General features: G+C 39.8%; 48 protein-coding genes (1 of these 48 cut by a window edge). 27 read left to right on the top strand and 21 right to left on the bottom strand.

All coding sequences use genetic code 11. The features are described from left to right. Positions 1–181: 181 nt before the first annotated feature. The gene (locus tag JWG40_RS09840) at positions 182–769 is read right to left on the bottom strand and encodes a hypothetical protein (protein WP_205285622.1); all 588 of its coding nucleotides are present in this window, start codon (positions 767–769) and stop codon (positions 182–184) included. Positions 770–983: 214 nt separating this feature from the next. Between JWG40_RS09840 and JWG40_RS09835 the strand changes: the two genes are divergently transcribed. Then, positions 984–1,367, top strand: a complete 384-nt coding sequence (locus JWG40_RS09835; protein WP_205285620.1) for a DoxX family membrane protein — start codon at positions 984–986, stop codon at positions 1,365–1,367. A gap of 152 nt (positions 1,368–1,519) precedes the next feature. Here the strand turns inward: JWG40_RS09835 and JWG40_RS09830 are convergent, their stop codons facing one another. Together JWG40_RS09830 and JWG40_RS09825 are read right to left on the bottom strand one after the other, a co-directional pair. Then, entirely contained in the window at positions 1,520–3,688 is a 2,169-nt protein-coding gene (locus JWG40_RS09830; RefSeq protein ID WP_205285619.1) for a SulP family inorganic anion transporter, read from the bottom strand. Positions 3,689–3,803: 115 nt separating this feature from the next. After that, a complete protein-coding gene (locus tag JWG40_RS09825) occupies positions 3,804–4,250 on the bottom strand; it encodes a hypothetical protein (RefSeq protein WP_205285642.1) in 447 nt (148 codons plus the stop codon). A 262-nt stretch (positions 4,251–4,512) separates the two neighbouring features. Here JWG40_RS09825 and JWG40_RS09820 point away from each other — a divergent pair, with 262 nt between their 5' ends. From JWG40_RS09820 to JWG40_RS09810, 3 genes are read left to right on the top strand one after another with little or no spacing between them, the layout of a single operon-like run. Then, entirely contained in the window at positions 4,513–5,202 is a 690-nt protein-coding gene (locus JWG40_RS09820) for a succinate dehydrogenase cytochrome b subunit (RefSeq protein WP_205285617.1), read from the top strand. Positions 5,203–5,220: 18 nt separating this feature from the next. Next, positions 5,221–7,146 carry a fumarate reductase/succinate dehydrogenase flavoprotein subunit gene (locus JWG40_RS09815; protein WP_205285615.1) on the top strand — a complete coding sequence of 642 codons (1,926 nt, stop codon included), beginning with the start codon at positions 5,221–5,223 and terminating at the stop codon, positions 7,144–7,146. An 8-nt stretch (positions 7,147–7,154) separates the two neighbouring features. Further along, entirely contained in the window at positions 7,155–7,886 is a 732-nt protein-coding gene (locus JWG40_RS09810; protein WP_205285613.1) for a succinate dehydrogenase/fumarate reductase iron-sulfur subunit, read from the top strand. Between the two features lie 114 nt (positions 7,887–8,000). Here JWG40_RS09810 and JWG40_RS09805 read toward each other — a convergent pair whose 3' ends face one another. From JWG40_RS09805 to lepA, 3 genes are all read right to left on the bottom strand, one after another. Further along, complete coding sequence (locus JWG40_RS09805; RefSeq protein WP_205285611.1) at positions 8,001–8,945, bottom strand: glycosyltransferase family 2 protein; 945 nt, start codon at positions 8,943–8,945, stop codon at positions 8,001–8,003. Between the two features lie 2 nt (positions 8,946–8,947). Continuing rightward, a complete protein-coding gene (locus JWG40_RS09800) occupies positions 8,948–10,393 on the bottom strand; it encodes a hypothetical protein (protein ID WP_232369281.1) in 1,446 nt (481 codons plus the stop codon). 142 nt (positions 10,394–10,535) lie between these two features. After that, positions 10,536–12,341: a translation elongation factor 4 gene (gene lepA, locus JWG40_RS09795; RefSeq protein WP_205285607.1), complete on the bottom strand. Its 1,806-nt coding sequence runs from the start codon at positions 12,339–12,341 to the stop codon at positions 10,536–10,538. Between the two features lie 122 nt (positions 12,342–12,463). Between lepA and eno the strand changes: the two genes are divergently transcribed. Genes eno through JWG40_RS09755 form a run of 8 tightly spaced genes read left to right on the top strand, consistent with a single transcriptional unit; the run spans position 12,464 to position 19,739 of the window. Then, positions 12,464–13,765: a phosphopyruvate hydratase gene (gene eno / locus JWG40_RS09790; RefSeq protein WP_205285605.1), complete on the top strand. Its 1,302-nt coding sequence runs from the start codon at positions 12,464–12,466 to the stop codon at positions 13,763–13,765. Between the two features lies 1 nt (position 13,766). Next, complete coding sequence (locus tag JWG40_RS09785; RefSeq protein ID WP_205285603.1) at positions 13,767–14,231, top strand: FtsB family cell division protein; 465 nt, start codon at positions 13,767–13,769, stop codon at positions 14,229–14,231. A gap of 1 nt (position 14,232) precedes the next feature. Further along, positions 14,233–14,841, top strand: coding sequence for a ClpP family protease (locus tag JWG40_RS09780; protein ID WP_002974223.1), 609 nt, complete (start codon positions 14,233–14,235; stop codon positions 14,839–14,841). Next, positions 14,828–15,838: a YheT family hydrolase gene (locus JWG40_RS09775; RefSeq protein WP_205285601.1), complete on the top strand. Its 1,011-nt coding sequence runs from the start codon at positions 14,828–14,830 to the stop codon at positions 15,836–15,838. Before JWG40_RS09780 ends, JWG40_RS09775 begins: the two co-directional genes overlap by 14 nt. Before the next feature lie 33 nt (positions 15,839–15,871). Then, entirely contained in the window at positions 15,872–17,257 is a 1,386-nt protein-coding gene (locus JWG40_RS09770) for a TldD/PmbA family protein (protein WP_205285599.1), read from the top strand. After that, on the top strand, positions 17,257–18,636 hold the full coding sequence (locus tag JWG40_RS09765) for a TldD/PmbA family protein (protein ID WP_205285598.1): 1,380 nt from the start codon (positions 17,257–17,259) through the stop codon (positions 18,634–18,636). The genes JWG40_RS09770 and JWG40_RS09765 overlap by 1 nt, the downstream gene beginning before the upstream one ends. A gap of 4 nt (positions 18,637–18,640) precedes the next feature. Then, the gene (locus tag JWG40_RS09760; protein ID WP_205285597.1) at positions 18,641–19,174 is read left to right on the top strand and encodes a DUF4416 family protein; all 534 of its coding nucleotides are present in this window, start codon (positions 18,641–18,643) and stop codon (positions 19,172–19,174) included. After that, a complete protein-coding gene (locus tag JWG40_RS09755) occupies positions 19,149–19,739 on the top strand; it encodes a hypothetical protein (RefSeq protein WP_205285596.1) in 591 nt (196 codons plus the stop codon). The genes JWG40_RS09760 and JWG40_RS09755 overlap by 26 nt, the downstream gene beginning before the upstream one ends. Positions 19,740–19,821: 82 nt before the next feature. Here JWG40_RS09755 and JWG40_RS09750 read toward each other — a convergent pair whose 3' ends face one another. Together JWG40_RS09750 and JWG40_RS09745 are read right to left on the bottom strand one after the other, a co-directional pair. Then, positions 19,822–20,571 carry a diacylglycerol/polyprenol kinase family protein gene (locus JWG40_RS09750; RefSeq protein WP_205285595.1) on the bottom strand — a complete coding sequence of 250 codons (750 nt, stop codon included), beginning with the start codon at positions 20,569–20,571 and terminating at the stop codon, positions 19,822–19,824. 3 nt (positions 20,572–20,574) lie between these two features. Further along, positions 20,575–20,931, bottom strand: coding sequence for an STAS domain-containing protein (locus JWG40_RS09745; protein WP_205285594.1), 357 nt, complete (start codon positions 20,929–20,931; stop codon positions 20,575–20,577). A 73-nt stretch (positions 20,932–21,004) separates the two neighbouring features. On the opposite strand from JWG40_RS09745, the gene JWG40_RS09740 reads away from it, so the two are divergent. The 6 genes from JWG40_RS09740 (at position 21,005) to JWG40_RS09715 (ending at position 27,997) form a co-directional block, all read left to right on the top strand. Next, a complete protein-coding gene (locus JWG40_RS09740; protein ID WP_205285593.1) occupies positions 21,005–21,295 on the top strand; it encodes a hypothetical protein in 291 nt (96 codons plus the stop codon). Positions 21,296–21,327: 32 nt separating this feature from the next. Beyond that, positions 21,328–22,845 carry an LIC12015 family putative lipoprotein gene (locus JWG40_RS09735; RefSeq protein ID WP_205285592.1) on the top strand — a complete coding sequence of 506 codons (1,518 nt, stop codon included), beginning with the start codon at positions 21,328–21,330 and terminating at the stop codon, positions 22,843–22,845. A gap of 105 nt (positions 22,846–22,950) precedes the next feature. Beyond that, a complete protein-coding gene (locus tag JWG40_RS09730) occupies positions 22,951–23,346 on the top strand; it encodes a helix-turn-helix domain-containing protein (protein ID WP_015678327.1) in 396 nt (131 codons plus the stop codon). A gap of 99 nt (positions 23,347–23,445) precedes the next feature. After that, positions 23,446–25,032, top strand: a complete 1,587-nt coding sequence (locus tag JWG40_RS09725) for a sodium:neurotransmitter symporter family protein (protein ID WP_205285591.1) — start codon at positions 23,446–23,448, stop codon at positions 25,030–25,032. Positions 25,033–25,148: 116 nt separating this feature from the next. Further along, entirely contained in the window at positions 25,149–27,137 is a 1,989-nt protein-coding gene (locus tag JWG40_RS09720) for an ATP-dependent DNA helicase (RefSeq protein ID WP_205285590.1), read from the top strand. A gap of 2 nt (positions 27,138–27,139) precedes the next feature. Beyond that, positions 27,140–27,997: a hypothetical protein gene (locus JWG40_RS09715; protein ID WP_205285589.1), complete on the top strand. Its 858-nt coding sequence runs from the start codon at positions 27,140–27,142 to the stop codon at positions 27,995–27,997. Here JWG40_RS09715 and JWG40_RS09710 read toward each other — a convergent pair. Both JWG40_RS09710 and asnS read right to left on the bottom strand, forming a co-directional pair. Continuing rightward, on the bottom strand, positions 27,960–28,763 hold the full coding sequence (locus JWG40_RS09710; RefSeq protein WP_205285588.1) for a hypothetical protein: 804 nt from the start codon (positions 28,761–28,763) through the stop codon (positions 27,960–27,962). The two genes, JWG40_RS09715 and JWG40_RS09710, sit on opposite strands and share 38 nt — an antisense overlap. A gap of 58 nt (positions 28,764–28,821) precedes the next feature. Continuing rightward, positions 28,822–30,126, bottom strand: coding sequence for an asparagine--tRNA ligase (gene asnS / locus JWG40_RS09705; RefSeq protein WP_205285587.1), 1,305 nt, complete (start codon positions 30,124–30,126; stop codon positions 28,822–28,824). 55 nt (positions 30,127–30,181) lie between these two features. On the opposite strand from asnS, the gene folD reads away from it, so the two are divergent. From folD to JWG40_RS09680, 5 genes are read left to right on the top strand one after another with little or no spacing between them, the layout of a single operon-like run. After that, positions 30,182–31,057, top strand: coding sequence for a bifunctional methylenetetrahydrofolate dehydrogenase/methenyltetrahydrofolate cyclohydrolase FolD (folD, locus tag JWG40_RS09700; RefSeq protein ID WP_205285586.1), 876 nt, complete (start codon positions 30,182–30,184; stop codon positions 31,055–31,057). After that, positions 31,041–32,009, top strand: coding sequence for an acetylxylan esterase (locus tag JWG40_RS09695; protein ID WP_205285585.1), 969 nt, complete (start codon positions 31,041–31,043; stop codon positions 32,007–32,009). Before folD ends, JWG40_RS09695 begins: the two co-directional genes overlap by 17 nt. Then, positions 32,006–33,463 carry a cysteine--tRNA ligase gene (cysS, locus tag JWG40_RS09690; RefSeq protein ID WP_205285584.1) on the top strand — a complete coding sequence of 486 codons (1,458 nt, stop codon included), beginning with the start codon at positions 32,006–32,008 and terminating at the stop codon, positions 33,461–33,463. The genes JWG40_RS09695 and cysS overlap by 4 nt, the downstream gene beginning before the upstream one ends. Then, positions 33,445–34,218 (top strand): 23S rRNA (guanosine(2251)-2'-O)-methyltransferase RlmB, encoded by a 774-nt coding sequence (gene rlmB / locus JWG40_RS09685; protein ID WP_205285583.1) that lies wholly within the window; start codon positions 33,445–33,447, stop codon positions 34,216–34,218. Before cysS ends, rlmB begins: the two co-directional genes overlap by 19 nt. Beyond that, positions 34,205–35,308: a PGAP1-like alpha/beta domain-containing protein gene (locus JWG40_RS09680; RefSeq protein ID WP_205285582.1), complete on the top strand. Its 1,104-nt coding sequence runs from the start codon at positions 34,205–34,207 to the stop codon at positions 35,306–35,308. The genes rlmB and JWG40_RS09680 overlap by 14 nt, the downstream gene beginning before the upstream one ends. A gap of 11 nt (positions 35,309–35,319) precedes the next feature. Here the strand turns inward: JWG40_RS09680 and JWG40_RS09675 are convergent, their stop codons facing one another. From JWG40_RS09675 to JWG40_RS09650, 6 genes are read right to left on the bottom strand one after another with little or no spacing between them, the layout of a single operon-like run. After that, positions 35,320–37,056 carry a sodium:solute symporter family protein gene (locus tag JWG40_RS09675; protein WP_205285581.1) on the bottom strand — a complete coding sequence of 579 codons (1,737 nt, stop codon included), beginning with the start codon at positions 37,054–37,056 and terminating at the stop codon, positions 35,320–35,322. Then, positions 37,053–37,820, bottom strand: a complete 768-nt coding sequence (hisF, locus tag JWG40_RS09670) for an imidazole glycerol phosphate synthase subunit HisF (RefSeq protein WP_205285580.1) — start codon at positions 37,818–37,820, stop codon at positions 37,053–37,055. Before hisF ends, JWG40_RS09675 begins: the two co-directional genes overlap by 4 nt. 1 nt (position 37,821) lies before the next feature. Next, positions 37,822–39,288 carry an Asp-tRNA(Asn)/Glu-tRNA(Gln) amidotransferase subunit GatA gene (gatA, locus tag JWG40_RS09665; protein WP_205285579.1) on the bottom strand — a complete coding sequence of 489 codons (1,467 nt, stop codon included), beginning with the start codon at positions 39,286–39,288 and terminating at the stop codon, positions 37,822–37,824. Further along, positions 39,285–39,569: an Asp-tRNA(Asn)/Glu-tRNA(Gln) amidotransferase subunit GatC gene (gene gatC, locus JWG40_RS09660; RefSeq protein WP_205285578.1), complete on the bottom strand. Its 285-nt coding sequence runs from the start codon at positions 39,567–39,569 to the stop codon at positions 39,285–39,287. Before gatC ends, gatA begins: the two co-directional genes overlap by 4 nt. 9 nt (positions 39,570–39,578) lie before the next feature. Continuing rightward, positions 39,579–40,979 (bottom strand): undecaprenyl-phosphate glucose phosphotransferase, encoded by a 1,401-nt coding sequence (locus JWG40_RS09655; protein WP_205285577.1) that lies wholly within the window; start codon positions 40,977–40,979, stop codon positions 39,579–39,581. Between the two features lie 12 nt (positions 40,980–40,991). After that, positions 40,992–43,898 (bottom strand): LPS-assembly protein LptD, encoded by a 2,907-nt coding sequence (locus JWG40_RS09650; RefSeq protein ID WP_205285641.1) that lies wholly within the window; start codon positions 43,896–43,898, stop codon positions 40,992–40,994. 224 nt (positions 43,899–44,122) lie between these two features. On the opposite strand from JWG40_RS09650, the gene JWG40_RS09645 reads away from it, so the two are divergent. Further along, positions 44,123–44,473 (top strand): hypothetical protein, encoded by a 351-nt coding sequence (locus tag JWG40_RS09645; RefSeq protein ID WP_205285576.1) that lies wholly within the window; start codon positions 44,123–44,125, stop codon positions 44,471–44,473. Positions 44,474–44,481: 8 nt separating this feature from the next. On the opposite strand, the gene JWG40_RS09640 is transcribed toward JWG40_RS09645, so the two are convergent. Next, complete coding sequence (locus JWG40_RS09640) at positions 44,482–45,573, bottom strand: response regulator (RefSeq protein WP_205285640.1); 1,092 nt, start codon at positions 45,571–45,573, stop codon at positions 44,482–44,484. 79 nt (positions 45,574–45,652) lie between these two features. Here JWG40_RS09640 and JWG40_RS20080 point away from each other — a divergent pair, with 79 nt between their 5' ends. Beyond that, entirely contained in the window at positions 45,653–47,644 is a 1,992-nt protein-coding gene (locus JWG40_RS20080; protein ID WP_205285575.1) for an ATP-dependent helicase, read from the top strand. 46 nt (positions 47,645–47,690) lie between these two features. Then, on the top strand, positions 47,691–48,236 hold the full coding sequence (locus tag JWG40_RS09630; protein ID WP_205285574.1) for an MORN repeat-containing protein: 546 nt from the start codon (positions 47,691–47,693) through the stop codon (positions 48,234–48,236). Positions 48,237–48,244: 8 nt separating this feature from the next. On the opposite strand, the gene JWG40_RS09625 is transcribed toward JWG40_RS09630, so the two are convergent. After that, positions 48,245–49,021 (bottom strand): M48 family metallopeptidase, encoded by a 777-nt coding sequence (locus JWG40_RS09625; RefSeq protein WP_205285573.1) that lies wholly within the window; start codon positions 49,019–49,021, stop codon positions 48,245–48,247. After that, positions 49,018–51,129, bottom strand: a complete 2,112-nt coding sequence (locus JWG40_RS09620) for an EAL domain-containing protein (RefSeq protein WP_205285572.1) — start codon at positions 51,127–51,129, stop codon at positions 49,018–49,020. Before JWG40_RS09620 ends, JWG40_RS09625 begins: the two co-directional genes overlap by 4 nt. Positions 51,130–51,526: 397 nt before the next feature. Between JWG40_RS09620 and JWG40_RS09610 the strand changes: the two genes are divergently transcribed. Further along, complete coding sequence (locus JWG40_RS09610) at positions 51,527–51,850, top strand: STAS domain-containing protein (RefSeq protein WP_002974097.1); 324 nt, start codon at positions 51,527–51,529, stop codon at positions 51,848–51,850. 24 nt (positions 51,851–51,874) lie between these two features. On the opposite strand, the gene JWG40_RS09605 is transcribed toward JWG40_RS09610, so the two are convergent. Together JWG40_RS09605 and JWG40_RS09600 are read right to left on the bottom strand one after the other, a co-directional pair. Then, positions 51,875–53,428 carry a tetratricopeptide repeat protein gene (locus tag JWG40_RS09605; protein ID WP_205285571.1) on the bottom strand — a complete coding sequence of 518 codons (1,554 nt, stop codon included), beginning with the start codon at positions 53,426–53,428 and terminating at the stop codon, positions 51,875–51,877. Beyond that, on the bottom strand, positions 53,425–54,154 hold the 3' portion of the coding sequence (locus tag JWG40_RS09600) for a SpoIIE family protein phosphatase (RefSeq protein WP_205285570.1). Its footprint extends 788 nt past the window's final position; 730 of the gene's 1,518 nt are visible here — the last part of the coding sequence; its start codon lies off the right edge, out of view — the gene reads right to left on this strand; the stop codon is at positions 53,425–53,427. Before JWG40_RS09600 ends, JWG40_RS09605 begins: the two co-directional genes overlap by 4 nt.

Here is a 54,154-nt window from a genome sequence, read left to right as displayed (position 1 = left end):
CCTTATCTAATTTGGAGTAGATTTTTAGATGATGCAACGGCTAGGGTTTCGAGTAGATTCTTACGTGATGCAGTGAGGCACTTCCCATAATTAGTATTATGTCGCATAAGCTTTCGTACCGATTTGAGTGTATGGAAAGGCACATCGGTAACACTGCATCAGGTGGCAGGGAAAACCGATTTTACCTCTGAAACATATTTTGGCTTTTATAGATAGAGGGAAAATCTTGCAAAGAAACGATCTGCTGTAAACCTTCCTCCACTGCGGATTGAATGCTATTCGCAATTTTATCTTTCGAATCAGTATCGTCAGCACTGAAAGGAATGATCCTAGAGGTAATTTGTTCTGAATGGCCCAAAATACGTTTTGATTCTCCTGAAGGACTCACCACCAAAAACTCAACAATGGATGCAAAGGTGGCATGGTGGAATTTTGTCGTTCCTTCCTCAAATTCGAAAGACCTATCCACTTGCACCTTACGTAAGACAATCGCACCTGGCTCAAGAGGATCGTTCGATTTTAAAGGTGATAAAGAACTTACAGAGAAAAAACGAGAGCTAGTGCTGGAAAAAGATTGGAGTGCAAATTTTCCGATAGTGATTTCCTTAGCGGGACCCACTTTTAAAACCTTGGTCTCGAGTTCCTGAGAATATTGGAGTCGTAGCGATTTTTCTGATCTTTCTTGTTCGGAAAGTTCCGTTTGAACGGCTGTAGCGCAGTGAACCAGTAAAAAAAACAAAGTAAATGCAAATGGGAATCCAAATTTCATAAATTAGCCCTGATTATCAATGCCACCAAACAACGAGTTTATTGCATTAGGACTTGTAAAAATCCCTAAAACGTAAAGAATGCGGACTTTTCTTAAATTTAGAATCCTTTGAAAACGAGGTGACTTTTTATTGTTTCTGCTCATGATTCAGAAAAACTAGGGTGATCTTTGGAAAGTCCTAGAAGAGAAATAAACTCATCTAAAGGAAAATGGTATGAAAATTGCGTATACAATCGTTAGGATTTTGCTTGGAGCATTGTTTTTGTTTTCTTCCGTCGTGATCCTCTTCAATTTAGTGGAGCAACCGGAAACGACAGGAAATCTAAAGATATTTAATGATGGGATTAAGGCTTCTGGGTATTTGATGACATTGATTAAAGTGACAGAACTTATCGTGGCAATAGCCTTCCTGACTGGAAGATTTGTTCCTTTGGCTTCGATAGTCATTGCTCCAATCGCGATCAATATTTTATTGGTTCACCTAACAATTGCTCCTGAAGGGATACCAGTCGGTATTTTTGTTGTTGTTGCGAATGCATTCCTTGCTTACGTAAATTGGAATGTATACAAACCGTTGTTTGTTCCAGTGAACAAATAGAGACATTCTAGACTTAAAGACCCAGATAAAGTATGAATTCATTTCTTTACTCTGTCTGGGTTGAAAAATAGGATAGGGGAGTTCTATCCAGAATCTATTTTTAACTCCCCTCCCCTTTTTCTTTTGAACTAAAGCTTCAGTTTTGCTCCTGTTTATCCTGCAGTTTCAAAAAACTGAACTTCCCCAGAAGAAGTATCATAAAATCCTGAGACTATTTTAATCTCTTTGGTTTTCACTTTTTCTGCTAGATAGGGACTGTTTGTCAGGATCTCCTCAATCGAATTTTTCACATTAGCCTTCACCACATGATTGAAGATATGTTCATTTTCTTTTTGGATGGGATGGATGATCTTTTCGGATTCATCGATTGCTTTTTGGATTTTTTTAGTCACGCTCGCAATGTTACCGTCCCGAAGCGCATAAATGGCACTTGAAACTGCCCCACAATTGGAATGTCCAAGTACAACCACCAGTTTTGTTCCAATTTTATCGCATGACAACTCTAAACTTCCCAGGATTTCTTCGTTCACAATATTTCCCGCGATCCGAATGGAAATGATATCCCCAAGCCCTGCATCAAAAATAATTTCCGGACTTGTCCTCGAATCAATACAAGACAAAACGACAGCAATGGGATTTTGACCAAAGGCAGTGGCATTCACTTGGTGTTTGAAATATTTTTCCGACCATTTCCCTTTAACAAACCTTTCATTCCCTCGTTTTAGAAAATCTAAGATTTCGTCTGGAGTCAGTTTTTGTTGGGCTTCCTTATCTAAAATATTTACAAACTGAACCTGGTCACTGAGCTCATAAGAATCTTTCAGACCGATCAAATTCAGTTGGATCTTCTTTTCAACAGAAACTACAGTCTTGAATTCCTCCAAGACCTCTAAAATATCGTGGTCTATGAAATTACAATTCGATGCATCCACAATCAATTTGGAATTTTCCGGGATTGCCCAAAGTGTATCTTTGATAGAAGCTTTATTCAAAAAAGAAACTTGGTTTGGCAATTCGATCCTTACCGTTTCGCCAATATTTAAGGTTTCCGTTTCCACAGAGAATGGGTTTTTATAATTATTTTTTAAGATAAAAATAAAACTAATAGAGAGTCCAATCAGGACTCCGGTTAATAGATCAGTGAAAATAATGGCAATGATGGTTGCAATGAAAGGTAAAAATTGATAAATTCCCTTTTTATAAATGGATTGATACAGGTTTAAATTCGTTAGTTTAAAACCGGTTACAATTAAGATCACAGCTAAAGAAGACAAGGGAATTAAATTTAAGAAGGATCCGAAAAAAACAACGCTAAGAGACAGCAAAATTCCATGAAAGATAGTGGAAAATTTGGATTCGGCTCCGGCGTAAATATTTACGGAACTTCGAACTATCACGGAAGTAATGGGAAGGCCTCCAATCAAACCAGAAAGTGAGTTCCCTATTCCTTGGGCCACAAGTTCTCTGTTAGGGGATGCGAGTCGTTTGTGTGGATCAATTCTCTCCACTGCATCCAAATTAAGTAGCGTTTCCAGAGTAGCAAAGGCAGCAATTGTAATAGCAAAATACCATACCTTGGTGTTCGCAATCTCCGAAAAATTGGGAAAGAAAAACACCGATTCCCAATTTTTAATATTAGGAATGGATACTAAATGTTTTTGGGAAAGATACCATTCTGGTATGTAGGTTTGAAAGATTCCATTCAAGAAAACTCCCAAAAGAATCACAAGGACTGGAGATGGCAAAAATTTCAAAACTTTCCATTTGGTTTTGTCGTAACCTGTCATCAGTGCCAAAGAAGAAATCGCGATTAAAACTGCACCCCAAGAGAAGTATTTGAATAGATTCAAAAGTTCAGAGAAGGTGTTTTCCCCATCCTTTTGAAAGAAAATAAAGTCTTCTTCTGGATCTACGTCAAACCCAACAGCATGGGGGATTTGTTTTAAGATAAGAATGATTCCGATGGAGGCAAGTAATCCTTGGATCACATTAGACGGGACGTAGTTAGCGATAAACCCACCTCGCAAAAGGCCAATCGCAATTTGGATCAATCCAGCTAATAAAACGGCTAAAAGAAAGGTGCGATAATCACCAAGGCCTGCAATGGCAGCTAACACTAAAGTGACAAGACCCGCAGCAGGCCCACTCACACTAGTATTGGAATGGCTTAGGATTCCAACAACAATTCCTCCAATCACACCTGAGATCACACCTGATAATAAAGGGGCACCACTGGCCAATGCCACTCCCAAACATAGGGGAAGAGCGACCAAGAAGACGACTAAGCCTGAAGGAATATCTTGTTTTAATTTCGAGAACATAAATGTTTGGAAATCCTAAAATCTAAAGCCTGAGATGTCAACACGAATGGAATCATTCTAAATTGTTTTGAGTGTTGGATTTAGTGCGAAATTATCACAAAAAAATTCCTAATTTTTATAACCAAAGAGTCACGTCATCTAAGTCTTCTTCGCTAATCACGTGTCGTATTTTGTCTTCCGTAGTAAAGGAAATAGATTGGATTTGAATCGAGGACCAAAGATTCGCATATACGAAAGGGCCAACATGGCATTTGAAGATAAGGTTCGGTTGGATTCTTTTTTCGATCGAACAAATGAGTTCTGGTGTTTTTTTATCTTCTGGAATCAAAATTTGTTTTTGTTGGTCTAAGGCAAAAAATAAAATCTGAAATTTATGAATACTAACATTAGATAGGTTTTCTGTTTTGATATACAGTTGCAATTCTTTTGCATTGATTTTGTGCCGGGGACGGATGGTAACAAGAATGGGCAATCCTACTTCTTTTAAATAAGCCTTGCGGGTTTCAGGAAGATTTTCACTTGGTTTTGAACAGAGAAAAAAAGAAATCCAAAAAAGAACCAAAACGGGAACTCTACTCCATCCACCCAAACCCTGTACTTTCCCATTTTGTTTTCTTAGCAAGATTTAGCAACTATGACTGGCTTTAGGCCCGGACTCAACTCCTTTTCCCCTCTCCTCCTCTTCCTTAAGTTTCTATTGAGAAACAAACTCAAATTCGTAAGTTTTATGCTAATCTGATTTATGAATTTACGGGAAGTGGAATCTGTCTAAAACTGGACGTAATAGAAAAAATTTACACCTATAATCTATCAGGAGCTCTTCAATGACGTTGAGTCTAGACTTCTTTCGGTCCTCAATTGGAAAGAAGATCATAATGGCCATTACCGGATTTATCTGGTTTGGATTCGTGATCGCCCACATGGTCGGAAACTTACAAGTTTTCCAAGGACCAGAAAAATTAAACACCTACGCAAAGTTTCTTAAAGATTTAGGTCCCCTATTATGGGTGGCAAGGATTGGACTTATTGTGGCCTTTTTTGGACACGTATTCACAGCCATCCAACTAAAGTTTGAGAATTCATCTGCGAGACCTGTCTCTTACGCAAAAGGTTCCACCATTCAAGCTTCTGTTGCTTCCCGCACCATGGCTTATAGCGGACTCCTACTCCTTACGTTTCTTGTGTACCATCTGGCACATTTTACTTTAGGATTCACTAATCCGGATCATTACACTCATGAATACATCCTTAAAAATGGTGATGTAGTTCACGACGTATATGCTATGGTAATCCTTGGATTTCAAGATCCCATCATTGCAGGGTCCTACATCGTATTTATGGTTTTTCTTGCTCTCCATTTTTCTCATGCTTTAGGATCCATGTTACAGACATTAGGTATCTTGGCACCAAAACACAACCCCACTATCCAGAAACTATCCACAGGACTTGGTCTTATCATCTTCCTTGGAAATAGTTCCATGCCGATCTCGATTTTACTCGGGTATGTCCGTTAAGGGTTTTTAGGAGAAGTTATGAAATTAGATGCAAAAATTCCGTCGGGTCCCTTAGAACAAAAATGGGACAAACACAAACAAGACATCAAACTTGTAAACCCGGCAAACAAACGTAAGTATAAAGTTATCATTGTCGGAACTGGTCTTGCTGGTGCCTCAGCTGCGGCAACACTCTCAGAGCTTGGATACCAAGTTTCTGTTTTCTGTTTCCAAGACAGTCCCAGACGTGCCCACTCCATTGCTGCCCAAGGTGGGATCAATGCGGCTAAGAACTACCAAAATGATGGGGACTCCGTTTACCGGTTGTTCTATGATACAGTCAAAGGTGGAGACTTCCGAGCAAGAGAAGCAAACGTATATCGATTGGCTCATGAATCGACAAATATCATTGACCAGTGCGTAGCACAAGGTGTTCCTTTTGCTCGTGAGTATGGGGGAACCCTTTCCAACCGGTCTTTCGGTGGAGCACAAGTATCTCGTACTTTTTATGCAAAAGGACAAACCGGCCAACAGTTATTACTAGGAGCCTATTCCGCCCTAGAAAAACAAATCGCTCGTGGTGCAGTAAAAATGTATCCTAGAACGGAAATGTTAGAACTGGTTCTTGTGGATGGACATGCCAAAGGAATCGTAGTTCGAGATTTAGTAACTGGTGAGATTTCTTCTCATGCAGGGGATGCTGTGATCTTAGCTTCTGGTGGATACGGAAACGTGTTTTACCTTTCAACCAATGCAAAAGGTTCCAATGTCACTGCTACTTACCGTGCATACAAAAAAGGTGCCGGTTTTGCAAACCCTTGTTATACGCAAATTCACCCTACTTGTATTCCGCAAGCCGGAGACTACCAATCCAAATTGACTCTGATGTCAGAATCTCTTCGTAACGACGGACGTGTTTGGGTTCCGAAAAAAAAGGATGACCTCCGCGCTCCTCATGAAATTCCAGAAGACGAAAGAGACTACTACTTAGAGAGAAAATACCCTTCTTACGGAAACTTGGCTCCACGGGACATCTCTTCTCGTTCTGCCAAAGAAGCATGTGACAATGGTCTTGGTGTGGGTCCGAAAGTGGGAGACAAACGTCTCGGTGTGTATTTGGATTTTTCTGATTCCATCAAACGATTGGGAGAACCTGTGGTTGCAGACCGCTACGACAACCTCTTCCAAATGTATGAACGCATTACTGGTGAAAACCCATACAAAGTTCCGATGCGTATTTATCCTGCGGTTCACTATACAATGGGTGGACTTTGGGTAGATTACAACCTCATGTCCAATGTCCCGGGCCTCCACGTTTTAGGTGAAGCCAACTTCTCTGACCATGGTGCCAACCGACTCGGAGCATCAGCTCTCATGCAAGGACTTGCAGATGGATACTTTGTAATCCCTTATACGATAGGTGATTATTTTGCCAGAGAAGGTCATAAAAATATCTCTACAGACAGACCGGAATTCAAAGAAGCAGAAGCCCGCGTTCGTGAGATGACAAACAAACTCCTCGCCATCAACGGTAAAAAAACTCCAGACGATTTCCATAGAGCGCTCGGTAAAATCATGTGGGACCAGTGCGGTATGGCTCGTAATGAAAAAGGGCTAAAGGACGCTCTTAAAAAAATTCCAGAACTTCGGGAAGAATTTTGGAAAAACGTAAAAGTTGCCGGATCAGGATCTGAGCTCAACCAAGAGTTGGAAAAAGCGGGTCGTGTTGCCGACTACTTAGAGTTTGGTGAACTACTTTGTTTAGATGCACTTACGAGAGAAGAATCTTGTGGTGGTCACTTCCGTGAGGAACACCAAACAGAAGATGGAGAAGCAAAACGTAACGATGATAAATTCTGCCACGTAACTGCTTGGGAATATAAGGGAGAGGGAAAGGCTCCTGAAGAACACCGTGAAAAACTCGAGTATGAAAACATCCACCTAGCCGTAAGGAGCTACAAATAATGGATAATATGAAGTTACACCTTAAAGTTTGGCGACAAAAAGATAAAAACGATAAAGGTCGTATGGTTAGTTATGAAGCAACTAACATCAGCGAACACATGTCTTTCCTAGAGATGTTGGATGTTGTCAACGATGACCTAATCAAAAAGGGTGATGACCCGATCGCTTTTGACCATGACTGCCGCGAAGGGATTTGTGGGGCATGTTCTATGGTGATAAACGGAATTCCGCATGGTCCCGAAAAAGGAACTACCACTTGCCAGTTACATATGCGTAAGTTCAAAGATGGGGATACGGTTTATATCGAACCATGGAGAGCCAAAGCTTTCCCTGTGGCAAAAGATCTAATTGTAGACCGTTCCGCCTTTGACCGAATCATCCAAGCAGGTGGATATGTATCCATAAACACCGGCGGGGCACCGGACGGAAATGCACTGCCAATTCCAAAAGTGGATGCAGACCTCGCCATGGACGCGGCCACTTGTATCGGATGCGGGGCTTGTGTAGCAGCATGTAAAAATGCTTCTGCAATGTTATTTGTATCCGCAAAAGTTTCGCACTTGGCTCTCCTTCCACAAGGGGTTGTTGAGAAAAAAGAACGGGTTCGAAAGATGGTAAGTGCTATGGACAAAGAAGGTTTTGGAAATTGTACAAACCAATACGAATGTGAAGCTGCTTGTCCGAAAGAAATTTCGGTAAACTTCATCACAAAGTTAAACAGAGAGTATATTTCGAGCTAACTTTGTTTCAGAGTAAGAAGACTATCACAGAACGTAAGTTTTGTGATAGTGGCAAAAAAACCCGGTAGTAAAATACCGGGTTTTTTATTTTTAAAAGACGCCTACTTTACTCAATTAAAATAGAGTGTCTTCCAATAGAGCCAGTAATTCTCTTTTAGAAATGATTTTGTCTGAATGAAAATTTTCCCTCATAGTCTGTAACCAGTTCGTTTCCTTCCCTCTTTTTTTCCTACCTTGAATGATCGTTTCTACCCGAGATTGGATGGCTTTTTGGACTAGTGTTTTGGATTCCATTGGTAACAAATCCCATTTCCCGTTTTCACGGAGTTCTTCTTTGGTAAGTATAAGTGAATACAAACGAAATCGTTCTAAGGCCTGGTACTGGTTCGAAAGTTGGTCGTCGTGGCCACCATATCGCACCATTAAATTTTCTTCCAATAACCCGATGGAATGCCCCGATAACAAAATCCGATTCCACAAATCATAATCTTCGCATACCGGTAGTTCGGCGCGAAAGAAACCAATGGATTTCAAAGTTTCTCTATGTGCTAAAAAACTAGAACAGGTCACCATGCATATTTCCAAGGATTCCTTTAAAAAATTTCCATTGATTTTTTGATACTTTCCTTTGGGTTCTAAAAGATTTCCCTTTTTATTCCAGACTTCTTTGGTTTGGGAAAATAAATATTCTGGATGATTTTTATGGAATTCCATTTGTTTAGATAGTTTTTCTGGATACCACTCATCATCCGAATCTAAAAAGGCAATCCATTCGCCTTCGGCTTTTGTGATTCCAAAATTTCTGGCCCCACTCACTCCCCTATGTTCTGTTTGGTGGACTTGGATGGACTTTTGGTTTCGTCCGAACGATGTGAGTTTTTTTTTCCAACCCGGCAATTTCGAGAGTAAGTCCCTCCAGGTTCCGTCTGTGGAACCGTCGTCGATGATATGGAGTTCCCAATGTGGATAGGTTTGTGCGATCACTGATTCGATGGCACCTGTTACGACCCCTCGGCGATTGAATGTAGGAATGATTATGGAAACCAAAGGTCGTTCCATACTTAGCACTCTTCTAAGACCGAATCTAAATGTTGGATTTGGCCTCCTTGGTGGAGATAAAAAATCGGAATCATTTCTCCTGAGGGAGAACGTTTCAGGAAGTGGTTTGGAACGTGTTTCGAATTGCCATTTTCCCCCATAGGATTTTTTCCTTCTGGGCATTGATTCTCTGGAACCTTGGTTGCGGATTCCTTAGAATCCCTTGGTTGGGCGACTAATTGCATTTCATATATTTCTCGTAAGAAGGAATAGACCGTGGTTCCACTATAAATCGGTTCAAGTAGGATACTTGTATTGCGATAAAATCTGCCAATCCATTCCAAAAGTGCCAGGTTTTTCTTTGCAAACTGACTCGATATTTTCTTTGGTCTAGTGATTATTTTTCGAAGTATATTGGGATTGGTACTGTCCCAAGGTGCAGAGTGAATCGGCTGTATTTCCGAAGCAAGTATTCCTGAATCCATATCTCTTTCTGATTTTGGGAACCCCCCTTCGCCAATCCTTGGAAGTTCCAAAATTTGTTCTGCGGGGACGGATAGGATTTTCAGTCCCAACTGTTTTTGTAAATTGGCCACTTTGGGAATCCACTTTTCTTTCGATTCTCCCACCATCACTCCCAGAACCATTAGGGAACTTCCGTGAAGGGCATCAAAGGCAGAAAGGAAGGTCGCACCAGAACCAATTTCTAAAATCAGTATGGCTGCGACGGTATTAGATTCTTGTTTTGTTTGGATTTCGTTCTTACTCGTTCGGTGTTTTGTCAAAGTCTCTTTTGATTGATTTGGCGTTTCCTTCGACGTAGAAAGGAAAAGAGACTTTTTTTCTAACTCCTTTCCCAATTTTTCCCAAAGTGACTGGAGCCCTGGGATCTGGCCTGGATGGATTCCAAATTCGGGAAGCACAAGTCCAGGAAAATCGATTTGTCTTAATAACCAAGCAGAATATGCCTCTTTCCTACTCGCATAACATTCGATAGAGTGAGAATGGCCTCGAACCAATTGTTCGTTATAAGTTTTTAATTTTGGGTCTTTTGTATAGGCTACCGTATCCACTTCAATTCCATGATTCCGAAGGATATAAGTGAAACTGGCCAAATAATTTCCATGGATGGCCCCCCAAAGAAGAACCTTGTCTATTTGGTTCTTTTTCAAAAAATCGAGTATGCCGTGAACCTTTCGCCATTTGGTTCCTAGTCCTAGAGGAAGTAAGTCATCCCGAAGGAAATATAAATTAGGAATTGATAGGTCCTTCGGTTGTTGGGAATGAACCACCTCTGTTTCTGAATCCCGGTTGTTTGGCAGTTCAGTGGAAAAAGATTCTAATCCTCGAGCGGGCACTTCTGATATTTGGAGGGGAAATTTCTTGGAAAATTCCGCTTGGTCTTGGCGATTCAAAAGGTTGGCAGGAGAAATTGTATCTTTGTGTTTTTTTCGGGTTCTATCTGTCATCGATTTTCTCATTCAAAATTCGAATCTTCCGAATGGAGTCATTGAGTGGAAACAGCAAACAAGTGGAATAAAGAATGGAAAGGCAAACAAACTTTAGTTCTCCAATTCTACCAAGAGTTCTTGGTAGAATTGACAATTGACTTTAGTCTCCAGTTTTGAGAATGGAAAGGAAGGCTTCTTGCGGGATCTCCACATTTCCAATTTGTTTCATTCGTTTTTTACCTTCTTTCTGTTTCTCGAGAAGTTTTTTCTTTCGAGATATATCACCACCATAACATTTCGCTGTTACGTTTTTACGAAGGGCAGAAATACTTTCCCGGGCCACCACTTTGGAACCAATGGCTGCTTGCAGTGGAATCATAAATTGGTGACGAGGGATGAGGTCTTTTAGTTTTTCAATGATCACGCGTCCCCTATCTTCCGCTTTGGATTTGTGAACGATGGAGGAAAGGGCATCCACGGGCTCCGCATTCACAAGAATGTCCATCCGCACCAGTTTAGATTCCCGATACCCGACTTCTTCATAATCCAAAGAAGCATATCCTTTGGTATAGGATTTGAGTTTGTCATAGAATTCAAAGATGAGTTCTGCCAAGGGAAGTTCATAGGTGAGTTGGAGTTTGTCTTTGGAAAGATAAACAGTATCCATATGGATTCCCCGTTTGTCGATCACAAGAGACATGATATTTCCCACATAGGATTCAGGAGCAATGATAGTTGCTTTTACAAAAGGTTCTTCTGACTTTCCAATGAGGATGGGATCGGGCCATTTGCTCGGATTATCCACTTCAATGACTTCGTCTTTTGTGGTGGTGATTCGAAATTTAACTGATGGGGCTGTGGTGATCAGGGCTAAATTAAATTCCCTTTCTAATCTCTCTTGTACAATTTCCATATGAAGAAGGCCAAGGTAACCCACTCGAAAACCAAAACCAAGAGCTGCGGAATTTTCTCTTTCAAACGTTAATGCAGAATCGTTTAACTTTAGTTTTTCGATCGCATCCACAAGAGCGTCAAAGTCTTCTCCGTTAATCGGAAAAAGACCTGCAAACACCATGGGTTTTGCATCCTTAAATCCCTTGACATCTTCTGCGGTTTGTCTGTTGGCAATGGTGATGGTATCTCCCGTTTTGGCATCTCCCATCTTTTTCATACCAGCGACGACATACCCAACGTCTCCGGCTTGAAGCTCGTCGCATGGAACCATGGATAGGCGGTTGATCCCCACTTCCGTGACTGGAAACTGCCGACCAATGTGCATCATATGGATCGTCTCCCCTTTTCGGAGTTTCCCATCAAACAAACGCACTTTGGCAACCACACCCATATAAGTATCAAAGAAAGAATCGTAAATGAGTGCCTTCAGTGGAGCTTCCACATCCCCTACGGGTGGAGGGAGTAAATAACAAATCGCTTCCAGTACTTCCTGTACATTCAGTCCTGTTTTTGCGGAAATAGGAATCGCTTCCTCGGGATTCAGTCCGAGGGACTCTTCAATCATCAATTTGCATTTGTCGATATCCGCAGAAGGAAGATCGATTTTGTTAATAACGGGGATTATGCGAAGATTTAAATCCATCGCGAGATATAAATTGGCTAAGGTTTGGGCTTCCACACCTTGGCTTGCATCGACTATCAGTAAAACCCCTTCACAAGCGGCAAGAGAACGGGACACTTCGTATGTAAAGTCCACGTGGCCTGGAGTATCGATTAAATTCAGATGATAGACATTTCCATCTTTGGCTAAATAATCAAAAGATGCATTATTGGCTTTGATCGTGATTCCACGTTCCCGTTCAATATCCATGGAATCCAGGATTTGGTTCTTTTGAGTCCTTTTGTCCGTGACAAGACCAATCTCAAGCAAACGATCCGCCAGAGTGGATTTTCCATGGTCGACATGGGCGATAATGGAAAAATTGCGGGTGAATTTTTGGCGTTCGTTCACGGTTCCCTCTTCTTTTTAAGTCATTTTCCTGGAACAAGGCTCTTTGTCGAAAAAGTTTATTGTCAGAGGCTTAAAATTCCTAAGACTGGGAGGAAATTATCCCTTAGGAGAAACAATTCCCGATGTCCCAAAAAGATAGCATTCGTTCCGTCAAAGCCCGTGAAATCATGGATTCCAGAGGAAATCCAACCATTGAAGTGGATGTCACTCTAGAAGACGGTTCCTTTGGTCGCGCGGCGGTTCCTTCCGGTGCATCAACAGGTGAACACGAAGCGGTAGAACTTCGTGATGGCGATAAAAAAAGATACTCCGGAAAAGGTGTACTAAAAGCCGTAGAAAATGTAAATTCTAAAATCTCAAAATCCATCCTTGGCCTTTCGGCAACCAACCAACTCCTAATCGATGGAACGATGATCTCTCTGGATGGAACTGCCAATAAATCTAAGTTAGGTGCCAATGCCCTTCTCGGAGTTTCTATGGCAGTCGCAAAAGCAGCAGCAGTCCATACTGGTCTTCCCCTCTACCGTTATATCGGAGGGACTTTTTCTCGTGAACTTCCCGTCCCCATGATGAATATCATCAATGGTGGAGCTCACGCAGATAACAATATCGACTTCCAAGAATTTATGATCCTTCCTGTTTCGGCTCCCAACTTCCGGGAAGCCCTTCGTATGGGTGCAGAAGTGTTCCATAGCTTGAAAACTGTTCTAAAAGGAAAGGGACTCAATACCGCTGTGGGTGATGAAGGTGGGTTTGCACCTAACCTAACAAGTAATAGTGAAGCGATTGAAGTCATCCTCACTGCGATCGAAAAGGCAGGTTACAAACCAGACCTAGACATCAAAATCGGTTTGGACTGTGCCGCTTCTGAGTTCTATGATGAGAAGAAAAAGAAATACATCCTCAAAGCGGAGAAAAAACCAGAGAAGACCGCCGAAGAACTCGTAGAATACTACTCAAATTTAGTATCGAAGTATCCGATCATTACTATGGAAGACGGTCTGGATGAAAACGATTGGGCAGGCTGGAAAAAACTTTCTGAAAAACTGGGTAAAAAGATCCAACTTGTGGGGGATGATTTGTTCGTAACTAACATCAAAAAACTCGCCCAAGGGATCGATAAAGGGATTGGTAACTCCATCCTTATCAAAGTGAACCAAATCGGAACTCTTACAGAAACCTTAAGTGCCATTGAAATGGCGAAAAAAGCCCAGTATACGGCTGTTGTGTCCCATAGATCGGGAGAAACCGAAGATGCGACCATTTCTCATATTGCTGTGGCAACAAACTGCGGTCAGATTAAAACAGGTTCTTTAAGTAGAACAGACAGGATCGCCAAATACAACGAACTCCTTCGCATCGAAGAAGAACTCGGTAAAAATGCAATTTATAGCGGAGTAAACACGTTTTACAACTTAAGGTAATATGACACCAACGAAAGCCTCCCTACTCGTAACATATATTTGTGCTGGTCTTTACCTCGGACTTTTGTCTGAGTCTGGGATTGCCGAACGTATGCGCCTCGAGAAGGAATTACAAAATCTCAATGCAGAGGTAGAGAGGCTTGTGGTGGAAAACCAAGGGTTGGAAGAAAAAGAACGCCGACTAAAAAATGATGTTTATGCCCTAGAGCAGGAAGCAAGAAAATACTATCTACTTTCTGAAACGGCACATGTATTGAAATTCGAAGAAATGCCTTCGCCATTGACACAAAAAACAAAGGCCGTTCCTACCTCCCTTCGCACGGCTGGGCTTGGTGGGGAGTGGAAAGAACCACCGCTCTTTTTGTTACGTTTCTTTTTTATTTCTTTCAGTGTTTTCCTGATTCTAGGCGTTTACTTCAAGCTGAAACGCTTGCCTCATACGTCTAAACAGGAAAGACTGAATTAATATGCCAGAAGAAGAAACACCAGATAAAGAAATCTCCGAAACCATACAAGATCTCATTAGCGACAAAAACATGGGAAAGAAGTTCCTGGAAAAAAGGAAAATCTTTCTTTGGGGTCCTGTCACCGACGAATCCTCCAAGGAACTCACAGCCAAATTGATGTATTTGGAAATGGCAGATCCTGGAAAACCAATTACATTTTATATCAATAGCCCCGGTGGTGTGGTTACCTCTGGTCTTGTTGTCTATGACACCATGCAAATGATCTCCTCACCGGTTCATACGGTTTGTATGGGAATGGCAGCATCTATGGGTTCAATTTTACTCATTGGCGGGAAAAAAGGAAATCGTTACATTTGGCCCAATGGTCGAGTGATGATCCACCAACCTTCCATTGGAGGACAAATCCAAGCTCCTGCAACGGATTTACTCATCCATGCTCAGGACATTGTCAAAACCAAAGAAAAACTCAATCAAATGTTAGCGGATGCTTGTGGCAAATCCTACGAACAATTGGTGGAAGACACCGATCGCGATTATTATATGGACGCCGAACAAGCATTAGCTTACGGAATCGTGGATAAAATCGTAAACACAATTGACGTCGTCTAACAGAGAGTTTAAACCTAGAAGATTTTTAGAAGGTAGACATTTACAAACTGTCTACAATGTACTTTTTCCTCCAGACAATTCTTTGGAGGATGAGTATTACTCAGAGAGTATCCTCATTCCCACAAACGATCGGTCTGGGGATATCCTTTGGTTAGAACACAATCCTCCTCTCTCACAAGTCCGTAAAAATGCATCCAAATGGAACGGGTATTACCTACTTCTCATTCATGGAATGGAAGGGAGTACTGAATCCCATTATATGGTCAGTGCCGGCAAAGAAGCATTGAATCGTGGTTATGGAGTGGTTCGAATGAATTTGCGAAACTGCGGTCGGGGCCTTGGACTTGCTAGAAAACCTTACAATGCCGGCCAATCGGAAGATATAGAGACCGTATTACAATACATATATAAACATTTCACCAAATCCATTTTTGTCTCAGGGTTTTCTTTGTCGGCAAATATGGTGGTAAAGTTTTTCGGAGAAAAAAGACAACATTATGCCAAAGCATTTTCTGCTACCTCCCCTCCTTTGGATTTAAAACGCAGTTGTGACTTTATTGATTCTCGTGCAGGAAATTTTTACCGGGATCATTTTTTAGATACCATGAAAGAAAAGGTAACTTCAGGGATTTATGATATTCCAGATAAAATCAAAGAACGAGTGCTTCGTAGTAAGTCCTTTTTTGATTTTGATGATTTTTTTACGGCACCAATTGCCGGTTATGCGAATGTTTTAGAATACTACAATATCTGTTCAGGGCTTAAATACTTAGGTGGAATCAAAATTCCAGGCCTACTTGTCCATGCAGATGATGATCCGGTTGTCCCTTCGGAAGTATGGCATGAGATTCGTTGGAATTCATTTCCTCTTTTGCAAACAGTGCTTACGGAAAAAGGGGGGCATGTGGGTTTTATCAGCGACACCTCTCCTGACAATCCAGAAGGAAGATGGCTTCCTCGCATTTTACTCGATTTTTTTGATTCGCAAATCAAATAACATAACAATAATTAAAATAGAAGGTAAGGGCTAATGCGTAACCTATTAAAAGAATGTTTGGCTGAAGAGTCTGGATTTGTGGAACTACGATACCACCACAAAGAAAGTCGCTCCTTTCATGCAGAAAGAGGACGAGTGGAGTCCACGGCCCTTCGGAAACGAACAGGAATTGGGGTTCGCGTGCTCGAAGCAGGAACTTGGGGATTTGCTTCCACTAGTGAAATTTCAAAATCATCCATCCAAAATGCCATCCAAGTTGCTAAAAAGGCTGCTCGCCTATCCTCTGCTCTGCGAAAAGACAAAATTCCAAACCTACCCAAAGCCAACTTTGCCATTGGCGATTTTATTGGAAAAGGGATCGAAGACTTTCGCACTCGGACTGTGGAAGAAAAATTAAAACTAGTCCTTGATATCCAAAATGCAGCCGCCAAACAATCGACAAAACTCCAATCTGTGGGTTGCGGGTATTCTGAAATTTATGAAGAAAAGGCCATAGTTACAACGGATGGGGCAGATAGTTTTTTTAGTATGGTCAGGCCTGAATTTCGAGTCTCTGCGGTAGCCAAAGAAGATGGAAAGATGGAATCGGGTTCTCATTCGATTGGGGTGACCGGAGGTTGGGATTGTCTTTTTCGTTCCCAGTCGGCCACAGAGATTTCCGAAGAAGCCTGTAAAACCGCTGTGGATTTACTCTCTAGTGTTTTACCGGACGGGGGACTTTCGACTGTGATCCTTTCTCCTTCGATTGTGGGTCTTCTTGTGCATGAGGCCATTGGGCATACAGTAGAGGCCGATTTTGTTCTCTCGGGTTCAGTGGCCCAAGGAAAAATGGGACATCGTGTGGGTTCCGATTTGGTTACGTTATGCGACTCTGGATTTTCAGAATACTATGAAGGTGCTGGAGGTTCAATTCCTGTGGATGATGAGGGCATTCTTCCCACAAACACAGTCATTATTAAAAATGGAATTTTGACTTCTTATTTGCATAATAGAGAAACCGCAGAACGATTTGGGGTGGCACCGACTGGCTCGGCAAGGGCTTGGGAGTATGGAGATGTTCCTCTGATTCGTATGCGAAATACCTTCCTGGTTCCTGGGGATTCTAGTTTGGAAGAAATGATCGCAAACACCAAAGATGGATACTATTTGGATGGAGCCAAAAACGGTCAGGCCGATGCAACGGGTGAGTTTATGTTTGCCGTTCAAAAAGCCTATCGTATCCAAAACGGAAAAATCACTGACCTTTTAAAAGGAGTCACAGTTTCCGGACTTGCCTTTGATGTATTACAAAATGTGGATATGGTTTCGAAAGAATTCAAATGGGATTTAGGATCAGGCCACTGTGGCAAAGGCCAACCAGCAAAAGTCGATGCAGGTGGACCTTATGTCAGAACCAAAGTATTGCTAGGTGGCAAATGATGGATCGAACCACAATTGAAAAACGGTTAGACGGTCAAAAAGAATTACTTTCTGGTCTAGTCAAAAAAGCAAAATCCAATGGAATCGACCAGGTGGAAATTTATTCCAGTTACGGTTACTCAGAAGATGTCAGTTTAGAAAAAAATGACTTAAACAACTGTACGGCAACAGAAGAGAATATGTTTGGAATCCGCGTGATCACCGAAGGAAACCAAGGGTTTATTATCTCCAATCATATTCCGAGTCTTTATGAGTCCATTGAAGAAGCCTATAGCCTAGCAAAAAGCCAGTCCACTCCCGATTTTGATTTGGGTTTGCCAGAGCCAGAAACCATTTCTCACCATTTCAATCAGTATGATCAGTCTTTAGATACAATGGGCATTGAAGATTTAGTGGCCACTGCCAAAGAAGCTCTTGGTTGGAGAAATGATTTATATTCCAAGGTCAATATTGACTCAGGAGATTTTTCGCTTAGCAAGGGTTATAAACTCATCGTATCCTCTAAAGGTGTGATGGCCCATGAACTTGGTGCCGAACTTTCGGCCTCCGTGATGGGGATGGGTGTGGATGGGGATCTTGTGGGAAGTTTTGATTATGATTCCGCCAGTGGTTTTAACAAAGAGCAGTTTCACACTCTTTGGAAAAAGGCCTTTATGAACTTTGGGGATAAATGTATGGGGGCTCTCTATGCGAAACCCATTTCTGGTTTTCAAGGAAAAGTTCTCCTTCCCCCAGATGCCGTTTATTCCTTTTTTCTGGGTCTTTTTTTGGGTTCTTTAAATGGAACAAGCCTACGGAAAGGAAAATCCAAAATGGAAGGAAAGTTAGAGAAAAAGATCGCCTCTTCTCTACTTTCGATTTGGGATGATCCAACAAACGATCGTTTTATGGGATCGACAGGATTTGATAGAGAGGGACTCCCTACTTCTAAAAAACCCATTCTTACTGATGGAGTTTTGCATACTTACTTTTACAATACCTATGAAGCCAAAAAAGCCGGCCTAACCAAATCCAATGGTTGTGCTACGGGAGGTGCCCAAAGCCTTCCAGGTTGTGGGCCCAAACAATTACAAATTGCCCCTGGTTCCTCTTCCAAAGATGAGTTTTTTAAACTTCCAGGGAAAACTTTATTTGTGAATCGAATCTCGGGAACCAAAGACGGAGCATCCGGTGATTTTTCCGGTGTGATCAAAGGTGGGTATGTCATCGAGAGCGGTGAAAAGATTCCTGTCAGGGAAGTCCAAATTGTGGGGAATGCATTTGATGCACTAAACCAAATTGAAGCCATCTCCAAAGAAGGCGAACTTTTGGGTGAGTCGTCTTTTGTTCCTTATATGCTTCTGGATGGATTTACAATCACAGGGGTTACGGAAAACTAAGGTCATGCCACAAGAGTTTTTAGAAAGACCACCCGGTGCTTCCTTTTTTCTCATCCTCTCTTACCAAGAGGAGGACATTCTATTTGAGTTAAAAGCATTGGGAGAAAAACGTTTTTCTAAAATTCTTTATGAATCTGTCCTGCTTCCCAAATGGACACCAGATGAAACAGAGAGGGAATTTGCTTATCCTGGCCGATGGACCAAAGTTCTTTCCTTCAAACAAAGAATCCACAGAGAAGAACTTGTGGAGAAAAAAAAAGAATGTTTGGAGTTTCAATCCCTTTTACAAAAAAGAGATCCGAGTGTACTTTTGATTCCTGGATATGTTACTTCGCATAACATTGTGATTGCGAAATCTAAGGACGACTTCCATAGAATGTATTTATTCCAGGGGGTTTACGGTGAAACGGTTTATCATTTTTCGAAAGGCCAACTAGTGGTTCCAAACACTTCTCAAAGTTATTTTCGAGAGAGAGATGTTAGTTATTTTTTTAATACTCTCAGGGAATCCTATGAATTCAATAAATTCAAATCCTGATCACTTACCTTGTCTGGCTCGGTCTGTTTACTTAATCTTTCGATTCATTGTTTGCGTTAGTTTTTTGATTTCAGGATGCCAAAAGGAAGCGTCACAATCGTTCCAGTTCTGTGATAACTTCAATGAACCTTTGGATTGTACAGAACCCAAAACTGAAAAAGACATTGTCGTCCTGGACAAGAACTTGTTTAAAAAAGAAAATCCAACCTATGAGGATTTTGGAAACTTTCTTTATTTCACAGCAAGAGAAACTCCTGGTTTTCGTTTGGTCCTAACTAAACCTTATAATGGGTTAGAAAAACAAAGTTTCCGCTCAGCCTACGTTGCCTATTTAAAGTATGGAAATTCTACTGAAAGAATGGAGGGGAATTTATTCCAAAACAAAGTCGTAGTGTCTTTTCATTATTTGGGCGCTCTTTTAAAGGAAGAATTCCGCCACAAAGGAATTGATAAGTCAGCTTTTCGGTTAGAAGAACTCGGTCCCATTCCTTTGGAATATAAGGTGATGGTTCCGGGAATGGAACCAATCACCAAACAAAGAATTGTTGAACTTCGTTGGAAATAAATCCTTTGATTTCGGTTTGGAAGTAAATCATATTTTGATTGGCTTAACTTTTCTATAGGCGAAAAGCCAGTGAAATCTTAGATTACTTTTGGATGTAAAGCGCCATTGGATCGAAGAAAAAATCCATCGGTGTGTAATCCAAATACAGTAAAGAAAGCACAGAAAGTACAACGGCACCCACTACAGGAATGAGAAGGTTGTCATCTATAAGTCCCCTTGCCGTTGTGTTTGCAAAAAACTCGGTGATACAAGCTGCCACGACAGAAAAGAAAACAAGGTAAATGGGTGTCCACAAAAGCTCTGTTTGTGGATCTAAGATGGCAAGAAAACTTCCCGGATGCGACTTGGTGATGAGAAAGAGTGCAAGAATAGAAAATAAGAATGCCGGAACTAAAAATCCGACAATGCCTTCCAAGGACTTTCCGTTATAGAATCTATGTTTTCCATATTTACTGCCAACAAAAGCTGCGAAAGGATCCCCAATGACCAAAAACAAAATGGCAAGGATCGCAATCTCAGCCGGAAAAAACAAAACAACAAGTAGGTTGGCAAAAAAATAAGGAACAGTTCCGTTAAACCTTTGTCTTTCCGATTCTTTCATTAAAAAACCAAAGTATTTATAGAAGAAGTTTTCAAAACCGGAGTGGTTTAGGCGAACCAGTTCTAATACAAAGAGAGCCAAAAGAAGGACCGCAAGTAATGTAACGAGAATGGCCCGGGTTGCATACACAAGACCAAAAGCGTCACGGAAGGGATCAAAAAAAAGGGTAACGGGAATGATGAGCCCGAGCACATGCCAAATTTTACGAAAGAAATTAAATCCTGAATTCACGGTTTACCTACTGGATCTCGAGGCCATTTTAAACGCAGCCTCTTCATTGTTAGCGATGGGAAATAAATTACGAACACCTGCCATTAAAAAAGCTTGTCTAACACTTAACGGTAGGTTGATTAAGATGATTTTGTGTTTGTGAAGAAATGCTTCTTCACTTAGTGTTTTGAAAGCGATGATACCCTGGGTTGTCACCATATTCAATTCTTCTAGATCCAAAATGACCGATCCATGTTTTAGGGAATTGATTACCGATTTGACGCATTTCTCGGCAGTGAAGTTATTTAAATTTCCCTGCAATTTAGTAACATATACAGTATCAATTTTTTCAGTGGAAACTACTAAATCGTCTAGGCTCATAAAATTTGCTATTTTTCTTATTTCATTCTTGCACTCTATTGCAAGTAAATAAAACTTTTGGAAGGAGTGGTGTTTGAAGGTAACTGTTGCCCATTTATACAAAAAACTGGAAGAACTGGATCGAGATGTCGTAGAATTGAAAAAATTGACGGATCGGCTTGCTTCTGACCGGGAATATTCCCCCATTCTCAAAGAAACGTTTTTATCTGAGATGCATAAATTAGAGGATCAAAAATCGGAGATTCTCAAATTGAATGTTGCCAGTGCGCAGCCTTTGGCTAAAAAAACTGTAGCAGCCCCAGAGAAAACAATCCCAACCCCCGCACAAGTTTTGGAACCGAAAAAACCAGTTCGCAAATATTAAACAATACTTAAGAAAATAGACAAGGAAATCCAATGAACCTAAACAAATTCCTCACTCTGGGTGTGATGCTCAGTTTGACTTTCGTATCACTTCTCAATTGCTCCAAGGATTCTGAAATTCTTGCGACGTTTGATGGTGGCACTGTAACTCGCAAAGAAATGAACTTTGTGATTGAGGCTTCGAAACGAGGCAATACAGAACCACAACCGATCAGTGCTGATATCCAAGCAAAAATTTTAGAGAGTATTGCTCTGGAAAAAATCTTATTAAAAGATGCTATTTCTTCCAAAAAAGTGGCAGAGGCTGATGTTCAAAAAATCGAATCTCTGGTGAATCAATTTTTGAAACTGAATGTTTATATGCGTGAGTATGTAAAAAATGGTTTAAAAGAAAAGCCGTTAGAATTTGTTAATCTTCAACTAGCGCTTGTTCGCGGTGAAGATGAAGCTGCCAATTTAAAAAAAGCCGAAGATTTGGCTAACAAATTGAATTCCTTATCAGATAAAGAAATTGCTGAAGAAATTTCTAAAGTGACAGAAGATATCACACGTAGACCGATTGCCGGAAAATTGGAGCCTTTTTGCACTAACTGCGCAGAAACTCCATTAGAAGATATTCTTACCGAAGTGAAGAAGGCAAAACGAGGAACTTTTATTTCTTATGCTAAAGCAGGAGAAGGAAGGATTGCCTATGTGGTTCGGTCCACGGGAACTGAAAAAGTTCATCCAGAAAGACTAAAGAAATACTTCACGTCCATTTTTGATGATTTTAAAAAAGAAGCTACTGAATATGGGAAAACCCATGATGATGCAGATACAAAAGCATCTGTTGCCTACTTTACTGATGGGGAATCGGCAGACAAAGCCAATCAGTTTGCTTCCCACACAATGAAAGAGTATGAACAAGGTCTCTACCAAAAAGAGCTGAAAAAAATTACGGAAGAAAGTGGAATCACTGTCGCAAACCTTCCACGATTTTCTGGCCCTACTGATATCGATCCAAAAATCTTTACTCCTGATTATGCTTTGTATTCCACTCGTGACGGAAAGAACTACACTTGGAAGGATTTGACTGGAGAATTTGAGGCCATTCCCAATGTTCTAAAACAAGAATACAAAGATGAAAAATCCAAAACTTGGGATATGCTGAATTTGTTCCAGTCTACTATCCTCCAAGGAAAAATTGCTGAGACTTCAGACCGAGTCCAAGACGTTGGGTCAGAGATTGGGTATTTGATGCAAATGGAAAAAATGAAAGTTTCTTTGGCGTTAAAATCGCTACAAGATGAAATCAAAGCCATCCCAGTAACTGTAACGGAAGCACAAATGAGAGATGCTTACGAAGCAGGAAAATTGTATGCTTATGCAGATCCAGACCCCAAAAACCCGCAGAATCGCATTCCTAAGCCCTATACGGCGGTTCGGGAAAGAATCAAATCCGAAATGGAAGGTGCCCAAAGGAATTCATTTATTGAACAGAAAGTTTCTGGATTAAAAACTACTTACAACCTGGTGATTGCAGCTGATCGTCTAAAGGAAGTTACATTATAAAACAACCCATTCAAGTTTTAGTCTTTGGCAAAATTTTTTTATTGAATTTTGCCATATTTGACATATTTTGACTGTTAGGGGGGATAAATGAACAATCACATTTACATGCTTCGAAAGAAGAGAGGGATCAAACAGTACGATATGGCTAGAGCGCTGGGAGTTTCTCCGAGTTACCTATCCAAAATTGAGACTGGAGCCCAAGATCCGACTGAGAAATTCAAGTCATCTTGTGCAAAGTATCTCAAGACCTCTGTTGATAAGCTTTTCAATGAAAGCGCTGTGGAAGACATCTACCCTGAGTTTTCCAATGGATTGAAAAACAAACTTTGGGCAGTCAGACGTGAGTTAGGAATCAAACAATACGATTTCGCAAAGAAATTGAAGGTTTCTACTCCGTTTTTGTCAAAAGTAGAACTTGGACTTTTGGAACCACCGGAAGATTTTAAGAATCTGGTCTCCAAAGTTCTGAAAATGGAAAAAAACGAGTTATTTCTCGGCTAATTTGAAAAATACCAAAGCAAGGTGTCAAAGCCTTGCTTTTTCTCACTCTTCTGCAAAAAGATTTTGTCACATAATTCCTACTACATTCAATAGTCCCTGATGCAAGAGAGACAAGGGGAACACCACGATGGCTGGGCCAGTCGGATTGGATTGATTTTGGCCGTGGCAAGTGGTGCCATTGGACTTGGAAATTTCTTACGATTTCCAGGACAAGCGGCACAAAATGGTGGTGGTGCCTTTATGGTTCCTTACATCATCAGTTTCCTCATTCTCGGAATTCCTGTTTGTTTGGCCGAATGGACCATGGGTCGTATGGGTGGTAAACATGGACATAGCACTCCATTTATCTTTCGTGAATACCTCAAAGGTTTCCCACTCAAACTTTCAGGAACCATTGGTGTGATGATTCCTGTGATGATTTATGTTTACTATGTATTCATTGAATCTTGGTGTTTGGCTTATGCTTATTACTTTCTTACAGGCCAAATGTCACTCACCGGTTCCACGCAAGGAGAGATGACAAAACAAGCATCCACATTTTTTTTACATCTCACAGGAGCCGATGCCAATGGCTCAAGTTTCCAATCCCCTATCCTTGTATTTTTTCTAATCTGTGTTCTGTTTAATTTTTTACTCGTTTACCGTGGACTTTCGAAAGGACTGGAAGCCTTTGCAAAAATTGCCATGCCACTGATGGGGATTTGTGCTACCATCATCCTCGTTCGTGTACTGACGATTCCCGGAATTGAGTCGGGTCTTGCGGTAATGTGGAACCCCGATTGGTCTAAACTGACCCAACCTAAAGTATGGATCAGTGCTGCGGGACAAATTTTCTTTTCTTTATCCACTGGATTTGGGATAGCCCTCGTGTTCTCTAGTTTTTTAAAGAAAAAGGATGATGTTGTTCTTTCCAGTTTATCCTCTGCTTCTTTGAACGAATTCGCCGAAGTTGTGTTTGGTGGTATGATTACCATTCCTGTTGCCTTTTTGTTTTTGGGTATGCAGGCCACCTCCTTTGGTACTTTTGGTATGGGTTTTATTGCCCTTCCCTCTGTATTTGGAATGATGCCTGGAGGAGACTTTTTTGGTGGGTTGTGGTTTTTAGTTTTATTCCTCGCGGCAATTACCTCATCAGTCACTATGTTACAACCAGGGATATTGTTTTTAGAAGAAGGGTTTCATTTGGATCGGCGTAAGTCATCCCTACTGTTGTTTATATTTACCTTCTGTTTATGCCTTCCAATAATTTACTTTAACAAAGATTTTGCGGCTCTCGATATTGCAGATTTTTATATTGGAACCATTATGATTTATATTTTGGCATCCATCCAAATTTTTATTTTTGTTTTTAAGATCGGTGTGGAAAAAGGTGTGAAGGATGCCAACGAAGGAAGCCTGATTCCTTTTCCGAAATCCATTCAGTTTGTGTTAAAATACATCACTCCTTGGTTTTTATTATTTATCTTCGTTTCCTTTTGTTATATGAACCTACCTGAATATTTAGATAAAATGAATCCAGAAGTGATGGGACTTCTTGCGGAAAACAAAGGAGAAAATGTGGAAGATGCCAAAACAAAGGCCACTGTAGCTCGTTCGGTAGTGATTGGATTATTTTTGATTTACGGATTTATTTATATTTTGGTTTCGAAAGCACTGGATCCGAAAAAAGGAAAGTTGGTCTCATGACTTCCCATGAGGTGCTCAATTGGCAAGGAATACTCATTATGACTGTGTCACTAGTTTCTGTGACCAGTTTAACTTTGACTTGTATTGTACTTTTATTTCGTAACAGGCAGTAACGATTGGACGTACAAACCGTTTTTACAAACAAACTTCCAAAACTTTGGAAGGATTATGAAGTTAGAAAAGAACAAATGGAAATGGCCACCTCCATTGAATCTGCATTTAATACGGGTTCGAATTGGGTGATTGAAGCGGGAACCGGTGTTGGAAAGTCCCTGGCTTATTTGATTCCGAGTGCCCTATTCTCTTTGGAAAATGAATGTACGGTAGTGGTTTCCACAGAAACCAAAGCCTTACAAGACCAATTGTTGTACAAAGATATCCCGCTAGTTTCTGAGGCTTTGGGAGTTCCTGTCAATGCGATGGTGGCACTTGGGGCAAGTAACTACCTTTGCAAACGAAAATACAATCGAGTGATGGAACGCGGTGATTTTGGTCCAGAAATGGAATCATCTCTCCCATACTTTGTAAACTGGGAAAAACAAACCACAACAGGAATTCGGGCAGAATACGATGGATTTTTATCCAATTCTTTTTGGAATTCTGTTTCTAGAGAATCTGACAACTGTTTGGGGAGAAATTGCCCTAACTTTAGCTCTTCGTATTATTTTTTAGAAAAGGAAAAATGGAAAAAAGCAAACATTCTCATTGTAAATCACCACTTACTTGCAAGCCATCTTGCTGGTGATTTCAAAATCCTTCCTCCTTTTTCCCAACTTGTCATTGATGAAGCCCATGCCTTTCCTGAAATTGTCGGTCGAGCTTTTGGTTCTGAAATTCGTTATGACCTGCTAATGAATTTATTACATTATCTCTACTTTCCTGAGAAACGAACTGGCCTTGTTTTAAAACTAAAAAACAGTGAAAAAATCATAAAGTCTGTCGAGGCTTCTATTGGTTATGCAAATGATTTGTTTCGTATGTTGCTCTCAGCCATTCCTTTACAGTTCAATCAGTTTTCCACTCGCCATACCGAACGACTCAAATTGGACAATGGTGCTTTAGAAGATACTCTAGCGGACCTGGCATCTCAGTTAGAAAGTCTTCTTACAAAGTATAAAAAAGACAGTGAGGATATGGAAGAGAAGGAATTGGCCTTGGGTCTTGAGATGGTTTCAGGAAACCTAAAGAAAGCTTCTTCTTTTCTCAATGATTTTCGGTTGAAGACAAATCCTAATTTGGTATTTTGGATTGAACCTCCTCCCCAGTCTTCGAAAGATCCATTTTATTATTTATTTTCCCAACCAAAAAATACAGACGAAATCTTAGCAAACACTCTATTTCCCAATATGGATTCTGTGGTGATGACTTCTGCTACCCTTTCCCCAACAGCGGGAAATTTTCAGTATTTTTTGAAGGAAGTGGGAACCACAGAAGTCAAAACCAAAACATTGGCTTCTCCTTTTGCGTATAACACTCATTCTCTTTTGTTTGTCCCAAAACAAGTGGCGGATCCAGTCCAAGACCCAAAACGCAATAAAACGGATCTTTCTTATTGGATCACACGTCTTCTCAAACTTTCCGAAGGGGATGCTTTTGTATTATTTACATCCAACAAACTACTTTCGGAACTCTATGAGGAACTAAGAAACCAAGTTCCGTATCCGATTTTTTCGCAAACAGAAATGGGGCCAATTGCCGCCAAACGCGAGTTTCTTGCTAATGAAAAGAGTGTGTTATTTGGAGTGTCTAGTTTTTGGCAGGGTGTAGACATTAAAGGAGACAAACTTCGGAACGTGATAGTGACCAAACTTCCTTTCCAAGTTCCGACAGAACCTGTTTTGCAGGCCAAGATGGAAGATATGGAAAGAAAGGGCAAAAGTCCCTTTTGGGAAATGCAGGTTCCTAAAACTTGTTTACTTTTGCGGCAAGGCTTTGGGCGTCTGATTCGTTCGCAGTCAGACACAGGAATGGTGAGTATCCTTGATCCTCGGGTGCATACAAAGTCCTATGGAAAAAACGTCTTGCAAAGTCTTCCAAAAGGCGTTCCTCTCATAACGGAATTTAACGAATTGGAAAGAAAATTTAATCTTTTGCCGAAGTCTTAACTATGAAACGAATCTATCTTCTGTTGGTTTTTCTACTTTCAGTTTCTCTTGGGTCAAAACCCGTTGAGGATAAGGATATTTATACATCCATTGTCAACTGGACAGATCTTTTTGTTTCCTCTTCTGTGAAAGAGACCATTCCCAAAATTGTTTTTGATGAAGAGGATCCGGAGTTCTCTGGAAAAAATACCGCAACAAGCCAGGGCAAAGCCCATTCTATGGCTAGAAAAAAAGCTCGTGAAAAACTACGAGTGCGCTTAAGTCAAAGATTAGAATCCATCCTTTTTAACGCTGATTATACGGTGTATGAATACACACAAGTGAATCAACAAGCAAGGTTACGTTTGAATTCCTACATTGGATCAGAAAAAGAAGAGTATGATTTTCAGTTTGTGAAGAATGTTTTGGAAGCAAAGGCGAGTTTACCGCTCAAAGGAAAAGAGGGAATCCTCTCTCATCTTCCCGTTGAATATGGAACAGAGTCTGTTCCTGAGTTCAGTGAAGAAGTGGTGCCTGTAGAGTTTTCTGGCTTAGTTGTTGATGCCCGCCATCTGAATCTAAAACGAGCCTTGTTTCCAAAAATACAAACCGATCGTGGGCTTGATATTTATTCGCCGCTCTATGTGAAAGAAGCCTATGCGATTGAAACGGGATACATTGTATACAGGGAAGAACAAACTGGAAAAGGGACAGAAGCGAAAGTAGGAAAAAATCCCTACTTTGTTTTGGCACTGGGATTGGCAGGAAAAAACCAAACGGATCTAATCATCCCGACAGACGAGGCGGCTAAGTTCTTAAGCCACCCCGAAACAAGGAAAAACCTTACACGCTGCAGAGTTTTGATTTTAGTTTCTCGGTAAGAGATAAAAACATCTTTTCTGCTTTTGTATAATCACCATGAAAGAGATAAGCAAAACCCATATCCTCTAAGTCTTTGTGATTTAGGGAGTTTGATTTTGCTTCTAGTTCAGAAATCTTTTTATAAACGGAATCATACATTTTCCTTTTTTCTTCAAAACTAGGAAGATTCAATTTGTTTGGAATGTTTTCAAAAATCAAATTGGCTTCTTTGTGACGATCCAAAAATAGAAGTGCCATACCCACAAGTTTATGGATATCGGAATCGTTTAACAATTTCATATTGTCCCGGAAAACTTTGATCACTTCATCATATCGTTTTAGATAATATGTACAAATCAGTTCTTCTTTGACAAAGGAGTTATCATTCCATTGTTTTTTATACCTAGTAATAATGGATTTCGCATCTTCATAGGCTTCTTGTCGAAAGTAGATTTTGATCGCAGTTTGAATGATAGAAAAACAAAGAGGATTTGTTTGGGTTTTGAAATATAGATTTAGGCTATTATAAGCATCCGTCGTTTTTCCAATTTCAAAGTTTTGGATTGCATCAACTAAGGGAGCAAGACTTGAAATTCCTTTAGGAGCGGAGATGGTTCCTCTTCCGGTAAGTTCATACAAGGCTAAATAACCAAGATGTTGGATATAAAAGTTCTCGGGATGGCGTTTGGCAAGGACCACGACGTCTTCGTTTGATCCTACCTCATATAAATCCCAAGCTTCTTGTTCGACGGATGTGTTTAAAACTTGGGTTGCTTGTTGTGCCATAAGGTACCTCTCTTTCCCTAAAAAGATCGGCCGCAAGTTAAATTTCCCATACGAAAAATTAAGGGCTGAGCCTGTAAATCATCCTTGGGAAAGGAATACACTCCCGAATGTGGGACAAACCACAAATCCAAGCAATCACTCGTTCGAGTCCCATTCCAAAACCAGCATGAGGAACTGAGCCATACTTTCGAAGGTCCAAATACCAGGAATAATCTTCCGGAGGAAGGCCTTCTTCTTTCAATCGTTCTACAATTTTCTCGTAAGATTCCTCCCTTTCGGAGCCACCGATGATCTCCCCAATTCCATCGGGAGCGATGAGGTCCGCAGAAAGAACTGTCTTGTCGTCGGCGGGATTTTGTTTCATATAAAAGGCTTTTATGGCTCTTGGGAAATTTTGGATAAAAATGGCAGTACCAAAATGAGTGGTGAGGATTTGTTCCCTATCGGAATTGATGTCCTCGCCCCAAGCGATTTCTTCTCCGGCGGTTTGCAAAATTTGGATCGCTTCTCCGTAATCTACCCTTGGGAAGGGTTTGGCGAGTTGTTCTAGGAGAGGTGTTGGATCGCGGTCCAGGGCTTTTAAATCTTCTTGGGTTCGTTCGATGGTAGTGCGAAGTACGGCCTTCACAAATCGTTCCTGTAAGTCTAAATTTCCGTCTTGTCCGAGGAAGGCAGTTTCCGCTTCCAACATCCAAAATTCGGTAAGGTGGCGTCTGGTTTTACTTTTTTCCGCACGGAATGTGGGGCCAAAACAATAGACCTTGGAATGAGCGAAAGCAGCTGTTTCCAAGTAAAGTTGTCCAGTTTGGGCCAAGTAAGCTTGGCCTAGGTCAAAGTATTCTGTGGAAAATAAGGTTCCGGCTGATTCTCCAATGGAGCCAGTCAGGATGGGAGTGTCGATGAGGGTATATCCATCATTACGAAAGAATTCACGAATGGCAAAGGACAATTCAGAACGAACCCTCTGGATGGCAAGTTGGCGTTTGGATCGTAACCATAGATGCCTGTGGTTGTGTAAAAAGTCAGGTCCATGTTCTTTGGGTGTGATGGGATACTGATTCGACTCACCCACAAGAGAAAGAGAGTGCAGGAAGAGTTCCTGCCCTCCTGGTGCCTTGGGATTTTCGTGTAAAACCCCGTGAACCACTAAAGAGGTTTCTTGCGGTAGGGCTTTGACCTGTTTGAAGATCTCCTCCCCCAAAAATTCTTTTTCGGCCACCACTTGGAAAATCTTTCCCTCGGTACGCAGTTGCAGGAACTGGACGTGATTGTTTCCTCGGAGTCCTTGGACCCAACCTTGAAAACTATGTGTGGAAGCCGGATTAGGGGAATTGGATTTTGATGGATCTAAACTTGGAGTCATGGATGGTTTTTTCTGTTTGCCAGTTCAATTTTCTCTGAAATTTTGAACTTACAGAATGAAATCTAGCATCCTATTAGACGGTAAAGCGATTTCCGAAAAAATTCGAAATCGAATCGCAGAAACATTAGCGAAAGCTAAATCCGAGGGTAAGGGAATCCCTACTCTTGCCACCATCCTTGTCGGTAACAATCCCGCTTCCGAAACCTATGTGAATATGAAGGTAAAGGCCTGTGAAAAAGTGGGTATGGGTTCACGTTATGTGCGACTAAAAGAAGAAACGACCACCGAAGAACTATTAGCCGAAATTAAAAAACTGAATGCCGACACTTCCGTCAATGGAATTCTTTTGCAACACCCGGTCCCTCACCAAATCGACGAACGTTTGTGTTTTGATGAAATTGCCTTGGAGAAGGATGTGGATGGTGTCACAACCATTTCTTTTGGGAAACTATCAATGAATAGCGAAGCTTATTATCCGTGCACTCCGTACGGAATGGTTCTTTTGCTTCAGGAATATGGAATCGATGTTTTGGGTAAACATGCAGTAGTCGTGGGAAGGTCTCCTATTCTTGGAAAACCCATGGCGATTATGCTCACGAACCTAAATGCCACTGTCACTCTTTGCCATTCGAAAACCCAGAATCTCCCTGAACTTGTAAAACAAGCGGACATTGTGGTCGGTGCTGTTGGAAAACCTGAGTTTATCAAGGCAGATTGGATTAAAGATGGTGCTGTTATTTTAGATGCAGGCTATAACGTTGGTAATGTGGGCGACATTGAAATCTCGAAAGCTAAGGATAAAGCATCTTATTACACTCCCGTTCCTGGAGGTGTTGGACCTATGACCATTTCTGTCCTTTTACTGCAAACTATGTATAGTTTTTTAAATCAGTTTTCCCCTAAGTTGGATTCTCATGCCTCAAACCGTTAGTTTTGACGAATGTTTCCAGACTGTTCCCAAACTAGATCCTCCTACAGATTTGGATAGTTTTTGGAAAGAAGGGATTTCTGTATTAAAAAAAGTTCCTATCAAAGCTACTTACAAAACGGTTTTGAAAGGGTCATTTATTTGGGAATCACTAAATGATGTTAGTTTTCAAAGTATCGACAATCATGTGTTACATGGAAAACTTGCCATTCCAAGAAAAAGGGGAAACAGGCCAGTTGTAGTTTATTTTCATGATTATTTGGCCATTCCTGAAGAGATTCAAAAAGGATATTCCGATTTAGGGGTAGCTCAACTTCATATCACCTTACGAGGACATGGGGATGAAATGATCCATGCACCCATAGATCCTACTACTGGAAAAGCTCCTATTGGTTGGACTCCGAATTATTTTGCGCATGGTCTCGACCAAAAAGAAGAGTTCTATATGCGTAAACTCTATTTGGATGTGATCCGAACGATTGAATTTTTACGTTTAACCGACGGGATTGATGGGGATCAGATTATTTTGCATGGAAAGTCCCTTGGCTCTGCTCTTTCTGTATTTGGCGCTGCCTACTCTGATCGAATCAAAGGTTTGATTTTGGAGACACCTTCTTTCTGTTATATTGATAAAGATCAAATTTCTTTAAAAGGAAATCCATGGGTTCGGGAACTCACACCCTTTTTAGAAAAAAGAGCCACCAAAAAAATTGATTATAAAAAGGAATTGGCTTATTTTGATGCACTCAACTTTGCAAAAAAAATAAAAATTCCAGCCCTTGTTTCTTGTGGAATGGAAGATGTGATCTCTCATCCAAAATCCACGTTTGCATTGTTTAACCATATGAATTGTGATAAACGAATGCAGCTTTATCCAACGGAAGGAAATGAAGCCGGGAAAGACAAACAACCCCAAGCAAACTTAGAATTTGTAAAAGAAATATTTGCCCTATGAGTTTAGTTCCCTTTGTATTTCAGAATTCTAAATCAGGAAAAAAAGAACCCTTCTTACCCAAAGACCCAACCAATGTAACGATTTACTCCTGCGGGCCTACGGTTTATAACTTTGCCCATATTGGTAACATTCGTTCCTTTTTGTTTGTCGATGTTCTTCGTCGTTCTCTTTTGTTAGGTGGTTATAAGTTAAATCAATCGATGAATATCACTGACATCGATGACAAAATCATTAACGAATCGATCAAACGAAAAGTCAGTGTAGAAGAATTCACAAAACCTTGGACCGAAGCTTTTTTTAAAGATTTAGAGACTTTGCATGTGCAAAAGTTGGAGCACTATCCTAAAGCAACCGAATCGATTGAGGATATGGTTGATTTCATTGAACCGTTAAAAACAAACGGGTTAGCATATGAAAAGGAAGGAAATATATACTTTTCGATACAAAATTTTAAGCAATACGGTATATTATCAAAAATTGATGTTGCTGGCATGAAATCGGGTGTGCGTTACGATGCTGATGAATATGAAAAGGATGACGTCAGAGACTTCGTCCTCTGGAAAAATCAAAAGACCGAAGAGGAAAAATGCTGGCATACAAAACTTGGGAAAGGTCGACCAGGTTGGCATTTAGAATGTTCAGCTATGATACGAAAGGTTTATGGATCTGGCGTAGATATACATACCGGTGGCATTGACCTCCTCTTCCCTCACCATGAAAATGAAATGGCAATTTCTACGGGTGCTTATCCTGAAGAAGAGTTTGTCGGAACCTGGCTCCATTGCGAACACTTATTGGTCGATGGGGAAAAAATGTCGAAAAGTAAGGGAAATTTTTATACCTTACGCGATATTTTAGAAAAGGGATATGATCCGAATTCAATCCGTTACCATTTGATTTCTGCGCATTACAGAAGTAAGTTGAATTTTTCACTTATTAAGCTAGAAGAATCAAAGATTGCAATGGAACGGATTCAGAATGCCATTTATCGTGTTTTAGCAGCTGGTAATTTATGGGATCAAGTTCCGGAAGATTTTGATAACTTCAATTTTACAGTTCCTGAATTACAAAATCTAAACTTAGAATTTATAAGGTCTCTCGCAGATGATTTGAATATTCCGAAAGCTCTAGCTTCTGTTTTTGAACTAGTTCGCATTGTGAATCAGTTTTTGGATGCGAATGGAGATGCGACTCAAGATGCATTTTTAAAAGAGTCCATTCTACTTTTTTATAAAATCAATGAACTCTTTGCTGTTTTTCAATTTAAAAAGAAGATCCAAACTCTTGATGGTATTTCTGAAGAATGGATTTTGGAACAAATTGAACAAAGAAAAACTGCTAAACAAAACAAAGATTTCTCTACTGCCGACAGAATTCGTAAAGAGTTGGAAGAAAAAGGAATCCTTCTCGCTGATACAAAAGAAGGAATAACCACATGGAAAAAAGCCCAGTAGAAATACTTTTTGGAAAACGTAATTTTTTTGAATTTTTAGAGTCATTGGAACAAGTGGCTCCCGAACGCGGAATTAAAACCATTCGTGAAGTCATTGTAAAAGATTCCCTTGGTAATGAAGAAAAACAAAGAATTCGTCAGTACATCCCGAACTCCGTCAAATTTACCACAGTATCTGCTAGGGAACTTGACAGGATTGCTTCTGATAAAAACCACCAAGGTTATGTAATCATTCGCACCAAACAAAAATCTTTTTTATCACTTGGATTTGAACAGTTCAAACAGAATGTAAAGATCGGAGAAGGCCCTGTTTTGATTTTGGACAGAATCCAAGATCCAGGAAATCTTGGGAATATACTAAGAACTGCCGAGTGTATGGGCGTGAAGCACGTGTTAATGTCTGATCGTGATACATCTCCCATTACTCCTGTTGTTGAAAAAGTTTCTGCAGGAGCCGTCCATCATTTGCAGATTTACCGAGTAGCAAATCTGATGCATGGGATGGAGTATCTCAAAAAAAATGAATATTGGATTCTTGCTACAGATGAAGAAGGCGAAGAAACCATTTGGGAAACTTTACCTGAAGCTTCGCATATGGCGGTGATTATGGGAAACGAAGGGGAAGGAGTGAAACGTCTTCTTTTGGAAGAAGCAGATTATGTGGCAAGGATTCCTCTTTTCGGTTCGGTGACATCACTTAATGTTGTAGTTGCTTGCGGTATTACATTGGACAGGATACAAAATGCTTCGCGTTAGGCGAAAGATTTTAGTTAGTTTTATTTTTATCCTTATTGGTATCGTTGTATTCCAGTCCTGTATTTACGATTTTTATAGAAAGGAATTTGTATCAGAAGACAAAAAAAACGATGAGGCTCTTTTACTCTCTCTACTTGGACTTCTTCCCAATCCTAACCAAAGACTATATGGTTTTTTTCCTGGGTTTTCCCGGAACCTTTCTGATTCTCAATTTGTCCCTTCTGAGTTTTTTCCAAAATCAGGGAAAAAGAAAATAGTTTTTATCCATGGTTGGAATCCAGCGGAAAGAGATTCTGATCCGATCACAAACGATGAGAAAAAAATTCAGAACATAAAGAATACTTTTTCAAATGGAATAGTTCACTTCCAAGAAGGAAGAGCTTCCGCTAACAATGAATTTGATTTGTATCTCTATACTTACCGAACATCCAATAGTATTTTCGTAAACGGTAAACAATTTTATGGAACTCTTCGTTCTAACTTTTCTGATTCAGACCAAGTGTACATTGTTGCCCATTCGATGGGAGGACTTGTTACAAGAGTGGCCCTAACCAATGAAACAGGATCCCTTCCTTTTGTTCGGTTGGTGGTTACTCTCGCCAGTCCCCAGTTTGGATCTCCTTTTGCCTCTCCTAGTTTTTTAGGAAGTAATCCATTTTTGAATGATTTGGGAAGTTATCTTGTGGGAACTCAAGGAGGATCAGAGTTGGGATATACCAACCAAGGAGCGGGTCAAACCTATTTGGCCGGAGCGGAAAATTTGCTTTTAGATATTCTCAATCAATCCTACTTAAACTTCAATTTAAATGGAAAGTTTGTTAGTTTTGCCGGTGTGATGAGTGGTTGTAATGACGGGGAAACATTATATTATAATACTGGTTGTACGATTTTGTCTAACTCTGGTTTTACGCAGTCAGATGGGATTGTGCCTCGCAATAGCGCCAGGCTTGGAAATCTATCTTACAAACAAATTGATATAGCAGATTGTGACCATTCTATGATGGCTTTTCAAACGATAAATCCTGATGATCCAAAAAGTCTGAACCTTTTCACACAAGTGATTACTGAAATTCGTAATTCACCTTACTAATATCTCTTGATTTAATTTCCTGACCGGTTTTGTAAAGAATGGAGAGAAAAATACAATCCAAGTAATCCTAATAGAAAAATGGGAAACCCAATGAGTAAATAACCTTCTTTCCAAACTAAACATTGGATTGTATATAAACCACCAAAAACAAAGGAAAGGCCAGAGAGTGTTCCAAGAAGAGAGATACCTAAACGATTCTCGTAAATGGTCTGTTTCTTGTTTGATTCTTTTTTGAAAAGACCTTTCCAAAAGAAAAAGGGAGGTTTCGTTGTTTCATAGAACTGGACTAAAACATCGCGCTCCGTATTCGGTAATAGATAAGTAGATAAAATCAATAAGACACTGGCTGTGAGTGAAGTATAAAGGATAGAATAAGGGAATTCTACCTTTAGATAAACAGAAAAGAGTAAATATAAAAGTGGGGAAAGAACAAATGCTAAAATCTCTGTCCAAGCCGAAATCCGCCAAAAAAACCACCGAGCAATTAATACAAACCCGATACCAGAGGATGCTTCGAGTAAAAAGACCCATGCCCCTTTGATGGTTTCCATTCCGTACACTGCAAGGAAGAAGGAACAAACGGCAGTTAGGATTTGAATTCCATAAGATACTTTTAGGTAATACGAATCAGGCTTTCCCTTCTCTAAGATCGGTTTCCAAAGATCATTCACAAGGTAAGAGGCTCCCCAGTTCAAATGAGTTGCCAATGTGGAAAGGTAGGCGGCAAGGAAAGCACTAAGCATAAGCCCCATCATTCCACTAGGCATTCCTTCTTGTAATACCATAAGAAAACCTTTGCCACTTTCTGCCTCGGATAGATTTGGGTAAAGAAGGAGAGATACTAGAGCAACCAAAATCCAAGGCCAAGGCCGAACAAAATAATGGGCAATCACAAACCATAAAGAACCTTTCAGGGCAGCATCCTCATTTTTTGTGGCAAGAATGCGTTGGGCAATGTAGCCCCCACCTCCAGGTTCAGAACCCGGATACCAACTAGACCACCAAAGAACGGTTAGGAGGATTAAAAAATGGTCCCAGGGCAGGGTTCCGGAAGATCCATTGGGAAAAAATAAAATTTTGCTGCTATCTAGTTTTGACTTTAGACCTTCGAGTCCGCCAATGACAGGTAAGTTGATTGCAAAATAGGCAAAAAGAATACAGCCAATCCAAGCTAAAAAGAATTGAAAAACATCAATATACGAAATACCTCTCAGGCCTGCGATCGAAGTATAAAAGACACCAAATAACAGTAAATAAATGAGAATATGGGATGCAGTCAAAAGAGGGAAAAAAACTGGAATGATTTTTAGCATGGCTAAATTGACCCAACCAAGAATCACTAGGTTGAGTAAAAAACCGATGACAAAGGCTTTGAATCCTCTTAAAAAATTTGCTTCCTTTCCACTATAACGTAAGCCAATGAGTTCCAAATCTGTGGATGCACCCGACCTCTTCCATAGTTTGGAAAAGAAAAACACAGTGACAAAACCACCAACAGACATATACCACCAAATCCAATTTCCGGCAATCCCTTGTCCTCGAATGATCTCTGTTACTGCAAGAGGTGTGTCTGCTGCAAAAGTGGTTGCCACCATGGCAGTACCTGCCACAAACCAAGACAAACTTCCTTCCGCTTGGAAGTATTCTTTCGTGGATTTTTGTTTGGAACGAAAACGGAGTAAAATGAGGATAATGACTAAAAAAGGAAAAAGAAAAAAAAGATAATCAAGAAAATGAAAAGGAATCATAGTCGCACTTTGATTCCCATCTCTTTCATTGTTTTTTTTGTTTCTTGGATAGAAAATTCTCCAAAGTGAAAAATAGAAGCAGCAAGGACTGCATCGGCGCCACCACGTAGGATGACTTCTGCCATATGTTCTGGATTCCCAGCTCCGCCAGATGCAATGATCGGAATGGACAAATTGGATGTGAAGGACTTCATTAGTGTGATATCAAATCCATCTTTTGTTCCATCTTTGTCCATAGAAGTAAGCAGAATTTCTCCCGCACCCATTTCAAAAGCTTCCCTTCCCCAATCAAGTGCTTCTCTTCCTGTTTCTAATCGTCCTCCATTCAAGTACACTTCGTACCTTTTTCGTTCTGGATGGAATTTGACATCAATAGCACAAACAATACATTGTGAGCCATAGATTTCGCTTGAGTCTTTGAGTAGTTTTGGGTTTTGGAAGGCGCTGGTATTGATAGAAACTTTATCAGCACCTTTGTTTAATACAGCTTTAACATCTTCGATGGTACGAATCCCTCCACCTACGGTGAAAGGAATAAAAAGTCTATTGGCAACTTGTTCCACTAAGTGCAAAAGAATATCTCGTTTATCAGAGGAAGCTGTAATGTCTAAAAAGCAGAGTTCGTCTGCTTTGTTTTCTTCATAGGCAACCGCACAGGAGACGGGATCACCGGCATCAATCAGGTTTACAAACTGAACACCTTTGACTACCCTTCCTCCTTTGATATCCAAACACGGGATAACTCTTTTGGTTAGTTCATCCATATTAGGTGATCTCTAGTGGAAGTGCCAATTTACAAATTTCTAATTCGGAAACGGATTTCGCATAACTAAGAAGGTTTGTTTCATCAAAATGGGACGAAGTAATTTGTAATCCGATCGGAAGGCCATTGGAATCTACTCCCGCAGGACAACTGATGGCAGGAACACCCGCTAAGTTGACAGAAGTTGTGAGGATATCTGCTTGGTACATTTGGATCGGATCTTTTGTTTTTTCCCCCACTTTGAATGCAGTTGTGGGTGATGTAGGTTGGAAAATAATATCAACTGATTTAAAGAATTCTGCATATTGTTTTCGAATGAGAACTCTTGCCTTTTGTGCTTTGCCGTAATAAGCATCATAATAACCGGAACTGAGTGAGAAGGTTCCGAGTAAAATTCTTCGTTTGACTTCAGGCCCAAATCCTTGGGTTCTGGATTCCGAATATAAATCGTCTAATTTTCCAGCACCTTCTTTGCGTAATCCATATCGAATTCCATCAAAGCGACTTAAGTTAGATGAACATTCTGCAGTGGCGATCAAATAATAAACAGGAATAGCATATTTTAACAAAGAAAAATCAAGGGGAACAAGAGTTGCTCCTTTGGATTGTAATTCGTTTAATATATCCGCATAACGTTTGTTTACATCGGGAGAAAAATTAAATTCTTCTGCTTTCATCACACCAATTCGTTTGCCCTTCCAATCAATGGAAGAGACAGAATTTGCTTCAAAAGGATTTACTTTGGAAGTGGTTTGGTCCTTGTGATCAAGGCCTGAAATGATTTCTAAAAGATCGGAGATACCTTTTATGTCATTGGAAAAGGGTCCAATTTGGTCAAGACTGGAAGCATAAGCTACGAGTCCGTAACGTGAAACTCGTCCGTAAGTGGGCTTTAATCCCCAAATTCCACAGAGTGCTGCTGGTTGGCGGATAGAACCACCAGTATCAGAACCAAGAGAAACTGGTAACATAGACGCAGCCACTGCCGCCGCCGAACCACCGCTAGATCCTCCGGGTATTCTATTTGTATCAAATGGATTTCTTGTAGTTTGGTAAGCACTGTTTTCTGTAGACGAACCCATCGCAAACTCATCCATATTCAAACGAGGAAATAAAACAAATCCTTTGTCTTTTAATCTTTGGATGACAGACGCATCATAAGGAGAACGAAAATTTTCCAAAATGCGAGACGAACAAGAAGTGATCTCTCCTGTAATACAGATATTGTCTTTAATTCCAATGGGGATTCCATCAAATTCGGAAAGTAACTTCCCGGACTTCCTTCGATTGTCACTTTCTTCTGCTTGTTTTAAAATTCGATCTTTGTTAAATTCTAGGAAAGCCTTAACTTTGGAATCCGTTTCTTCAATTCGTTTGATATAAGCAGATACTAAGTCGCTCGATTTTAGAGATCCATCATTGAGTTTGGTTTTGATTTCAGAATAAGTGAGAAAATTTAAATCTTTCATGTTTCGATTACCTTAGGTACCACAACGTATCCATTTTCGTAAGATGGAGCAATTTTTGCTAAATCATCTCTCTTTAAACCATTTTCAGCGAAGTCCTTTCTCAATTCATAAAAAATTTGTTCATAGATTTCATCATCGCCTACACTTGATGTGTCTAGGTTTTTGATTTCGTCTACGTATTGTACAATCCGAGAAAAGTCATTTAACATAGAAGATACTTCCGCATCGTCAATGTTCAATTTTGCCAAGTTGGCAATGTTCTTTAATTCTTTTTCATCCATAATGTTTCCTCAGTATGCATTCCTATCTATAATTGCCTTTAAGGGAGTGAGTAAAATGATTTTGATGTCGAGCAGCACTGACCAATTCTCAATATAAAAGATATCAGCTTCGATTCGTTTTTCGATCGAAGTATCACCACGAAATCCTTGTACTTGCGCCCAGCCAGTAATTCCCGCTTTAGCTGCATGGCGTCTCATATATTGTTGGTGTTCGTTTCTGAATTTTTCTACATAGAAAGGGCGTTCTGGTCTTGGACCCACAACTGACATATCACCTAGTAATACATTGAAAAATTGTGGAGTTTCATCTAACGATAATTTTCTAAGGACTGCTCCCACTGCTGTCACTCGAGGGTCGTCTTTCACGGTCCATAATGTATCCGATTTCTCTTTCGTTTGGACTACCATAGATCGGAATTTGATCATTCCAAAAACTTTGTTGTCTAGACCCACTCTTTCTTGTTTGTAAAATATGGGACCCTTACTTGTTAATTTAATCAGGAGCGCAATGAGTAGATAAAATGGACTAAATAACAAAATAAAAAACAAAGAAAACAAAATATCAAAAGTTCTCTTTAGGACTAAATTATAACCGAGTCTTAAAGGTATATTTCTGATTGAAATAATCGGAATTCCATCAAGAACTTCGACTCTTCCTTTGGCGGTAACAATTTCTTCATAACTAGGAATTACTTTTAAATCAATACCGTGAAAATCTGCAATATCAATGACTTCTTTAAGGGAATCACCTTCCTCATGTGATAAAGCATAAACAATTAAATCAATATTGTTTTTTTCCACATACGATTCTAACTTTTGAGTGGTTGTTACTGTTTGGAGTTTTTTAGTAGAAAGATTTTTTTTCCCAGCCACAAAACCTTTGACCATATAGCCATAGATGGAATGTTTTTTGATAGTTTCGGAGAAGTTGATCGCCGATTTTCCTGTTCCAATGATGAGTACTGATTTTAAATTGAATCCTTTGCTTCGTAAATACTGCATCAAGGAACGTAGTATAAAATGGGAAAAGGAAGTGAGTATTACCGTACAGATGGCAAAATAACCAATCACCAATCGGGAAAAACTTTCTCCTCTGAAGAAAAACAAGAGGGAAAGTACAACAAGTAGATTGAGGATCACCCCTGCGATGATGGCAAAGAGTTCATCAGAAAAGGACAAACCTCTTCTTGGATGGTAAAGGTCGATGGAGAGGAATGATAAAACTTGAGAGAAACCAAGTACAACACCCAGAATATAATAATTTACGGGATCAATGGTTTGAATTTGAAAAGCTGAATCAGGCGAAAGGTAATAACGAATGATATAGGCACAAACAAAACTCGTAAGTGCAATAAAGAAGTCTGTTACGAGGAAAAGGAGTTTGAAGGACTGGCTTCTTTCTTTTAACATTTTTAACTCAGGTTAATCCGTTAAATCTGTGGATGTTCCATCAAGTGGACGTTTGCGGAATCTATAAAGTCGAACCCTTGTCGCTTGAGCTGAGGCGGAATCTCCAAAACTGAAATTGGTTAAGTTCACAGAAAAGTAAACGGATTGGTCATAAAAAGTCAATTGGTTGTTCATGGTCAATCCTCCAGGAAGGGCTCGTAAATTCATACTATATCCTAAGCGGTATTCCCAATTGTGTAAATCGAGTTTTAAAGTCATCATAAACCGATTGATGTTGAAAACTGTTTTTTGCCTTTCTGTTTGACCTTGAGCACCCGTTCCAGCAGCCAAATCTTCCCAAATCGTTGTTTGGTCGTAATTAGTTCCCGTTTGGGAAGTATACAATTCGGGGCTTGTATTCATTGCATAAAATTGCCCTTGAGCAAGAGCCGTCAGTCGCCAAGGTTCTGTTACTCGAGAATCAAGCTCTAGTTCTACACCAGAATACCGGGTTACTTTCACATCTGTTTTAAAGAAAAATCGGTAACTATCCAAAAAACTATCTTTATATACATGATACCATGTTGAACCTACTTCCAAACTTCGAAAAGCACGGATGATTGGCCAAGAGAATCCACCCATTTTATAGGATACTGTTAAGTTATTCGATAAAGATCGGTTTTGCGGAGTATGATGAACATAATCATTGTTAATGAATACACCTGAGTAAAAATTTCGTTTTCTTTCCAAAAGACTTGGTCTTCGCGTTGTAAATCCATCTACGAAGTCAAAGAACCCACCCACTCTTACTACAGTATAATACCATCTTTGCATATTGGTAAGTCCTGGATTGTAGGCAGATGAGAATTGTCGTAGATCACGAATGGTTCTGACAGAAATGTCCCAATCGTTGAGGGCATAACTTTCTAAAGCAAATTCTGCTTCATGTTGGCGTAAATTTCCAAGGATTGGATCTTTTGCTTCTGCTTTGTCTGCATCCAAACGTCTGTATGTTGTGGATAAAAATATTTCGGGTATACCCATTCTGACAGTATGTGTTTGCCTAACATACTGATAGGATTGTTGTTTTAAAAGTGTCGCATAAGCTTTGTTTACGTCGCGATCAGGACTGTTTAACTCATTCCCAGAGCCAGGAAATTCAACCGTTTGTTTAGTCGCACCCATATAGACTGATGGAGTAAAAGACATATAAGCACCCATGGCGATGGGCGAACGAAAGCCGGTTTCTCCAATGACATTTGTTTGCGATCTTAAAACAAAGTCCTGATACTGACTTCTTGGATCCACAACACCTGTCGTTGGGTTTGTCCTTTGTTGAGGAACTCCGTAAATGCGATTGATATTTGTTTGAAAGAGTAAGTCCCAATAGATTGGACTCGTAGTTCCTGGAATAACTCCAATATTACTAGAATTTCGAATGGTTACAGCAGGCAAAGTATCTTGAGCCGCAAAGTATTGGTTTGCTTGGATTTGGTAAACAAGAGTCCTACTCATTGCAATTCCAACACTTAAATCTCCTCGGTTCTCTGTGTAATTAAAGTTCCAGTTCAGTAAGTTACGAATGAGTCCAAAACGAACATCTCTATACGTATATAAAGATTGTAGAGAGTTTGATGGTTGGTATCTGTTTCCGAATTCATAATCAAATTGACGGTTGCTGTAATTTTCATATTGAATTTGAACGTTTCTTGTGTAGTCACGAGAAAAATCATTGAATTTTGCATTCAAACGAAGGTCTGTTTTCCACCAAGGATCGTAATTAACGCCTGTATTGCGATAGGGCAATCCAGTATTTGGAAACATTTCTCCACGATCTACATTATTGGTAACGGCAACGTTACCAACTCCCCCATTTCGAAATCGATCTTCATAAACGGGAGTAATGGCATTGTTTTTATAATTGGCATAACCAAGATTGATATTGTAATTTAAAATGGGAGAGACTTTCCACATCTCTAATTGAGCGGCTTGTCCTGTTTTTTCATACGCATCAAACCTGAATTTATATCCATTGGCGAGGAAGATACTATTCGGATAAGAATCGGACCATTGGTATGAGTTTTGCCAAAACCAACCTTGTGTATTGTTTTTACCAAATTGTGTGGTGACACCGTTTCCTGAATCGGAATTGTATAGAACGGGTAACCAAAAGAGATAAGTCCCGCCTACTTTATAAGAAACACTATAAGCAACAACGGATCTATCATCGTGTATAAATATTTTGCGAGCTTGAAAAGACTCATGGGGAAGTTCCGCATTACAAGCAGTAAAGTATCCCATCTCGAGTAGGTATCTTTTTTCATCCAAACGTTTTATTTTTTGACCAATAAAGTGTGTAGGGAACATGCTGAGTTTAGAATTATAAACAACACCTTGGTTGATCTTTAAATCGTAGATCATCCTTTCGCCAATGACTTTGGCATTCCCATCTTTGTATTCCACTCCGCCTTCCGCATAAATTTCTTGGCGATTGGCATCAATGGATACTGAGTCAGCCACGAGTTCACCTGAGCGAATTTTTAGTCGAACTTTGCCTCGAAGGACAAGAACCCCCCCTTTTGTTTTATCAATATTTAAAAGTTGGCCTTCTGCTGCGTTTTGAATTTGAATGGGTGGACCTTTTTTTGTTTGAGAACTAAGCAGAGATTCGGGAGTTAACACCTGTTCTTCTTCAGGAACAAGAGCTTCTCTTAGTCTTTCTCTTTTGGAATAGATGGTTCCGACTGGATTCAGACCTAAATTACGAAGGTTGTCTTCTACTTCTCTATCAGTCATGGAGTCGACTGACTTTCGGACGAGACCCCGTTGGACTTGGGCAGTTGTTAGTTTCCTTTCTTCTTCTTGCGCGTTTTTTGTAGGCCCAGCTTGGTCAGGAAAGAGGAGTTTTAACCCGTTGGTATCTTGCGCCAGAATTTCCATTCCGAAGAGAAAACCATAAAATAATATGAGAAAACGAATGGATTTTTGCACAGCGGGCTTTGAAAGTATAGAACGAGAGTTTTACACCGGTCGAAAAAATCAATGGAAAACCAGGCAGAAATTCGGACGGGAATCCCGTATTTTACCGGAAAAAGAGGTTGCGAAACTATTCATGTAATGGACATAATCAAATGGCTCAATCCTTGGGCATCCGGGAGTTTTGAATGGCAAAAACCTACTCTGGGGAACGTATTCCTGGTACTTTGCGGTACAATCTCAAAGTCAGAGAGGGAAGAATAGAACATTGTTTTATGGTTCCAGAGCCATCCATCCAAATTCCCATGGAAGGTTTTGGTCCCGATGAAAGTGCCAATCGTTTAGCTTTAGCCATCCTTTTGGATTTCACAAAAAACCCACAAACCTCTTTTTTATACTATAAGGACTTTAATTTTTTCTTAAGTGGTCTTTTTTTGGAGGACAATTGGATGTTACATTCCAGCCGCATTGAGTTGTTTTTCAAATTGTTAGAAGAAAGCCCACAAATGGCAAAACCTCTGGTTTCCGGAAAACGTTAAACTTTGTGTTATAAAGGTTTGATGATGGGTAAGGTAAAAAACCAAGAGGATGAATCTTCATCCCGATACATCTTCCCCTTATGTTCTGTCACTATACTTTTAGTTACTTCGAGGGAATTCATTTGAGAGATTCCTTTCATCAGATCCTCTGCCCCATTGTCTTTGATTTGAATGAGGATGTGACTGGATCCATCTTCTTCAGCTTGTTTTAATAAAACAATTATCTTTCGACCGATTGTATCTTCTCTGGTATTCACTCGAACTCTGGCATCCTGCAAAAGATTGAGAAGGACTTGTTTGATTTTTTGTGGTTGGCAATAAACAAGCGGAACATCTCCCAACTCGATTTCGCATTGGATTCCTTCCTTTAAAAAATACTGATGTAGGAAAGATCGTGTATCGTTTATGATACTTCCTAAATTGGAATAATTCCACTGGGAAGAAGTGGACTGAGAATAAGACACTAAGTTTTTAATGATTTTTGCGATTCGTTCCGATTCATCCCCAATTTTTGCAGCCTTTTCCCCCAAGGAAGGATTGTTCGTTTTTTTTGCTTCTAACGCAATTAGATCAGCCAAATTTAAAATGGAAGTGAGTGGATTATTGATTTCATGAGAAATACCCGATGCAACTAGTGCGATTGTTTCCCATTTTTGATTTTCAGCAAGTCTACTTTCTACATTTCGAATGTGTTTCTGGACTTGCGATTTATAGATGGCCATCTCGACTGATATATACAGATCACGGCTGTTAAATGGTTTGATTAAATAACCGAAAGGTTCTGTGGCTTTGGCTCGGTTAATAGTTGCTTCGTCAGAATAAGCAGTCAGATAAATCACTGGAATTTCTTTCGTTTTTTTTATGATAGTCGCTATTTCGATCCCATCCATAGGACCATTCAGCATAATATCCATTAACACCAAATCAAAATGTTCATTTTCGATATGTTCAATGGCATCGTTTGCATCAGAAACATAGATGGCGTTGTATCCGTATTGTTTCAAAGTGGAACAAATATTGATGGCAATGATCCTTTCGTCCTCTACGACGAGGATTCTCTTAACGTCTGTTTCTTTATCTGTTCCCACAACTGCTGTCATATTCTTTAAAACCGGTTTCATCTATCAAATACAATAATTAGAGTTTGTCAACAGAATCCATGCAACAAATCTCTGTATTGTGAATGAGGATTTAAACGAGGCCCAAAATTCAGTCATTTTATCCCCCGAAGGCCCCATCTTAGTTGTTGCGGGCGCCGGTACTGGGAAAACGAACACCCTTGTCAATAAATTGGCATCTCTTGTTCAGAATGGATTAGACCCAAGTTCCCTTCTGCTTTTAACCTTTACGAGAAGGGCAGCCAAAGAGATGTTAAATAGAGCCACCGCCAAACTCGATTCGCGAATGATGGCTGTTCATGGTGGTACATTTCACTCTTTTTGCCACCATTTCTTACGAAAGTATTCATTAGCTGTTTCCCTTAATTCAAATTTCACTATTTTGGATGAGGATGATACCACAAGTCTTGTGGGAATGGCAAGGGACCAAATAGTCTCCAAACAATCCAAAGTTCGATTTCCCAAAAAGGAGACTTTGGCTGAGATTTTTTCCTCCTGTTTTAATCTTCAGATTTCATTGGAAAAAGTTTTACAAAAGGACTATCCAATGTTTATCGGACTCACAAAAGAAATTCAAGAAGTGAAATCTAAATTTGTAGAGCTCAAATTAAAGCATAATTCCCTTGATTTTGATGACTTATTGGATTTTACGCGCAAGATTTTAATGGAAGAAGAATCAATTCGAGAAAGGATTGGATTACAATATAAATACATTCTAGTCGATGAATACCAGGATACCAATCGTATCCAAGCACATATAGCTTGTTTGTTGGCAAGCAAACACCAAAATATACTGGTTGTGGGTGATGATGCTCAATGTATCTATGGGTTTCGCGGAGCCAATGTGAATAATATGTTGGATTTCCCGAAAATTTTTCCGAATACAAAAATCATTCATCTAACAGAAAATTATCGAAGTACACAATCAGTTTTAGATTTGGCAAATGCTGTTTTAGATCAGAGTAAAGAAAACTATAAAAAACATTTATTATCCCATAAGCAAGCCCCTTCTTATAAACCAAAACATACCAAATTTGAATCTTCAGAGGAGGAAGCTGAATGGATATCCGAGAAAATTCTTGAGTTGTATGAAGAAAACACTGTTTTGTCTGATATCGCAGTTCTTTTTCGTGCAGGTTATATTTCAAACCTTTTAGAAGTAAAGCTCAGCGCAAAACAGATTCCATTTCGTAAGTATGGAGGAAAAAAATTTTTGGACTTAGCACATGTGAAGGATTTACTTGCTTACCTTCGTATCATTGATAATCCAAGGGATATACTTTCTTGGAATCGGGTTTTACTTTTAGAAAAAAACATTGGAAAAAAATATGCCCAAGTTCTCCATAAAAATTTAGAAAACCATGACTTTCAATGGGACCTCGTCAAAGACTCAGATACATTTTTTTTAGGAATTCCGGATGGCGCAAAAACTTCATTTCGAAATTTGATCAGGATTTTTGAATCAGAACCTCTAAACTATGCAAATAGTATGACGATTGTGGAAACAGTTTTATCTCACTACTTGCCGATTTTAGAACAGGAATATGATGATTTTGAAAAAAGAAAACAGGATTTGGATTCGTTAAAAATTCTCACTAAATCTTCTCCCAATCTTTCCGATTATTTAGCCAACTTAACTCTTGATCCCACCGAAAAGGTAGATACTAGTTTAGTCGATAAGGAGGAAGAATTTCTTACGCTTTCCACCATTCACTCCGCCAAGGGATTGGAGTGGAAGTATGTATTTACCATGCAAGTGGTAGAAGGAAGTTTACCAAGTTCTAGAATCAAAACTACCCAAGATTTGGAAGAAGAAAGACGGCTGTTTTATGTAGCAATCACCAGGGCCAAACAGGGATTGTTTTTAACCTCCCCTGTTTTTTCTGATAAAAATCGATTAACAACTATAAGTCGGTTTCTTTTAGATTTGCCAAATTTAGGAGATTTGGTCGAAGAAGTGTTACCCAAAAAAATGGAAATCCAGAATGGGAATTTGGATCCGCAGTCGGAATCCGACCGATTCCAGGACATCCAAAAATACTTTTTGAATTGATTTCTTTAAAATCATACTCTACGATGGGTTCAGATTTGGGGGATGTATGAAATTATCTTTTCGCAGTTTGCTTTGTGGAGTTTTTCTTTTACCTATGTTGATTGTTTGTGCTTCACAGGATACAAAAGACGCATCTGACCCTTCAAACCAAGATCCGAAATCCAATTCACGAAATGTTAGTTTAGAAGATCCAGAAAAGGGTGGAAAAAAAATTGGATGTATTGAAGGGAACTGCGTCAACGGAATTGGCAAATATGTTTATGATAATGGCGATGTTTATACCGGATCCTTTAAAAATGACTTACGAGAAGGAAGCGGAAGTTTCCTCTATACTGACGGTGAGAAGTTTAGTGGCACTTACGTAGAAGATAAAAAACAAGGACCTGGCGAATATAGTTTCAAAAACGGAGATAAATACGTAGGCGAATTTCAAAACGGACAAATCAACGGAAAAGGAACTTATAGTTTCAAGGATGGTAAGTCCGTATCGGGAGACTTTACTTCCGATGGCCAAGAAGGGATCGGAGTCCTTACCGATGAAGGTAAGGCTAGAAATTGTAAAATCACAGGAAGAAAACTTCTCTGCGAATAAAAGTCACTTTAAAGTTGGCAGTTGGGACGTTTCCCTTCTGCTTTTGCTTTCTCCCATAATGCCAAAGCATTTGGCATTGCCGCATTTAAATGTTTCATTCTAGTTGCATCCGATGGGTGTGTTGATAATAACTCATTGGGTTTGTTTCCCCCAAGGGCACTCATATTTTTCCAAAGTTCCACGCTTTGTCTGGGATCAAATCCTGACTTTGCCATCAGCTCCAACCCAATTAAATCAGCCTCCGATTCGTGTTCTCTAGAAAAAGGAAGTAGAATCCCAAATTTTGCACCCATTCCCAGGGCACCTGCAACCATGGGTTTGCCAAGGTTTTCTAATAATTTCACGGATCCACCCGCTAGTTGGTTTTGAGAGACACGTTCATTTCCATGACGAGCAATCACATGTCCTATTTCGTGCCCGATTACGGCTGCTAGCTGGTCTCTATTTTTTGCGACCGAAAACATTCCGGTGTAAACACCAATTTTTCCACCTGGAAGAGCAAACGCATTCGGAGTATTGTCTTTAAATACAACCACTTCCCAGGATTCCACTCCCGTTGTATCTGAAGTTACAGCTAACTCTGCTGATACGATACAGTTTACATAAGTGTTGGAAATGGAACTAGAATCGATTGGCGTTTTTGTTTTCATTTCTGAAAATGTTGTGGTTCCCATTTCATTCATTTCAGCATCTTTTACGATTAGGATTTGTCTTCTTCCCGTAGGAGAAGTGCTGCACTGAATGAAAAATGCGATCACTAAAACTAAATTTAAAATTCGAATCATTGTTTTTCCTGTTTTGAATAAAATTGATGAATGAACGGAATTACTTCTTCACTTGCAATCGGTTTTGACAACCAGTAACCTTGGATTTTATCGCATTCGTAAGATTTCAATAACTCCAATTGTTCTATTTCCTCTACTCCTTCAGCCACCACCGAATAACCAAGATCATGTGCCATATTGATAATAGAGATTAATAGAAAACTTTCTTTGGAGCCTTCTTCAACGTTGTTTAAGAATGATTTATCAATTTTTACAATGGAGAGTGGCAATTTTTCTAAATAAGAAAGAGAAGAAAATCCTGTACCAAAATCGTCGAGAGCCACTTTTACACCAATATCAATTAGGTTAGAGAGAATCGGTACTGTTTCTGTGAGATTTTTCATCGCCAAACTTTCAGTAATTTCCACTTGTAAGGATGTATACGGGATTTCTCTACGATTGTGGAGGTCTACAATCCAGTGAAAGATGTTTTGATCAAAGAAAACTTGAGGACTTAAATTAACCGCAATGGAAATGGGAAGGCCTTGTTTGATTTGCACTTCTTCAATGACATTTGCTGCTTGTTCTAAAACAAAGCGCGTGATCGGAACAATAAGACCTGAATCTTCTGCCAGAGGAATGAACTCTGCCGGAGAAACCATCCCTCTTTGGGGATGACGCCAACGAACGAGTGCCTCCCAATGACCTATTCTATTCTCTTTGATATCTAAGATGGGTTGGTAAAAAACAAAAATTTCGTTATGAGTTAAGGCTTTTTTTAAATCATTTTGAATTTCTAGTTGGAAATGGATTTTTTCCTGCATAGCTTGGTTGAAGACAGACACTGTCCCCACCTTCTGTGATTTTGCATGAAACATCGCAATCTCTGCATTTCGCAAAAGTACATCAGCATCTTTACCACCAAGTCCGAAGGTGGATATCCCACAGGAAGCCGTTAGGTAAATTTCGTATCCACCGAGTGGAATGGGATCCCCTAAACGTTCCAATAATCGAATTGCATAATTTACACCTTCATCAATCGCAAGAAGATGGGTGACCAAAATGGAAAAGTTGTCCGCACCGAGCCTTGTAATGATGGCATCAGGATCTGAAAATTGTTTTAGTCTTTCCGAAAAGATAACTAGTATCTGGTCGCCTGCTTCATTTCCCAGGGAATGATTGATTCGCTTGAAGTTATCGATGTTAATACAGAATAAAATAGGATAACCTGTATTTTTTGAGTTATAGGCAAAGATTTTTTGTTCAATTCTTGCTAGAAACAAGGCGCGGTTTGGAAGTCCTGTGAGATTATCATAAAAGGCATCATGAGTTAACTGTTGTTCAGCTAGTTTTCTGTCTGTGATATCGTGATGGATGGCAATGTATTGAAAGACCGATCCATCTTGACCCGTAAAAGGAACTATCGTTGTATCGGCCCAATAGTCACTACCGTCTTTTCTAATGTTTCTAATCTCACCTCGCCAAACTTTACCTTTTTGAATGGTTTCCCAAATTTTAGTCCAATCCTCTTTGGTTTTGTCTGTGGATTTTAGAATTCTATGATTTTGGCCTATGAGTTCAGAAACAGTGTAACCAGTTGCTTTTGAAAATGCCTCGTTGACATAGGTGATGATTCCATTCGCATCTGTGATAGAGACAATATTTGCTTGGTCTAAAGCAAACTTCTGAAGTTGGATTTCCTTTAAAGATTGGTATAGGAAAGTTTCCGTAGTATTTTTTTCTTTCCTATAAACAAGTTCTCTTCTTTCCCTTTCTAAAACTTCTGTTAATCGGAGGAGGTTTTTTCGATCGATTAGATCATTGACACCTGATTTCATATAACTTAAGTTTTTCGAAAAATCTTCAGGATCACTGAGTAAAATTACCGGAATGTCAATTTTTTTATCATTTAGGTATTGTAAATATACAGGAATTTCCGAGTGAAAGGGTTCTCTGGTGCTACAGATAATTGCATCCCAATCTTCTTCATGGACTGTAGCTTCCCATGATGGGAATGTTTCGACCACTTTGTAGAGGGGACTTAGACCGTTGGCCTTCATCTCTCGCACAAGATCAAATACACTATTAGAATCGTTTTCGAGTATTAGAACGCTGATTGGAATGCCCATTGTATTGGCCGTTGCCGGCTATCTCTCCCACTAAGGATTCGTATTTTTCCTAAAATCTCAACCTAAAAAAGATTCGAAAAACATAGGAAATTTCGTCCGATATAGCCTAGTGCATCCGAAAACTTTTGAAACTAATTATATTAAAAAAGAATATTTAGAGCATGAACTCAGGAAATTACTCTTGGACATGAGTGATTTGGATTATAAAGGACTTAATGATTATGACAAGGGTGGTTTCGATGGTTTCAACCAAGCAATTACCTTAGTTTTAAAAAGGCTACAAACCTAGGGTTTTTTCTAATCAAAATGGCTACCAGACATGCGAAACAAGTTTCCACAAAAATTCTTTACAAATTTGGCAAGTAAACAGATAGTATACGTGCCAGTAGGAAGTTCAATGAATTTCACAACCAAACAAGTTAAAAATCATACAGTTGTTACTCTAGAGGGTTCCCTCGATATTTATTCTGCACCCGCACTTAAAAAAGAACTCCACAAAATCATCGATGACGGGGCTGAGTCTGTAGCAATTGATATGGTCAATATCAAACTATTGGATTCTTCCGGAATCGCTTTGCTTGCGAATCTTCAAAAGAAGCTCAAGTCGGAAGAAGGACAGTTTTTCCTTTTGAATGTTAGCCAGGATGTAATGGTAATATTAAAATTGTCCAGTTTGGATAAATTTTTTACCATCCTCGGTGGGGAATCAGAACTCCCATAAAGACTGACTCGTTACATTGACTCATTAGAGCCGGAAAGACTTTACCTCTCCCCGAACCACCGGCTCTTCTTGAGATTTTGGCTTTGTCCAATCGCCAGAACTATTTTGGATCCATCGATTTGATTCCGATTTTTCTCCAGAACTAGTGACTAGTTTTACAGGGGTTCCGCGTTCCGCGGATACTTGAACAGAAACTACCAAGTCATAAGGAAGGTTTAGTCCAAAAGAGCCCAATTGCAAAGTCGCTAGATTTCCTTCAATCTTCACTTCGTCGCAAACAACTTCCCTTCCGTCCCTTAACTTTACCTTTAGTTTCAATGGGTCTTGCGGAATTGTTTTTTTCACAACCACAGGCGGATTTTTCACAGGCGCTTCGGAGGCCACTTCCGGAGTTTCTGCAACCAAAGGTATTTTTTCTTCTGAAACTACAGCAGCAAGTTTGGTAGTTTCCTGTTTAGAATCTTCAAGAGATTCGCGGATATTCTCTTTGATTTGGTTGAGTTCTTTTGTATCTTCTTCTGAGAGGTTGGATGTGGTTTCTGCTTTCAGTACTTTTTCAATAATGACTGGTTTTAGAACTAAGCTTTTTCCTTCTTCGATGTTTTCTGCTGCCTTGGAATCCCCCAGTTTGTTTGCTTCTTCTTTGGAAAAAGCAACAAGGGATTTGTTTTCTTGATAGAAATTTCCGATGAGCAATAAACGCCTGTTTGCACGGATCGCAACTTCTTTGTTTTGTTTTTGTTTTACAAGTTGAATGTATTCCTTTACTGCATTGGAAGTTTTACCCAACTCTTCCATTGAACGTGCCTTGATATAAGATTGATCTTTGGTCAAATTGGGTAGACTTTCCAAAGTTTTGAGGGTTTCTTCATAATCCCCACTTTGAAATAAAGAATAAGCCAATTCTTCTGGTGACCTTTTTTTGTTTTTCAGCTCTTCTTTTTTTTTCTCACCTTCTTCTAAAAAACTAATCAGGAGGGTTGCATTCTCTGCGTAGTGAGTTCCCGAAAATAAATCGATCGCTTTGGTCAGTTTAAGAAAGGCCTTTTCTCTTTCACCCATCATCACCAAACAATATCCGTGGTGAAGGAGTGTGAATGCCATCTCATCTGAAAGTGAGGAAGTGATAGAATCTTCCAATTCTTGGTATTTTTTGGAGGCAATCGGATACTTTCTTGTCCGTTCCATATAAAAGGCAAATTGCAAACGAATGATTGTTTTTTGTTGCTCTTCTAACTCTAAGGCGGGCTTAAAATTGAGAAACCGAACTGAGTTGATGACGTAAAGACCAAAACGGTCCTGCCAACTCATTTTTAAGTCTAAACCTTCTGTTTCGGAGTTCATAATACCCGATTCCAGAATGTTGACTTTTACCTCAGACATATAATCATCTTTGGAAAGAAACATTTGTTTCAATCTTTCACGTAATGTTTGGGAAGAAAGTTCGTAGTTCATCAGTTGATCTCTGAGAATTCCGAATCGCAATTCTTGTAATTTTACACTGACGATGGACTGAGAGGCCAAAGCGAAAAATAAAAATAGAATGAGGAAAAGAGAGAAAAAGAAAAACTTTTTCATTCCGGTACATCAAGGACAATCATAGTCACATCATCCTTATATTCCTCATGTTTTTCTTCGAGCAGTGCCATTGCCTTTTCCACAATTTCTGCATTGGATAAGTAAATGTTTTCTAAAACTACTTCAGTAAATCGTTCGAGTCCAAATAGGCCCCCTTCTTTGATCGGAGTTTCCACAACACCATCGGTATAAAGAACGATTTTGTCTCCAGGAAGAACTGGAAAAGATTCTAGGGAATATTGAATGTCATCTCCCATACCAAGCGGTGGACCTGAGCTATCAACATAGGTGATTTCTTTGGTGGAAGGTCGAATGATAAAGGGAGCGTTGTGGCCTGCATTTACAAATTTGACAACACCTGGCTCTTCAAAAACAACAAAAACTCCGGTAGCAAAAAAAGATGCCTGGAGGCGGTTGGCAATAACTTCCCCCAATTGGTTGATTGCTTGGATGGCTGAGTGATTTTCTTTCATTATTGATTGTAAGGACATTGCCATAACAACCGTTACGAGGGCTGCAGAAACTCCATGCCCAGAAGCGTCCGCCAAAAAGAATCCATAATAATTACTTTCTGGAAATTGGAAGTATTGGTATAAATCGCCGGACACTTCACGCATGGGGCGATACAATTTCCCAATATTAAATTTTTTATATTTTTTTACCGAAGGTAAAAATAATTCTTGGACTTCTTTTCCGATCTGTAGTTCTTGATTGATTTCTTCGTTC

It is taken from the genome of Leptospira abararensis (genome assembly GCF_016918735.1).
In the GTDB taxonomy this organism is placed as follows: Bacteria; Spirochaetota; Leptospiria; order Leptospirales; family Leptospiraceae; genus Leptospira_A; species Leptospira_A abararensis.
The sequence above is the reverse complement of the archived record's forward strand: the minus strand, read 5'-3'. Positions and strand labels throughout refer to the sequence as shown.

Excerpts from the sequence above, each read along its gene's own strand:
- JWG40_RS09840 (WP_205285622.1), bottom strand. The coding sequence starts at position 769 with ATGAAATTTGGATTCCCATTTGCATTTACTTTGTTTTTTTTACTGGTT.
- JWG40_RS09835 (WP_205285620.1), top strand. The coding sequence starts at position 984 with ATGAAAATTGCGTATACAATCGTTAGGATTTTGCTTGGAGCATTGTTT.
- JWG40_RS09830 (WP_205285619.1), bottom strand. The coding sequence starts at position 3,688 with ATGTTCTCGAAATTAAAACAAGATATTCCTTCAGGCTTAGTCGTCTTC.
- JWG40_RS09820 (WP_205285617.1), top strand. The coding sequence starts at position 4,513 with ATGACGTTGAGTCTAGACTTCTTTCGGTCCTCAATTGGAAAGAAGATC.
- JWG40_RS09815 (WP_205285615.1), top strand. The coding sequence starts at position 5,221 with ATGAAATTAGATGCAAAAATTCCGTCGGGTCCCTTAGAACAAAAATGG.
- JWG40_RS09810 (WP_205285613.1), top strand. The coding sequence starts at position 7,155 with ATGAAGTTACACCTTAAAGTTTGGCGACAAAAAGATAAAAACGATAAA.
- JWG40_RS09805 (WP_205285611.1), bottom strand. The coding sequence starts at position 8,945 with ATGGAACGACCTTTGGTTTCCATAATCATTCCTACATTCAATCGCCGA.
- JWG40_RS09800 (WP_232369281.1), bottom strand. The coding sequence starts at position 10,393 with ATGACAGATAGAACCCGAAAAAAACACAAAGATACAATTTCTCCTGCC.
- eno (WP_205285605.1), top strand. The coding sequence starts at position 12,464 with ATGTCCCAAAAAGATAGCATTCGTTCCGTCAAAGCCCGTGAAATCATG.
- JWG40_RS09785 (WP_205285603.1), top strand. The coding sequence starts at position 13,767 with ATGACACCAACGAAAGCCTCCCTACTCGTAACATATATTTGTGCTGGT.
- JWG40_RS09780 (WP_002974223.1), top strand. The coding sequence starts at position 14,233 with ATGCCAGAAGAAGAAACACCAGATAAAGAAATCTCCGAAACCATACAA.
- JWG40_RS09770 (WP_205285599.1), top strand. The coding sequence starts at position 15,872 with ATGCGTAACCTATTAAAAGAATGTTTGGCTGAAGAGTCTGGATTTGTG.
- JWG40_RS09765 (WP_205285598.1), top strand. The coding sequence starts at position 17,257 with ATGGATCGAACCACAATTGAAAAACGGTTAGACGGTCAAAAAGAATTA.
- JWG40_RS09760 (WP_205285597.1), top strand. The coding sequence starts at position 18,641 with ATGCCACAAGAGTTTTTAGAAAGACCACCCGGTGCTTCCTTTTTTCTC.
- JWG40_RS09755 (WP_205285596.1), top strand. The coding sequence starts at position 19,149 with ATGAATTCAATAAATTCAAATCCTGATCACTTACCTTGTCTGGCTCGG.
- JWG40_RS09745 (WP_205285594.1), bottom strand. The coding sequence starts at position 20,931 with ATGAGCCTAGACGATTTAGTAGTTTCCACTGAAAAAATTGATACTGTA.
- JWG40_RS09735 (WP_205285592.1), top strand. The coding sequence starts at position 21,328 with ATGAACCTAAACAAATTCCTCACTCTGGGTGTGATGCTCAGTTTGACT.
- JWG40_RS09730 (WP_015678327.1), top strand. The coding sequence starts at position 22,951 with ATGCTTCGAAAGAAGAGAGGGATCAAACAGTACGATATGGCTAGAGCG.
- JWG40_RS09725 (WP_205285591.1), top strand. The coding sequence starts at position 23,446 with ATGCAAGAGAGACAAGGGGAACACCACGATGGCTGGGCCAGTCGGATT.
- JWG40_RS09715 (WP_205285589.1), top strand. The coding sequence starts at position 27,140 with ATGAAACGAATCTATCTTCTGTTGGTTTTTCTACTTTCAGTTTCTCTT.
- JWG40_RS09710 (WP_205285588.1), bottom strand. The coding sequence starts at position 28,763 with ATGGCACAACAAGCAACCCAAGTTTTAAACACATCCGTCGAACAAGAA.
- asnS (WP_205285587.1), bottom strand. The coding sequence starts at position 30,126 with ATGACTCCAAGTTTAGATCCATCAAAATCCAATTCCCCTAATCCGGCT.
- folD (WP_205285586.1), top strand. The coding sequence starts at position 30,182 with ATGAAATCTAGCATCCTATTAGACGGTAAAGCGATTTCCGAAAAAATT.
- JWG40_RS09695 (WP_205285585.1), top strand. The coding sequence starts at position 31,041 with ATGCCTCAAACCGTTAGTTTTGACGAATGTTTCCAGACTGTTCCCAAA.
- cysS (WP_205285584.1), top strand. The coding sequence starts at position 32,006 with ATGAGTTTAGTTCCCTTTGTATTTCAGAATTCTAAATCAGGAAAAAAA.
- rlmB (WP_205285583.1), top strand. The coding sequence starts at position 33,445 with ATGGAAAAAAGCCCAGTAGAAATACTTTTTGGAAAACGTAATTTTTTT.
- JWG40_RS09680 (WP_205285582.1), top strand. The coding sequence starts at position 34,205 with ATGCTTCGCGTTAGGCGAAAGATTTTAGTTAGTTTTATTTTTATCCTT.
- JWG40_RS09675 (WP_205285581.1), bottom strand. The coding sequence starts at position 37,056 with ATGATTCCTTTTCATTTTCTTGATTATCTTTTTTTTCTTTTTCCTTTT.
- hisF (WP_205285580.1), bottom strand. The coding sequence starts at position 37,820 with ATGGATGAACTAACCAAAAGAGTTATCCCGTGTTTGGATATCAAAGGA.
- gatA (WP_205285579.1), bottom strand. The coding sequence starts at position 39,288 with ATGAAAGATTTAAATTTTCTCACTTATTCTGAAATCAAAACCAAACTC.
- gatC (WP_205285578.1), bottom strand. The coding sequence starts at position 39,569 with ATGGATGAAAAAGAATTAAAGAACATTGCCAACTTGGCAAAATTGAAC.
- JWG40_RS09655 (WP_205285577.1), bottom strand. The coding sequence starts at position 40,979 with ATGTTAAAAGAAAGAAGCCAGTCCTTCAAACTCCTTTTCCTCGTAACA.
- JWG40_RS09650 (WP_205285641.1), bottom strand. The coding sequence starts at position 43,898 with ATGGAAATTCTGGCGCAAGATACCAACGGGTTAAAACTCCTCTTTCCT.
- JWG40_RS09645 (WP_205285576.1), top strand. The coding sequence starts at position 44,123 with ATGGCAAAAACCTACTCTGGGGAACGTATTCCTGGTACTTTGCGGTAC.
- JWG40_RS09640 (WP_205285640.1), bottom strand. The coding sequence starts at position 45,573 with ATGACAGCAGTTGTGGGAACAGATAAAGAAACAGACGTTAAGAGAATC.
- JWG40_RS09630 (WP_205285574.1), top strand. The coding sequence starts at position 47,691 with ATGAAATTATCTTTTCGCAGTTTGCTTTGTGGAGTTTTTCTTTTACCT.
- JWG40_RS09625 (WP_205285573.1), bottom strand. The coding sequence starts at position 49,021 with ATGATTCGAATTTTAAATTTAGTTTTAGTGATCGCATTTTTCATTCAG.
- JWG40_RS09620 (WP_205285572.1), bottom strand. The coding sequence starts at position 51,129 with ATGGGCATTCCAATCAGCGTTCTAATACTCGAAAACGATTCTAATAGT.
- JWG40_RS09610 (WP_002974097.1), top strand. The coding sequence starts at position 51,527 with ATGAATTTCACAACCAAACAAGTTAAAAATCATACAGTTGTTACTCTA.
- JWG40_RS09605 (WP_205285571.1), bottom strand. The coding sequence starts at position 53,428 with ATGAAAAAGTTTTTCTTTTTCTCTCTTTTCCTCATTCTATTTTTATTT.